We start from the raw sequence: 57,671 nt of genomic DNA on the forward strand, positions 1-57,671 counted from the left end.
CGGCGATGTTGAAAAGCAGGGTGCGGGCGGCATTGGTGGCGTCGGTGGCATGGGTGCGGCCCCCGGTCAGGTTCCAGATCAGCCAGCTGTCCACGGTGCCGAAGGCGAGCTCGCCGCGCCGGGCGCGATCGCGGGCGCCGTCGATATTGTCCAGGAGCCATTTCAGCTTCGAGCCCGAGAAATACGGGTCGAGCAGCAGCCCGGTGCGGGCGGCGATCATCGGCTCGTGCCCCTCGGCCCTGAGCCGGTCGCAAAGNNCNGCGGTGCGGCGGTCCTGCCAGACGATGGCGCGGTGCAGCGGCCGGCCGGTCTTGCGGTCCCAGAGGAGCGTGGTCTCGCGCTGGTTGGTGATGCCGATGGCGGCGATGTCGCCGGCATGCAGCCCGGCCTTCTCCACCGCCGCACGCGCCACCCCCGCAACGCTGACCCAAAGATCCGAAGCATCGTGCTCGACCCAGCCGGAAGACGGGAAATGCTGCGGGAATTCCCTTTGCGCCGCGGCGACGGGGTTCAGCCCGGTGTCGAAGATGACGGCGCGCGACGAGGTCGTGCCCTGGTCGATGGCAAGGATATGGGTCATGGCGATTTCCGGAATGTCGTCGATCCGGCGCATAGAGACGGCCGGGGAACGAAGGATGGGGGCGAGGCCCGGCCCCGCCCCCGCCAGGCGTCACTGCCAGGACTTGATCAGCTCGTCATAGGAGATCGTCTCGCCTTGCGGCTTTTCGTTCTCCAGCGGTCCGACGGGAGAGCCCTCGGCGTCCAGCCATTCCTGCGGGTCCTTTTCCTCGTTCAGCTGGGGGCCCAGGTCGCCCTGCACGCCGGACCGCTCCAGCCGGGCCAGAACCCGCTCCTGCTCGGCGCAGAGTGAATCCAGCGCCTCCTGCGGGGTCTTGGCGCCGGAAAGCGCGTCGCCGATGTTCTGCCACCAGAGCTGCGCGAGCTTGGGATAGTCCGGGATGTTGGTCCCGGTCGGCGACCATTGCACGCGGGCGGGGGAGCGGTAGAACTCGACAAGCCCGCCAAGCTGCGGCGCGCGCTCGGTAAAGGACTGGTCCTGGATCGTGGATTCGCGGATGAAGGTCAGCCCGACATGGGATTTCTTCACATCCACGGTTTTCGAGGTCACGAATTGCGCATAGAGCCATGCGGCCTGCGCGCGATCCACCGGTGTCGATTTCATCAGCGTCCAGGAGCCCACGTCCTGATAGCCGATCTTGGTGCCCTCGGACCAATAGGCGCCGTGCGGGCTGGGCGCCATGCGCCATTTCGGCGTGCCGTCCTCGTTCATCACCGGCGTGCCGGGCTTGACCATATCGGCGGTGAAGGCGGTGTACCAGAACATCTGCTGGGCGATGTCGCCGCGCGCCGGGACCGGGCCGGCCTCGCCGAAGGTCATGCCCATGGCCTCGGGCGGGGTATAGTTCTTGAGCCAGTCGATGGCCTTGGTCACCGCATAGACCGCCGCCGCGTCGTTGGTCGCACCGCCGCGCGCCACGCAGGAGCCGACGGGGCGCGAGTTCTCGTCGACGCGAATGCCCCATTCGTCGACCGGCAGCCCGTTCGGCTCGCCCTTGTCGCCCATGCCGGCCATGGACATCCAGGCATCGGTATAGCGCCAGCCCAGGGACGGGTCCTTCTTGCCGTAGTCCATGTTGCCCCAGGCCTTCGCGGGGCCGCCCTCGATATAGGACATGTCGCGGCCGGTGAAGAATGCGGCGATATCCTCATAGGCCGACCAGTTGACCGGCACGCCGAGGTCGTAGCCGTATTCGGCCTTGAAATCCTCTTGCGTCTTGGCGTCGCTGAACCAGTCGTAGCGGAACCAGTAGAGGTTGGCGAACTGCTGGTCGGGCAACTGGTAAAGATCGCCGTCCGGCGCGGTGGTGAACTCCAGCCCGATGAAATCGTCGAGGTCCAGCGTCGGGCTGGTGAAGTCCTTGCCCTCCTCCTCCATCCACTTGGTCAGGCTGCGGGCCTGCTGATAGCGCCAATGCGTGCCGATCAGGTCGCTGTCGTTGACATAGGCGTCATAGATGTTCTCGCCGGTCTGCATCTGGGTCTGCAGCTTCTCGACCACGTCGCCCTCGCCGATCAGGTCGTGGGTGACCTTGATGCCGGTGATGGCGGTGAAGGCCGGGGCCAGCACCTTGGCCTCGTATTCATGCGTGGTGATGGTTTCCGAGACTACCTTGATCTCCATCCCCGCCAGCGGCTGCGCGGCGTCGATGAACCACTGCATCTCCTTCTCCTGGTCCTCGCGCGAGAGCGAGGAGAGGTCGCCGATCTCGGCGTCGAGAAACCTCTTCGCCGCCTCCATATCCGCCCAGGCGGGCGCCCCCATGACCATCAGCGCAAGCGCCATGGCCGTGGTCCTTTGCATCGGTCTCATGTTTTCCTCCCTTGGAATGAGACGTTGATCCTTGCGCCCCGGGCAATCGCCGCTGCCCCTGGGGCCGGTTCGAACCCGGTCAGACCCAGCGGAACACCGCCGCGGCATAGACGAGGCAGAGCGCAAGCCCCCACCACAGCAGCGGGCCTGCGAAGAACAGCCAGCCCAGGCAGATGAAGGCCGAGCCGAGAAGCGAGATGAACAGCCGGTCGCCGCGCGTCGTCTCGATGCGCAGGATGCCGCGGCGCGGGGTTTCGGGAAACCGGATGGCGAGGATGGTGAACAGAACCAGCAGGCTGGCGATCACCCAGAAGAACAGCGCCACCGGAAAGGTCCAGGCCATCCAGCCGCCGGGGACCATCGGCGCGGTCCAGTCCCTGGCGCCGTCCTCGGCCGGCGTGGCCAAGACCAGCAGGGCCAGGATGGCGGCCATCACAAGGGCGGCCCCGGCATAGATGGCGGGCCAGGCCTTGCGCTTGTGCGTCGGGATGGCGGCGTCGGACATCAGACCCTCCCCAGGGCGAAGCCCTTGGCGATGTAGTTGCGGACAAACCAGATCACCAGCGCACCGGGGATGATGGTCAGCACCCCCGCCGCCGCCAGCACGCCCCAGTCCATGCCGCTGGCGGAAACCGTGCGCGTCATCGTCGCCGCGATGGGCTTGGCGTTCACCGAGGTCAGGGTGCGCGAAAGCAGCAGCTCGACCCAGCTGAACATGAAGCAGAAGAAGGCGGCGACCCCGATCCCGCTGGCGATCAGCGGCATGAAGATCTTCACGAAGAAGCGCGGGAAGCTGTAGCCGTCGATATAGGCGGTCTCGTCGATCTCCTTCGGGACGCCGCGCATGAAGCCCTCGAGGATCCAGACCGCCAGCGGCACGTTGAACAGGCAATGCGCCAGCGCCACCGCGATATGGGTGTCGAACAGCCCGACCGAGGAATAAAGCTGGAAGAAGGGCAGCGCGAAGACCGCCGGCGGCGACATGCGGTTGGTCAAGAGCCAGAAGAACAGGTGCTTGTCGCCCATGAAGCTGTAACGGCTGAAGGCATAGGCGGCCGGCAGCGCCACGGCGATGGAAATCACCGTGTTCATAACCACATAGATGATGGAGTTCACGTAGCCCATATACCAGCTGGGATCGGTCAGGATCACCCGGTAGTTCCGCAGCGTCAGGTTGTGCGGATAAAGGCTGAAGGTGCCGGTGATCTCGGCATTGGTCTTCAGGCTCATGTTGACCAGCCAGTAGATCGGGATCAGCAGGAACAGCAGGTAAAGCACCATGACGATGGCCGAGGGTTTGACGCGCATCACATGGCCTCCGGGATGTCGGACTGGCTGCGGTCCATGCTGGTCATCACGGTGTAGAACACCCAGGACACCAGCAGGATGACCAGGAAATACATCAGGCTGAAGGCTGCCGCCGGGCCCAGGTCGAACTGTCCCACCGCCATCTTCACCAGGTCGATGGACAGGAAGGTGGTCGAGTTGCCGGGGCCGCCGCCGGTGACGACGAAGGGCTCGGTATAGATCATGAAGCTGTCCATGAAGCGCAGCAGCACGGCGATCAGCAGCACGCCCTTCATCTTGGGCAGCTCGATATAGCGGAACACCGCCCAGCGGCTGGCCTGGTCGATCTTGGCGGCCTGGTAATAGGCCTGCGGGATGGATTGCAGCCCGGCATAGCAGAGCAGCGCCACAAGGCTGGTCCAGTGCCAGACATCCATGACGATCACGGTGATCCAGGCGTCCAGCGGATCGTTGGTGTAGTTATAGTCGACCCCCAGCGCCGCCAGCCCCCGGCCCAGCAGGCCGATATCGGTGCGGCCGAAGATCTGCCAGATCGTGCCCACCACGTTGAAGGGGATCAGCAAGGGCAGCGCCATCAGCACCAGCACCAGGCTGGACCAGAAGCCCTTCTTGGGCATGTTCAGCGCCACGAAGATGCCCAGCGGCACCTCGATCGCCAGGATGATGGCGGAAAACAGCGCCTGCCGTCCCAGCGCCCCGTGCAGGCGCGAGGAGTGGATCATCTCGTCGAACCATTCCAGGCCGGCCCAGAAGAACTCGTTGTTTCCGAACGTGTCGTTGAAAGCGTAGTTCACCACCGTCATCAGCGGGATCACCGCCGAGAAGGCGACGACGGCCAGCACCGGCAGGACCAGGAACCAGGCCTTGTTGTTCTGGGTCTTTTCCATCAGGCCGCCCCCTCCCCCTGCGGCGCCATGCGCCAGTCGTCGGCATAGACGTTGATCTTGCCCGGCGCGAAGGCGACCTGCGGCAGGCCCTCGACCGGCATGCCCTCGGGCATGACCACGTTCAGCGGCCGGCCCGCCACCTCGCCGCGTACCAGCCGGTGGCGCCCCACATCCTCGACGCGGCGGATGGTCAGCGGCAGCCCGCCGCTGGGCACCAGCGTGGCATGTTCGGGCCGGATGCCGATCTGCACCCGGCCGGCGGCGGGGGCGTAATGCCCACCCAGCGCCACCACCTCGCCGCCGGGCAGCAGGGCGCGGTCGCCCCGCACCTCGGCATCGAGGAAGTTCATCCCGGGCGAGCCGATGAAATAGCCGACGAAGGTATGGGCAGGCTTCTCGAACAGCTCCTCGGGCGTGCCCATCTGCACCACGCGGCCCTCATACATGACCACGACCTTCTGGGCGAAGGTCAGCGCCTCGGTCTGGTCGTGGGTGACATAGATCATGGTATGGCCGAACTGCCGGTGCAGCTGCTTGAGCTGGGTGCGCAGTTCCCATTTCATCTGCGGGTCGATGACGGTCAGCGGCTCGTCGAACAGGATCGCGTTCACGTCCTCGCGCACCATGCCGCGGCCAAGCGAGATCTTCTGCTTGGCGTCGGCGGTCAGGCCCTGCGCCTTGCGCGACAGCATCGCCTCCATGCCGATCATCCGGGCGATCTGGTCTACGCGCGCCTTGATATAGGCGGCGTCCTTGCCGCGGTTCTTCAGCGGAAAGGCCAGGTTGTCGCGCACGGTCATCGTGTCATAGACCACCGGGAACTGGAACACCTGGGCGATGTTGCGCTCGGCCGTCGGCGCGTCGGTCACGTCGCGGTCGTTAAACAGCACCCGGCCGTGGCTGGGGGTCAGCAGCCCCGAGATGATGTTCAGGAGCGTGGTCTTGCCGCAGCCCGACGAGCCCAGCAGCGCATAGGCGCCGCCGTCCTGCCAGACATGGTCCATCTCCTTCAGCGCGTAATCCGCCTCGGATCGCGGATGCGCGAGATAGCTGTGGGCGAGGTTCTTGAGCGTGATCTGCGCCATGTCAGGCCGCCCTCGCATAGGCGGCCGGGGCGGCAAGCCGCTCGGACGCATCGAACAGGTAGACATGCGCCGGGTCCAGCCAGACCGAAAGCGGCTGGCCGGCGGTCAGCAGATGCACGCCCTCGACCAGTCCGACCCAGCGGTCGGCGCCGTGTTCGACATGGACGAAGGTTTCCGAGCCGGTGATCTCGGTCCCGACGAGCGTACAGGCGAACTCGACCGCCGCCGGGCCGTGCCGGGTCAGCGACAGATGGTTGGCGCGGAACCCGGCCAGATAGGCGCCGTCCGGCAGGTCGGAGAAACTGCCCGAGGCCAGCGCACTTTCGCCGAAGCTGACGGCATCGCCCTGCTTGCGGGCGCCGACGAAATTCATCGGCGGATCGCTGAAGACCCGCGCGGTGGTCGCATCGACCGGCTGGCGATAGACGGCGGGCGTGGGGCCAAACTGCGTCACCCGGCCCTGCCACAGCGTCGCGGTCTGGCCGCCCAGCAGCAGCGCCTCCTCGGGCTCGGTGGTGGCATAGACGAAGATCGCGCCGGAGGCCTCGAAGATGCGCGGGATCTCGACCCGCAATTCCTCGCGCAGCTTGTAGTCGAGATTCGCCAGCGGCTCGTCCAGCAGCACCAGCCCGGCGCCCTTGACCAGCGCGCGCGCCAGCGCGCAGCGCTGCTGCTGGCCGCCCGACAGTTCCAGCGGCTTGCGGGCCAGCATGGGCGTCAGGCGCAGCATCTCGGCGGTCTCGCGCACCTTGCGGTCGATCTCGTTCCGCGGCCGGCCCAGGATGCGCAGCGGCGAGGCGATGTTCTCATAGACCGAAAGGCCGGGATAGTTGATGAACTGCTGGTAGACCATGGCGACGCCGCGGTCCTGCACCCGTTGCCCGGTCACGTCCTGCCCGTTCCAGAGGATGCGGCCGGTCGAAGGCTGGTCCAGCCCCGCCATCAGCCGCATCAGGCTGGTCTTGCCGGACAGCGTCGGCCCCAGCAGCACGTTCATGGTGCCCCTTTGCAAGGTCAGGCTGGTGGGATGGATATGCACCCTTCCCCCGACCGACCGGGACACGCCCTGCAATTCCAGCAAAGCCTTCCTCCCCTATTCCGCCGCCGGATGGGCGGCATGCCGCTTGTCCACGAACGCCTCCAGTTCGCGGCGCTGTTCCTCGTTCATGTGCAGGCCCAGCTTGGTGCGCCGCCACAGGATGTCCTGGGCGCTCTGGGCGAATTCGTTGCGGATCAGCCAGTTCACCTCGGTCTCGGTCAGCCCGGCGCCGAAGTCGCGACCCAACGCCGCCATGCTTTCGGCGCCGTTCAGCAGCAGGAAGGCCTCGGTGCCGTAGGTGCGCATCAGCCGGCGGGCAAGCCGCGGCGACAGGAACGGATAGCTGGCCTGCAGCTGCGCGACCACATCCTCGGCCCCGTCCACCGGAAAATCGCCGCCCGGCAGCGGCACCCGCGCCGTCCAGTCGCCGCCGGCCTGCGGAAAGAAGGGCGCGAGCTTGGCCAGCGCGCTTTCCGCCAGCCGCCGATAGGTGGTGATCTTGCCGCCGAACACGTTGAGCAGCGGCGCACCGCCCTCGTCGAGGCTGAGCACATAGTCCCGCGTTGCCGCCGTGGCCGATTTGGCCCCGTCATTGTAAAGTGGCCGCACCCCGGAATAGGTCCAGACCACCTGGTCGGGCGTCACCGCCTTGGCGAAATACTGGCTGGCGAAGGCGCAGAGATAATCGCGCTCGGCATCCGAGCAGCGCGCCTCGCCCGGCGGGCCCTGATGGTCCATGTCGGTGGTGCCGATCAGGGTGAAATCCTCCTCGAAGGGGATGGAGAAGATGATCCGCCCGTCCTCGCCCTGGAAGAAATAGCAGCGGTCGTGATCGTAAAGCCGCGGCACGACGATATGGCTGCCACGCACCAGCCGCACCCCTTCCGAGGACTGGATATGCGCGACGTTGCGGATCACCGCCTCGACCCAAGGCCCGCCGGCATTGACCAGCGCGCGGGCGTGGTGGATGCGCATGCCCTCCGGCCCCTCGGTGGTGACGCGCCACAGCCCGCCCGCCCGCTCGGCATGGGTGACGCGGGTGCGGGTCAGGATGGTGGCGCCGCGCGCCTGCGCATCGCGGGCATTCAGCACCACCAGCCGGGAATCCTGCACCCAGCAGTCGGAATATTCCCAGCCGAGCCGGAAGCCCGGCTTCAGCGGCGCGGCCAGCGGATCGCGGGACAGGTCCAGCCGCCTGGTGCCCGGCAGGATCCTGCGCCCGCCCAGATTGTCGTAAAGGAACAGCCCCAGCCGGATCAGCCAGGCCGGCCGGCGGCCCCGCAGCCAGGGCATGGCGAAGGACAAGAGCCGCGAGGTGGGCGTGTCGCTTTCGAACCGCATCTGCGGCGAATAGGGCAGCACGAAGCGCATCGGCCATGAGATATGCGGCATGGCGACCAGCAGCGTCTCGCGTTCCTCCAGCGCCTCGCGCACCAGCCGGAACTCGAAGAATTCCAGATAGCGCAGCCCGCCGTGGAACAGCTTGGTCGAGGCCGAAGAGGTCGCCTGCGCCAGATCGCCCATCTCGGCCAGGGTGACCGAAAGCCCGCGCCCGGCCGCGTCGCGCGCGATGCCGCAGCCGTTGATTCCGCCGCCGATGATGAAAAGGTCGGCCTCGGGCCGCGCTGGTGCTGACACGCCGATCCCTCCCCCGTCGTTTCGCGCCTGTCGATAGCGAAAAGGTGTAACGGCTGCGTGATTCCCGTCAAGCGAAAATTTTCGTTTATGATCGTTTTGCGGAAATCGAATGTTCGGGCGCGGCGTTGCGGCGAATTTCGTTGGAAAGTGCAGCGTCAGAGGCGCAAGAAGGGCAAAATGCCGCGCGTTTTCGTGGAGCTGCCTCGGCGCGGGCTTCGCAAGGGCGGTCAGATGCGAACCTAAACGAACATTGCCGAAAAGAAAGCCGCGGGTGGAACCACGGTCTGGCGAAACCGGTCGGCAGGCCCGGCCCGTCCGCGGATTCCGCGATGCAGCGGAACGGTGGTCCTTTCCGTGGTCGCAGCGCCGTTTCAGGCTCCGTTGGTCTTGGTCTTGCTGCGAAAATCTGGCAAAGGACGCGCATCCAAGAACAAGGGCCACCCAGATGAACAGCCAATCCGTCATACATACCGGGGGTCAGGCGGCCACGCTGACCCATCTCCAGCGCCTGGAGGCCGAAAGCATCCAGATCATGCGCGAGGTGGTCGCCACGGCCGACAACCCGGTGATGCTGTATTCCGTGGGCAAGGATTCTGCCTGCATGCTGCATCTGGCGAAGAAGGCGTTCTATCCGGCCCCGCCGCCCTTCCCGCTTCTGCATGTCGACACCACCTGGAAGTTCCGCGCCATGTACGAGCTGCGCGACCGCGCCGCGGCCGAGGCCGGCATGGAATTGATTGTCCACCACAACCCCGAGGCGATGGAAAAGGGCATCAACCCCTTCGACCACGGCAGCCTGCATACCGACATGTGGAAGACCGACGGGCTGAAACAGGCGCTGAGCAAGTTCAATTTCGACGTGGCCTTCGGCGGCGCCCGCCGCGACGAGGAGAAGTCGCGCGCCAAGGAGCGGGTGTTCTCGTTCCGCTCGGCCAACCACCGCTGGGACCCCAAGAACCAGCGCCCCGAGCTGTGGAAGCTTTACAACACCCGCAAGGGCAAGGGCGAATCGATCCGGGTCTTCCCGCTGTCGAACTGGACCGAGCTGGACATCTGGCAATACATCCACCTGGAAGGCATCGACATCGTGCCGCTGTATTTCAGCGAGCCGCGCCCGGTCGTGGAACGCGACGGCCTGCTTATCATGGTCGATGACGACCGCTTCCCGCTGCGCGACGGCGAGCAGCCGGTGATGAAATCGGTGCGCTTCCGCACGCTGGGCTGCTATCCGCTGACCGGTGCTGTGGAATCCGACGCCCGCACCCTGCCCGAGGTCATCCAGGAAATGCTGCTGACCACCACGTCCGAGCGCCAGGGCCGCGCCATCGACCACGACCAGTCCGCGTCGATGGAGAAGAAGAAGCAAGAGGGGTATTTCTGAAATGAACCTTCAAGACAAAGACCCCGTCTACGTCACCGAGGCGCTGATCGCCGAGGATATCGACGCCTATCTGCTGAAGCACCAGCACAAGACCATGCTGCGCTTCATCACCTGCGGTTCGGTCGACGACGGCAAGTCGACGCTGATCGGCAGGCTGCTCTATGACAGCAAGATGATCTTCGAGGACCAGCTGGCCAGCCTGGAAAACGATTCGAAGGTCGTGGGCACCCAGGGCGGCGAGATCGACTTCGCCCTGCTGGTCGACGGCCTGGCGGCCGAGCGCGAACAGGGCATCACCATCGACGTGGCCTATCGCTTCTTTGCCACCGACAAGCGCAAGTTCATCGTCGCCGACACCCCTGGCCATGAACAATACACCCGCAACATGGTCACCGGCGCCTCGACCGCCGACCTGGCGGTGATCCTGATCGACGCCCGGCAAGGCGTGCTGACCCAGACCCGGCGACACAGCTATCTGGTGAACCTGCTCGGCATCAAGAACGTGGTGCTGGCGGTGAACAAGATGGACCTGGTCGATTACTCGGCCGAGCGGTTCTACGAGATCGTCGCGGATTATTCGCATTTCGCCAAGCAGATCGGCATGGACAGCTTCCTGCCGATCCCGATCTCGGGGCTCAAGGGCGACAATATCGTCAGCCACAGCGACAACATGCACTGGTATCAGGGCCCGACGCTGCTGGGCCATCTGGAAGAGGCACCGGTCAGCGACACGCGCATGCTGGACCAGCCATTCCGCATGGCGGTGCAATGGGTGAACCGGCCGAACCTGGATTTCCGCGGCTTCGCCGGCCAGATCGGCGCCGGCGCGGTGCGGCCGGGCGACGCGATCCGGGTGCTGCCCTCGGGCAAGACCACCACGGTCAAGTCGATCGTCACCTATGACGGCGATCTGGACCAGGCGGTCGCCGGCCAGTCGGTGACGCTGACCTTCGCCGACGAGATCGACTGCTCGCGCGGCGACGTGATCGTGCAATCGGATCAGCCCTGCGAGGTCGCCGACCAGTTCGAGGCGACGCTGGTCTGGATGGCCGAGCAGGAGATGCTGCCGGGCCGCCCCTACCTGCTGAAGATCGGCACCCAGACCGTCACCGCCACCGTCACCGAGCCGAAATACGAGGTCAACGTCAACACGCTGGAGCATCTGGCCAGCAAGACCCTGGGGCTGAACGCCATCGGGGTGGTCAACATCTCGACCGACCGGCCGATCCCGTTCGAGGCCTATGCCCAGAACCCCGACCTTGGCGGCTTCATCCTGATCGACCGCATGACCAATGCCACGGTGGCGGCGGGGATGATCCATTTCGCGCTGCGCCGGTCGCAGAACATCCACTGGCAGGCGCTGGACGTGAACCGCGAGGCCCATGCGGCGCTGAAGAACCAGAAGCCCGCCGTGGTCTGGTTCACCGGCCTGTCCGGCTCGGGCAAGTCGACCATCGCCAATATCGTCGAGAAAAAGCTGCATGCGCTTGGCAAGCACACCTTCCTGCTGGATGGGGATAACATCCGCCACGGGCTGAACCGCGACCTGGGCTTTACCGATGCCGACCGGGTGGAGAACATCCGCCGCGTCGGCGAGGTGGCGAAGCTGATGACCGATGCGGGGCTGATCGTGCTGACCGCCTTCATCTCGCCCTTCCGCTCGGAACGGCAGATGGTGCGCGACCTGATGGCGCCGGGCGAATTCGTCGAGGTCTTCGTCGACACGCCGCTGGAAGTGGCCGAGGCGCGCGACGTCAAGGGCCTCTACAAGAAGGCGCGCGCGGGCCAGCTGAAGAACTTCACCGGCATCGACAGCCCCTATGAACAGCCCCAGCAGGCCGAAATTACCGTCAACACCGTCGACCTGACCCCGGAGGACGCCGCCGAGCGCATCGTGCAATATGTCCTGCGCGAAATGAGCTGACGGCCGCACCATGCAAGGCGGGCGGGCGGCAAATCGCCCGCCTGCTCCTCCATCCGGAGCGATTTCCGGAAACCGGCCCGCCGGGGTGGCCCGCAAGCTTCGACCGGGAATCTCCGCGGGGTTTCGGCTGCCGCGCACCAGCAAACCGGCGCGGCAGGCCCGCGACTCCGTCGCGGCGATCCGGCGCTTTCCCCGGCTTGCGGGCCGCCTGCCGGGCCATGGTCCGGCATAAGAATCCGGAAGGAAGGCGCATTGGGCGGATTTCCGCCCAGATTTGACCCTGCCGGACAGGTGGTTTGACGGTCACCGTGGGCGGCCTGCCACAGCGTGCCGCGCGGACAAATTCGGCTTTATCGACAGCGCGTTGGAAATCCTTCTGCATTCAGGGCATTCTGCATTCTTTTGATGCTGAAGCATTTGTGAACCCGGCAAAGCCCTGCCTTTTTTCGCAGTCTCGGTTGCAGGAACTGAACGATTCAGTTTAACAACGCCTCGTATCGACCGACTTGTTTCGGTCCCTTTTGGCCAACCTGACGAACGCCTGAAACGAGACACAGACATGCCTTTCGGCGGACCGCTTCCAGCAGACGTCCTGTTCTGCTCGTTCCACACACCTGACGACTATTACGCACAGTCAGCGCAGAACCTGCGTCGTTCGCTGGACCGGCTGGGCATCGCCCATGAGATTGCCGAGGTTCCCAAGGCGCCCGGCGAGGAATGGCTGGAGATCTGCCGCAAGAAGATCCCGTTCCTGCACTCGGTCTGCGAGAGCAACCCGAAGCGCAAGATCTTCTGGATCGACGTGGATTGCGACATCGACTACCTGCCGGATTTCGTCTCGGGCTTCTCGGCCGACATCATCGGCTTCCAGCGCGGTTTCGGCCATCCCATGCGGATCGGCTATGCCAACAGCGCGCGCTTCTGGGAGCCGTGCTTCTGGGGCATCAACACCACGGCCGCCGCACGCAACTACATCCGCGACGCCCGCGCCGCCTGCGAAACCATGACGATGCGCGCCACGGACGATTTCTTCTTCGAGGAAGCCTGGCGCAAGAACGCCGATCAGCTGACCTTCCAGATGATTCCCTCGTCCATGCTGCTGGGGCGCGCCGACCTGCCCGACAGCGGCCGCCGGCCGTTCTTCTATTTCGGTTCCAGCGGCAATGTCGCCACCTTCAAGGGGCTGGCCGCCCAGCACAGCCGCTCGACGGCGGCGGCGCGCGCCCTGTCCGGCGGGGCAAAGCCGAAATCGGTCGCGCTGCAGGCCGCGCGCCGTCTGCAGGGCGCCCTGCCCCGCCGGGTCGCGGTGCCACTGCGGCGGCTGTCGGACAGCATTGGGCTGACGGAATACCTGTCGCCCACCATGCCGGCCTCGCGCGAGCTGTCGCAGCGCAGCATCTACAATCTGGTCCATGAGGCCCGCAGCGGCAATCGCGAGGCGGTCGAGGCCCGCATCGCCGATATCTCGTCCCGCCGGCTGCTGGGCAATACCGACCGGGTGGTGATCGGGGCGGCGATGGCCTTCCTGGATCATGTAACGAACGGAACCGGCGCGCCGCTGCCGCTGCTGTGGTGGGACAAGCCTTATCCGGGCAATTACGGCGACTGGCTGTCGCCGCTGATCCTGCAGGCCCATGCCGGCAGGCCGGTGCGCTTCCAGCGCCATGACGAGATCGGCGCCGGGCCGCATCTGATGGCCGTCGGCTCGATCGGGCGCTTCGCGCAGAAAAGCTCGATCCTCGTCGGCACCGGCTTCAGCCGCGCCGATACCGAGATCGCGCCCGATGCGACCTATATCTCGTTGCGGGGTCCGCATTCGGCGCAGCTGGTCGCCGAGGCGGGCGGGCCGCGCGTCGAACGCTTCGGCGATCCGGCGGCGATCCTGCCCCGGTTGATCCCGCTGGAACGGCCGCAGGCGACGAACGGGCGCCTGGCGCTGGTGCGCCATTTCGCGCATCGCAAGCTGTCGCTGCGGCTGCCCGAGCAGGTGGACGAGCTTTCGGTGCTGCTGTCGCGCCGCGCCGATATCGAGTCGCTGATCGGCACCCTGCTGCAATATGATGCGGTGCTGACCAGCGCGATGCATGTCTACATCACCTGCCATGCCTATGGCATTCCGGTCGGGCTGATCACCTTCGAGGGCTTCGAGGACGCCGTCGCCGGCGACCGGATCAAGTATCGCGACTACGCCGCCGGCGTCGGGCTGCCCGAACGCCTGCCGCAGACGGTGGGCCTGGACCTGCGTCATCGCGCGCTGACCGACCTGGTCGAGCATGACCGCATTTCCGAGGCGGCGATGGATGACATCGAATCCGCCCTGACAGAGGCCGTCGCGGCCTATGACCGCGCCGCCCGTCCCCTGATGCAATAACGATCGGAACGGCTCGTGAAAGATCTGGAAACTCCGCAGCGCACACAGCCCGCCAACCCGCGTGTCCTGCCTCCGGTCGGCCGCTCGGGCTGGAAGCGGGTTCATACGCTGGTGCTGGCCAGCTTCCTGCTGGTCTTTGCGCTGCCTTCGCTGCTTGTCGCGACCTACATGTTCCTGATCGCCAAGGACCAGTATGTCTCCGAGGTCTCTTTCGTGGTCCGCGACGAAGAGACGCCGAACCTGGGGCTGCTGGCCGGATTCGGCCTGTCCTCGGTGGGCAACACGACCACGGATGCGCAGATCCTCTACAAATACCTGCGCAGCCCGAACTTCGTCGCCCAGCTCGACCGCGAACTGGACCTGCGGGCGATGTTCACCAAGCCCAAGGGCGACCCGGTCTTCACGCTGCGTGAGGGATCGAGCCAGGAGCAGCTGGTGGATTACTGGCGACGGATGGTCACCATCAGCGTCGATTCGGCGACCGGCATGATCGAGATCGAGGTGCGCGCCTTTACCTCCGAGGACGCCCACCGCATCGCGCAGGGCATCCACAAGGCCGCCGGCCGCCTGGTCAACGCCGTCTCGGACGAGGCGCGCGACAATTCGCTGCGCTACGCCCAACGCGACCTCGCCAAGACCGAGGACGACCTGGCCAAGGCCCGCGTGGCGCTGGCGCGCTTCCGCGACAAGTACAAGCTGATCGACCCGCAATCGGTGGTGAACATCAACGCCTCGGTGGTCACCAGCCTGTCGCAGGAACTGACCGAGGCCATGGTCCAGGTCGAGACCCTGCGTAACCAGGGCACCGCCGATGTCCGCCTGACCCAGGCCCAGCTGCGCGTCGATGTGCTCAAGCGCCGGATCGAGCAGGAACAGCAGAGCTACGCCACCAGCGCGCCCAGCGATGTCAGCTTCAGCTCGGTGGTGGACGAATACACCAAGCTGCAGCTGGACCTGGAACTGGCCGAGAAAAGCTATGCGCTCGCGCTGTCGGGGGTCGAGGGCGCCCGCGCCAAGTCCGAACAGGACAGCCGCTACCTCGCGACCTTCGTCGAGCCCACCCTGGCCGAGACGGCCACCCGCCCGCGGCGGCTGATGATCACGCTTCTTGCCGTCACCTTCATCTTCATCGGCTGGCTCAGCCTCGTGCTGATCGGCTATAGCAACCGCGACCGACACTGATGATCCGGCTGGAGAACCTGTCGAAAAGCTTCACGGTCAACGGGCGCACCACGGTCGTGGCGCGCGACGTGAACGTGACCTTCCCGACGGGGACCAGCGTCGGCCTGCTGGGCCATAACGGCGCCGGCAAATCGACGCTGCTGCGGATCATCGCCGGCGTTATCCGGCCCGATCGCGGGCGGGTGGTGACCACCGGCACCGTATCCTGGCCGGTGGGCTTTGCCGGCAGCTTCCATCCCGACCTGACCGGCGCGCAGAACACCCGCTTCATCGCCCGGGTCTATAATGTCGATGCCGACAAGCTGCTGGCCTTCGTCGCGCATTTCTCGGATCTGGGGCATCACCTCTACCTGCCCTTCGGGCATTACTCGTCGGGGATGCGCTCGCGGCTGGCCTTCGGCGTGTCGATGGGCATCCATTTCGACACCTATCTGGTGGACGAGGTGACCTCGGTCGGGGACGGCAATTTCCGCGACAAGAGCCAGAGCTATTTCCGCAACCGGCTGAAGAACAGCGGTGCCATCATGGTGACACATTCCATGCGCATGATCCGCGCGGTCTGCGATTCTGCCGCGGTGCTGCACAAGGGGCAGCTGACCTATTTCGAGGATGTCGAGCAGGCCATCGAGGTGCACCAAGCCAATATCGGCGCCAGCGGCGTGGACGACGAGGACTGACGCGATGCAAGCCCTGATGCCCCAACATCACCCCCTGACCCGGATGCCGGCGCTGCGCACCATCTTCGCGCTGATCTTCCGCGAGATGTCCACCTCTTACGGCAAGTCGCCGGGCGGGTTCATCTGGACGGTGCTGGAGCCGGTGGGCGGCATCGCGCTGCTGACCATCATCTTTTCGCTGGGCGTGCGGGTGCCGCCGATGGGGTCCAGCTTTGCGCTGTTCTATGCCTCGGGGCTGCTGCCCTTCATCATGTTCCTCGACATCAGCCGCAAGATCGCGCAATCGCTGTCCTTCTCGAAGCAGCTGCTGTTCTATCCCGGCGTGACCTTCGTCGATGCGATCATCGCGCGCTTCGTGCTGGCCTGCATGATCCAGGCGCTGGTCTTCGTGATCGTGCTGACCGGCATCATCTATTACGACGATATCGAGCTGATCGTGAACCTGCCCCGGATCATGCTGGCCTTCCTGATGGCCGCCGGGCTGGCGCTCGGCGTGGGCTGCATGAACTGCTTCCTGATGCGGCGCTTTCCCGTCTGGGCCAACATCTGGGGGATCATCACCCGGCCGCTGTTCCTGCTGTCGTGCATCTTCATGTCCTTCGACAGCATTCCGATGCCCTATCGCGATTATGTCTGGTTCAACCCGCTGATCCATATCGTCGGCACCAGCCGCTCGGGGTTCTATTCGACCTATCGCGCCGAATATGTCGAGCCCCTCTATGTCATCACCATCGCCGCGGTGCTGTTCGCCGCCGGCCTGGCGCTGCTGACCAAATGGCACCGCGATCTGGCGCAGCGATGAAATACCCGGCCATGGCGGTGCCATGGCCAAGCCCGGAAGCCGGCCCTTGCGCCGGACCGAAATACCCGCCCCAGCGACGGCATCCCCGTGCCGTGCCAGGGTCTTGGCCAGCCCGTCACCCCCGCAGCGAAAGCGGGACCGCCGGGCTTGGTTTCCGGATTGATCCGGAAAGGTAAGATACTGATTTTTTTGTTTATACATAATCCTCCTCCCCTCCCTATTGCCGTCGCGTCTGCGGCAGGTGAAACCTCTCAAGGAAAAGCTGCTCCCATGACCGAAACAAGCGCCAACACCAACCTCTTCCAGCCCTCCCCAACCCCCGTCTCGGTGCGCCTGGCCAAGAAGCTGTTGCCCGAAGCCCTGCTACGCTATGTCCGCCGCCGCGGCGAGGTGGCCAGCCAGCGCATCACCATCGTCAGCTTCTATACCGAGGGCGGCTATTACGAAGAAAAGGCCAACGAGCTGCGCGCCCGCTGCGACGAGCTGGGCATGCTGCACGACATCCAGCCCATCACCTTTCCCGAAGGCACGAGCTGGAGCGAGATCTGCCGCGCCAAGGTCCGCTTCTATCGCAAGATGCTGCTCAAGCATCGCAGCACGATCATGTGGGTCGACGTGGACACCAAGCTGCTGCGCAATGTCGATAACCTGGCCAGCCGCGCCTATGACATCGCGGCCTTCATGCGCGGATTCCGCTTCCTACCGCAGGAAAATTTCTCGCTTTACGCCCGCCGCTTCCATCCGGGCTATCTGATCCTGAACTACACCCGCGAGACGCTGGAACTGCTTTACGAATGCAAGCGGGTCGAACGCGAAACCGAGGGCGATTTCACCGACGACTACATCCTCGAAGAGGCCTTCCGGCGCACCAGCGCCCGGCCGCGGCTGCTTGTGCTGTCGCCCAATGACGTCGTCCGCCCGCAGGATTCTGAAAATCCCGGCGCCTACTTCCTGCATGGCGACAGCGGAAACGTCAAGGAATTCAAGGGCAAGGTGCTTCAGCACACCCCCGACATCATGCGTCCCGAAAGCCAGAAGGCGGTCATTCTGGACCTGATCTCCGACGCGGCGCGGGCGGGGCGGCGGACGCTGGTCTGCGACTATTTCCACGCCCTGCTGTCGCGCGATCCCGAGGATTACGCCAGCTATCACCGGCTGCTCGAGATCTCGGCCAAGTTCAAGGACCCTTCGGTGCTGAAGGCCAATCTGGCGCGCTATCGCGACAACGAGCATCTTCACCCCTATGCGCTGCGCTTCCAGCTCTTGCAGGCGATCGACCAGAAGGCATGGGCCCGCGCGGACGAGCTGTTCTCCGAGATCCTGCTGACCGGGAACGAGGCGGTCATCAGCTTCTCGCGCAGCCGGCTGTTCCGCGCCTCGCTCGACCGGCGGGCGGAACAGCGCGGCATTGAGCCCTCGCGGCGGGTCAAGCTGTTCTGGTGGGAACAGCCTTATCCCGGCAACCTGGGCGACATCGTGAACCCCTATATCGTCGAGAAGGTCACCGGCATTCCCCCGGAATGGGCGGGCCGCGGCATCGGGCTCTGCGCCATCGGGTCGGTCATCAAATACGCCCGCGAGGGCAGCCGGGTCTGGGGCAGCGGCACGCCGAATTCCCGCGACACCCTGGCGGCAGGGGCGCATTACCACGCGGTGCGCGGCCCGCTGACCCGCGACCTGGTCATCGCCAACGGCGGCACCTGCCCCGAGGTCTATGGCGATCCGGCCTGGCTGCTGCCGATCCTCTATCCGCGCACGGCCAAGCCGCGCCACAAGACCGGGCTGATCCTGCATTTCACCCATGAAGAGATGGCGACCCCGGTCGATCCGGCCGTCAAGCGCATCGACATCCGCCGTCTCGGCTATGACGAGATCGAGGCCTTCCTGGACGAGATGCACGATTGCGAGCGCATCGTCTCCTCCTCGCTGCACGGCGTGATCATCGCGCAGGCCTACGGCATTCCCGCCTGCCTGGCGACGGTTACCTCGTCCAGCACCCAGATCCATGGCGACGGCATCAAGTTCGACGACTATTACCAGTCGATCGGCCATGAGCGCGCGCCCGAGGCGGTGGACCTGTCGCAATTCTCCGGCCTTGATCCGGACACCATCCCCGCCGAGCGTTTCCTGCTGGCCCGCAAGCCCATCGACATCGCGGCCCTGCTGGCGGCGGCGCCCTTCGAGGCCCTGCCCGAGGTGACCCGCGCCGCCGGGGAGTGGATGGCAAGCTGGCAGGCCGGACCCGTCCCGGCCAGGACCTGAAAGAACACGATACATGGATCAATCCCACAAAGAGGGCGAACCGGCCCCCACCCCTGTCGCCGCCCCCGCCGGGGCCGGGGAAAGCCGGTTCGCCGTCACCTATCTGCGCGAGAACTCGCCGACCTGGGACCGCGCGCGGTTCCGGGCGGTGCTGGGAGGCGAGATCGAGCCCGAGACCCAGGCCGAGATCGGCCGGCGGCGGACGGCGCTGCGCAACTATGCGCCCAGCCCCCTGCACCGTTCTTACGGCGGCAAGTCCCATGCCGGGCGCGAGGGGCCGGGCCTGGTCACCTCGGACATTCTGGCGATCTCGCCCGCCTATGGTGCTGTGCTCTACAATCTGGCGCGCAGCATCGAGGCAGGGCTGATCCTCGAGGCAGGCGCGGGTTTCGGCATTTCGTCGATGTATCTGGCCGCGGCCGCCCGCCGGGCCGAAGGCGGCACGCTGCTCTCCTTCGAGATCTCGGATTATGCCGAGATCGCCCAGGCTTCGGTCAACCTGATCGATCCCGGCTCGCGGGTGGTGCAAGGCGATTTCGCCTGTTTTTCCTCCTATCTGGCCGGTGCGGCCGAGGTGGATCTGGCCTTTATCGATGCGGTGCATGAAAAGGATGCCATGCTGCGCAGCTTTCGTTCCCTGATCGGTTGGATGGCGCGGCGATCCATGATCATCGTGGACGATCTGTCCTATTCCGAATCCTCGCGCGAGGCCTTTCGCTGCATGATCCGCATGGAGCACCATGATTTCGTCTGCATCGTGAATCGGCGGTTCGGAGTGCTGATCAAGGGATAGGCGGGTTCATCACCTGCAATAACCCTAACAGCTATGAGATTGGGAAAACCGGGAAATCAAAGGTGAAACTGTGAAGCGTATATTTCTACATATAGGGCAGCCAAAGAGTGGAACAACTGCGCTTCAAAGAACCTTTGCTGCTTATAATGATTCTCCCGCAAATAGATTCATTCACTATCCCCTCAACGGAAGATACGGCCGTTATCAAAAGAAAGCGGTTGCTCATCACAATCTTGCCTACGAGCTATATGCACCAAAATCCTTCCGGCCAGATTTTGGAGGGTGGAGTGATCTACAGGCCGAGATAGATGCCACCGAGAAAGATAACGTTGTGATCTCCAGCGAAGCGTTCCGACGCTTCTTGGCAAACGCAGCCGCCGGAAAACTCCGCAAACTTTTTCCTCAATATGATTGCAAAGTAGTTCTTTATCTGCGCCCACAATGGGACTATATCGAATCCGGCTATAATCAACTCATAAGATTCGGGCGATACCGCGGAAATATCGGGTCGTTCTATGAGCAGCAAGGCAGAAAGCTGATAGATTATCAGAATATTGTTACTGCCTGGAGCAAGGCGGTTGGACAGGATAACATCATCTGCCTGCCCTTCAACAAAGAAGTGAAGACGAATGGCATAGTCAAGCACTTCATTTCACACGCCCTAAATATGAATGTCGACGTTCCGAGCTCGGAGACGGCGAATACGAAAGCTGGACTGAGAGCACTTAGTGCAATACGTTACTGTTCGGCGAGATACAAACGGAGAACCGGGCAGGAGGCCCTTCCGACAAAGTATATCATGATGCTATCAACTTTGTTCAGGAACTATCCGGGGGAGGTAAATGATTTCTCCTTCATGACTCCAGAGCTACGGCAAAAAATATACCAAGAATCTCTTGAAACGAACAAGTGGCTTGCTGATCGCTTTCCTGGTTTCTCCAGTCCCGAATTTCTTGCTTGCGCCGACCTTGAAAGAAGAGACACAGTAACTAAGTTTCCGGAGCTAAGCAAAGAGGAGACAGAGTTGTGCGACAGCTTGATCAGAGCTGCGGCCCGCGGCAGGCTTCTGCTACGCTATAGTAACGGGCAACGTGTTCCGGAAGAATGGTGGCGGGGAAAGCCTTCTATTCTGAACTTGAAGTCTTGGAAGCCGAGCCTGTGGATGTTCCGACGGAGTTGAGCAGCAGCCAAATCAGGTCGGAGGCGTCCCCGGTCTTTTCCAAAGGCTGAAGCCCGGCTGACCCCAAATCCGACTTACCGCTGCACGACCCGGAGCGCGCAGTTCAGGAGCGACATGATGAGAAAATTCGACGTCTTTGTCCACGGCGCCACCCCGTCGGGGATTTTCTCCGCCATCGTATGCGCGCGGGCGGGAAAATCCGTCGTGATTCAGGCACCGGAATCGTCAATCGGCGGCATGATCACCGGCGGGCTCGGCATCACGGATGCTCCGCATCGATTCAAGAACTGGGCTGGCGGGGTCGTCGAGGAATTTACCGACGCGGTTTCCTCGATCACCGGCTATAACGCTTCAAGCTTCCTGCAGTGGAACTTTCCCCCTTCGGTGGCGCACCGGGTATTGTCCCGGATGATCCGTGCAGAACCGAATATCGTTCTGGCGTTGGGTGAAACCATCACGCAGGTCATCCGCAATGAGATCGTGGACCAGGACGGCCAACCGGACAGCGCCGTTGCGGAACGCGGAACCCGCATCGCCGCGATAGCCACGGAAGGATGTTCCTGGCTGCGAAAGCCGGGAAAAGGCGGGGTCTATGCCGCAAAGGTCTATATCGATGCCAGCTATAATGGCGGCCTCATGGCTGCCGCAAACGTGCCCTGGAGAATTGGCCGCGAGGCGGCCTCGCAATTTGGCGAAGACTATGCGGGCGCCAATCCCGGCTGCGTCACCGAGCGCGCTTACGATGTCGTCGATGAGAAAGGCAATCTCACCAAATACGGCGGCTGGCGCGCATTCGAACCCAAGGGCAGCGCCGATCGCAGAAGCATGGCGATGGGTTTCAGGAATTGCATTACCAACATTCCCGGCGAACAGAACTTGCGTTTCCCTGCGCCGCCTGGTTTCGACATTCGCGATTTCTCCGATGAGATCCGGATTGCAAATGACGACCCGTCACTTAAGATCAACACCCGCGAACATGCCTATCGGCCCATATATCGCGCAACCTACGATGCCGAATCGGCAAGCCGCGCCATTCCGGATTTTCCGGACCTGAACGAGGTTCAGCGGCAGAATGCATGGCTGCGTTTTTCCAACATCAGGAACATGTCGGAATATCGCGACAAGTTTTCTGCAAACGGAAGTGATGTTCGCGGCCCCATATGCGCTGAGTATTGTGAAGCCTCGGATCGGCGCCGCCATGAGATTCGCGAGCTCCTCGCTTACAGGGAACTAGGCCGCCTGCACGTCTTTCAACAGCGCCCGGAAGTGCCATACGATATTCGAAAGCGTTTTTCGCCTTGGGGGCTTTGTGCCGACGAGTGGCAGGAAGACTATATCCTCACCCCTGGCTGGCCTTCCGAACTTTATCAACGCGAAGGCCGCCGCCTGGTCGGACAGGCGACGATCAATTTCTGGCATGCGGTTTACGAGGTGAACTGGGACGACAGCATCGCCGTTGGCCAATATGTCCTCGATTCGAAGGCAAAAACCCAGTCCGCGATTCCATTTGGTGGAACGCGTTTTGAGGGCCATCTGGCTGTTCAGCCCTTCCCGGATGCCAACGGAACGGAAGTGAATGCCGGGAATTACAATTTTATCACCGTTCCGCTGCGGGCGGTTGTTCCTCCGGTCGGGGAATGCGACAACCTTATCGTCAGTTGGGGCATATCGGCCAGCGAGGTTGCCTTTACCGCCATCAGGCTGGAGCCCTTCCTGTCCGCAGTCGGCGAAGCCTGCGGCCATGTCGCGCTGACCAGTCTGGAAATGGAGGTTTCGCCGGCAAAACTGTCTTACGCGCCGGTTCAGAATCGCCTCAAGAAGGCCGGCCTGACGATTACTCGCTTCTGATGCTTCTGATGTTCAAGAACAGGATGGCAAGAAACATGGATAACGTCAAAAAGGCGGGCCGCAGGGAAACGCAAGCCTTCACGACCGGAGGCCCGGGCTTGACGATCGTTTCGCCGGATGGCCGTTCCGGTGCGGCGCATTTCATCGTCGAAAGCCCGAATTTCCCCTTCGGAATCGGCGATGTGGATATTTCCAGTGACCAGGAACAGGCCATCGAACTGCAGGCGCAGGGGAAATATATCATCGACAATATCACCATCTGGGCCCCTGCGCGCATTGAGCCGGGCGCCGCGCTGTTGACCCTTCGAACGCTCGACCAGAAAAGAGGCGGCGGCCTGCTGCTGGTGGAAAATGCGGATCTGGGCAGGCTGGCCGAAAAGAATGCCATCCAGGATTTCCCGATCCGGCTGGGAGAATGGCAGGAGGCGCCGTATCTTTACGCGCAGGTTTCGCCGCAAGGAATTGGCACGGTCCGGGTCCAGATTTACGGCCGCATTCTTTCCCTCGCGGACCATCACGCGCGCAGCTCCTATCGGGATCGCCTTCGGTAAAGCCCGAACGGGCGTCTTGCTCTGTCGCATGGATATTTCCCAGCGCCGCAAGCGCCGCTTTTGATTAATATGTATATGATCCATTTGTCTGCGTTTCGACGCTTTTTGGTCCTCTCTAAAATATCATTCTGATTGCGGCTGAAACTTGGTTATTGTCGCAAGCGTAATCGAACTGTGTCGTTCACCAGCATGAAGGTTATCCGCAGGAACAGTTCCGACAGGAATTCAGGATGCTGGATGCAGTCAGAAGGCTCTGCCGGGTCGTGGCACAGGAAGGCGTCACCGGTGCCATCAACCGGGTCCGATACCGTCGCGACGACCGGCTGATGCGCGAGATCAGTGCCCCTTCCGGCCAGCCCATGGCGCTTGTCGGCCACGGGCCGCTGAAGGCGCGGTTTCAGGCCGAGCTTGCGCGCCACGGGCTTCTGGCCGCCGCCTCGGCCGGCTGCCGCTCGATCGTCTTCAACCCCGGCGCTGCCGAGCTTGGCGCGGGGGATCTGGCCGCGGCCGTGCTGGACGACGACTATCTTGCGGCGGCCGGACCGCAGGACGGCGCGATCCAGGCGCTGCTGGCATCGGGCTGCGCGATGATCGTCGGTTCGGAGGAAGGCCTGCGCCGCGCGCTGGCGCTGGGGGCGGCGCTGCCCGACATCACCCTGGTCCCCGACCGGGCTCCGGGACACCAGACCAGGCTGGCCATCGGGCGCTGGCTCGCCTATGCCGGCGCCCTTGATCCCGCCCGCTATCTGGAGGAGGTGCTGGCCTTTGCACCGCCGATCGGCGACCGCGCGCATATCTGCATCAGCCTGCCGGAATATCTGCAAAGGCGCGACAGTTTCCGGCAGGGCAATCCGGCCGGCTTCCGCTTCTTCGACGGCATCCGCCTGCTGCCCGCCTGGAAGGGCTGTGCCTGGAGCTACAAGACCGTCGCCGCCAAGGCGCTGCAATCCGGGGCGGAGCGCCTGACCATCTGCGAGGACGACGCCTTCTTCAGCCCGGATTTCCCGCAATATTGCGCGGCGATCCACCGTTATCTGGACCGCGCCGACTGGGACGTCTTCAACGGCGTGATGACCCGGATCGAGGGCAAGCCCAAGATCAGCCTGCGCAGGCGGCTGGGCGACAATCACATCATCCACACGCCGCACATGATGGGCATGGTGTTCAACGTCTATAACCGCATCGCGCTGGAATGGATGGCAGACTGGTCCCCAGATGCCGGGGATGCGAGCACGAATACCATCGACGAATGGCTCAACAGCATGCCGGGGCTGCGGGTGGTCTCGGCCGTGCCCTTCATCGCCGGCCATCGCGAGGACGTGCATTCCACCATCTTCGGCTTCAAGAACCAGCGCTACAGCGGCATGATCCGCGCGACCGAGCGCGAGATCCTGTCGCAGGTCGAATCCCGCTGACTGCCCGGGCGGCGGATCACCCGGCCGACTTCCCCTGCCCCGGCAGCTTGCGGCGATATCCGGCGATCTTGCGGCGGAGCCGTGCCCGGATGAAGGTGGCCGAGGGCCATTGCCGGAACCGCGCCTGACGCAGTTCCACCACCGACCGGCCCCGGATCTGGTGCGCGGGGACACCGTGCCGGTCGGCAAGATGGGCCATCATGGCGGCCGCGGCCCCCAGTTCCATCCAGGTCGGCTCCATGCGGATCGAGCTGAAGGCGACATGGCTGGCCGAGACGCCGCAGACCGAGAAGAAGTTCCGGCAATCATCGGGATGTGCCAGGATGATCCAGCCCGGCAGGGCATAGCGGTGGGCGCTGTGCGAAAAGAACATCCCCTCGCGCAGGACATTGGTCCCGGTGCGGTTCACCTGCCAGCGCACTGGCTTGCAGTCCAGATGGTATTTGCCGATGCAGATGGCGTCGGCCGGATCGACGCCGCCGCCTTCGATGTCCTGCTGGCGAAAGACATGCGCGCCGACAAGCCTGCGGCCCTCGCGCACATAGACCTCGGGAGGCAGATGGCCCGAATCGGCATATTCGTCCGCGGGCAGGCCGAACTGGCCGAAGAACCGCCGCAGGCGGACGGGCACCGAGTCGTCGTTCTGGATGAAGTGCAGCAGCGCCTGGGTATAACGCGCGAAATCCTGGGTCAGCGCCTTGCGGCGCTCCATCGAAGCTTTCACCCATTCCTGCGTCAGCGCCGGATTGTTCAGCGGCGCGGCCGGGCCGGAATTCATGTCGAACTTGCCGTTCGGCAGCTCGTTCAGCTTGAAATAGGCCGATTGGAAGGTCGTGCCCTGCATCGGGATGGCCTTCGAGGTGATCCGCCCGGCCCGGATCAGCAGCCCAAGGCGGCGGAACAACGCGAAGTTGCGGAAATCGAAATCCTCGGGCGCGATGACCGGCAGGCGGTTTTCGGGCCGGTTGGTCAGCGTGGGGCGGATGCAATAGCTTTGCAGCCGGTCGTCGCCCGTTCCCGGTTCGGCAGGGGGCGACCAGGGCAGGACATAGGGCAGCGGCCGGCCATCCTGCCGCGGGTCGATCGCCGCCTTGGGCTGCCAGGGCAGAAGCGGGCCGAACGGCTGCCGTCCGGCCAGGCTTTCGCCGAACTCGCTGGCGGATTCGCGGCCCAGCCGGTGACGGATGCCGGCAAGGTGCATCAGGTCGCCCTCGTAAGAGGCATCGACCCACCAGCGTGACGACACCTGCCGGCCGTCGCTCAGCCGGCATTCCGCCAGGCGCGGTCCCTCGCGGCGGATGCCGCCGATGTCGCAATGCAGCGCCAGTTCGACGCCGCTGCGCGCCAGCATGGCGCGAAAGACCTTCAGCGCCATGCTGCTTTCGATGCGGACCGGCAGGTGCGGCATGGCATATTCGTCGCGCACCGCCCGGAAGAACTCCAGCGGCACCCCGGTGATCAAGCCGCTGTTGAGCGTGTCGGCGGCATTCAGCCCCGAGGTCATCATGCCGCCCACCCGCCCCGAGGGCTCGACCAGCAGGGTGCGCAGCTTCAGCCGCGCGGCGGTGATCGCCGCGACGATGCCGGCGGGCGTGGCGCGATAGACCAGGAAATCATAGGGCTGGCTGACGGTCATGGCCGGCTTTCGTGCCACAGATCCGTGCGGATGGAAAGTCGCCCTGCCGGTTTTTCCGGCGGCGTTCCGATGGGGGATGCATTTTTGATTTACTAGTATGCAAGTATGCGATACTTTGCTGCCCGGGAGGTGATTCATGTCCATGCAGCCGAATATCGACTTCACGCTTTCGACCGCGCCGCAGGTCCATGAATGGCTGCGCGATGCGATCCTGCGCGGCGCCCTGCCCCCCGGCACTCGCCTGAGCGAGACCGAGATCGCCAACCAGATCGGCGTCAGCCGCCAGCCGGTGCGCGAGGCCTTCATCCGCCTGACCTCGGACGGGCTGGCCGAGGTGCGGCCCCAGCGCGGCACCTATATCAGCCGCATCTCGCTTTCGGCGGTGCTTTCGGCGCGGCTGATCCGCGAGGCCGTGGAAAGCGATCTGGTCCGCATGCTGGCCGAACAGGCCGACGAGCGGCTGCTGACCCGCCTGGATGCCGAGATCGACGAGCAGCGCGAGGCCGTGGCGCGCGACGATGCCGAAACCTTCGTCCGGCTCGACGACCGCTTCCACCGCCTGCTTGCGGTGGCGGCCGGGCAAGAGGCGGTCTGGGTCGTGCTGGAGGGGCTTAAGTCGCAGATGAACCGTCTGCGCTACATCACCGCGCGCACCTTCGACATCCAGAAGCTGATCGGCCAGCATGCCGAGATCGTCGAGGGCCTGCGCAATCACGACCCGGCCCTGGCCGAGCAGGCCATGCGCCGCCATCTGCGCGAGTTGCTGAACGACCTGCCCGAGATCTCGCGCAGCCGTCCCGAACTTTTCATACCCTGACCCGCATCATCCCGGAGGAGAACGATGATCACCCTGAACCGCCGCCGCTTTGCGGCGCTGGCCGTGGCATGCCTGACCGCCGCTTCCGCCATGGGCGCCTCTGCCGCCGAACTGACGCTGAAGCTCGGCCACCTCGCCAACGAACAGAACTCCTGGCACAAGGCCTCGCTGAAATTCGCCGAGGAACTGGCGACACTGACCGAGGGCCGCATCGCCGTCGAGGTCTTTCCCAACGACTCGCTGGGCCGCGAGATGGATCTCATCAACGGCATGCAGCTGGGCACGGTCGAGATGACCATCACCGGCGAAAGCCTGCAGAACTGGGCGCCCATGGCGGCGCTGCTGGCCATTCCCTATGCCTACCAGTCGCTTGAACACATGGACGAGGTCGCCGGCGGCGAGATCGGCAAAGAGATCGAGGCGCAGATCATCGAACGCGCCCAGGTCCGCCCCATCGCCTATTTCGCCCGCGGCGCGCGCAACCTGACCGCCAACCGCGCCATCACCAGCCCGGCCGAGCTGAATCGCATGCGCATGCGGGTGCCGAACGTGCCGCTGTTTGTCGACACCTGGACCGCGCTCGGCGCGCAGCCGACGCCGATGGCCTTCTCGGAGGTGTTCACCTCGCTGCAGAACGGCACCATCGACGGGCAGGAAAACCCGCTGGCGCTGATCCAGGCCGCCTCGCTGAACGAGGTGCAGAGCCATGTGAACCTGACCGAGCATGTGCGGGGCTGGATCTATCTGACCGTGGCCGAGCAGGTCTGGCAGCGCCTGTCCGAAGAGGATCAGGGCCACATGCTGGAAGCCGCCCGCCGCGCCCAGGAGTTCGAGCGCCAGCAGTTCCTGCAGGACGAGGACGCCATCCGCGCCGATCTGGAGGCCAAGGGCATGACCTTCGTCGAAACCGATCAGGCGGCCTTTGCCGAGGGCTCGCGCGAGGCTGTCATCAACAGCGTCGACGAAAGCATCCGGCCCATCGTCCAGGACCTGTTCAACAATTAACCGGCCCGGTCGCGGCGCGCACCGCGCATGCCGCGACTTGCCGACAAGGGTTTGAAGCAGATGAAAAATCTGGCTCTAATGCAACGCATTCTCGCGGCGGTCTGCCGGTTTGCGGTGGGCATCGCCTTCTTCGTGCTGATCGCGGTGGTCACGCTGCAGATCACCACCCGGACCTTCGGCCTGCCCTCGCCGGTCTGGACCGAGGAACTGTCGCGCTACCTGCTGCTCTACATGACCGCCTTCGGCATCGGCCTGTCGCTGATGACGGGCGAGCTGGTGAACGTGGACCTGCTGCAAGAGACGGTCTCGGAAAGCAAGGCCTGGTGGATGCGCCTGATCGCGGCGGTCTGCACGGCGGCGCTTGGCGCGGTTATGGTCTGGCCGGCCTGGAAATTCACCCAGATCGGGGCCTTCCAGCGCGCGCCCAGCCTGCGCTGGCCGATGGACATCATCCACGCCTCGGTGCTGGTGCTGTCCGTCCTGCTTTGCCTGTTCGCCCTGCTGCGCGTGATCGGCATGATCGCCGGCACCGATGACGGGCGGCCCCACCTTGCCGAGGAAGCCTGATCCATGGACCTTTTCCTGCTTCTGACCACCTTCATCGTGACGCTGGCGCTTGGCGTGCCAGTCGCGGTCTGTCTGGGGCTGGCCTCGCTGGCCTATATCCTGTCGGCGGGCCTGCCGGTCGTCATCATCCCGCAGCGCATGTATGCCGGCATGGACGTCTTCGTGCTGCTGTGCATTCCCGGCTTCATCCTGGCCGGCAACCTGATGAATTTCGGCGGCATCACCGAACGCATCATCCGCCTGGCCAATGCCATGGTGGGCTGGATGCGCGGCGGGCTGGCCATGGCGAACGTCGCGGATTCGATGATGTTCGGCGGCGTCTCGGGCACGGCGGTCGCCGATGTCGCGGCGACCGGCGGCGTGATGATCCCCGGCATGAAGAAATCCGGCTATCCCGGCGATTTCGCTGCCGCGATCACCGCCGCCTCGGCCACGGTTGGCCCGATGCTGCCGCCCAGCGTGCCGATGATCATCGTCGGCGCCCTGTCGGGCATCTCGGTCGGCCAGCTGTTCCTTGCCGGCGCGGTGCCGGGCGTGCTGATGGGCATCGGCATGGCGATCACCTGCTATATCCTGGCCGTGCGCCGCAACTATCCGCGCCAGCAATGGCAGGGCTTCGGCGAGCTGGTCGCGGCCTTCCTCGCCGCCTTCTGGGCGCTGGCCATGACCGGGCTGATCATCGGCGGGTTGCTGACCGGCATCGCCACCCCGACCGAGACCGCCATCGTCGCCTGCCTCTACGCCTTTGTCGTCGGCGCCTTCGTCTATCGCGAGCTGCCGATCCGTGCGGTGCCGCGCATCGTCGTCAACAGCGCCGTCTCCTCGGCCGGCATCCTGGCGCTGGTGGGTTTCGCCAATGTCTTCGGCTCGATCCTGGCATCCGAGCGCATCCCGCAGATGCTGGTCAGCACCGTGCTGGCGATCACCGACAACCCGATCCTGGTCATCCTGCTGATCAACGTGCTGCTGCTGGCGATCGGCATGTTCATGGAGACCATCGCCGCGCTGATCATCCTGTTCGTGCCGCTGCTGGGGCTGGCGACCAGCGTCGGCATCGAGCCGCTGCATTTCGCGACCTTCGCGGTCCTGAACCTGATGATCGGCCTGACCACGCCGCCGGTGGGCGTCTGCCTGTTCGTCGCCTGCAACATCGCGCGCGAGCCGCTGGCCAAGGTGATCAGCGCGGTCATTCCCTTCCTGATCTCGAACATCATCGTGCTGCTGCTGGTCTCCTATTACCCGCCCTTCGCCACCTGGCTGCCGACGACGCTGATGGGGAACTGACATGACACGGGACATCGCCTGCCGCCTGCATGCGGCCCACGACCTGCGGATCGAGCCCCTGCCCGATCCGCAACCCGCCGAGGGCGCTGCCCTGATCCGCGTGCTGCGCGGCGGCATCTGCGGCTCGGACCTGCATTACTACCATGACGGCGGCTTCGGCCCGGTCCGGGTGCGCGAGCCCATCGTGCTGGGCCACGAAGCCGCGGGCGTGGTCGAGGCCGCGCCCGAAGGCTCGGGCCTCGGGGCCGGTCAACTGGTCGCGCTGTCGCCCTCGCGCCCCTGCGGCGAATGCGAATATTGCCGCGCGGGCGCCGAGCGGCATTGCCTGGCCATGCGCTTCAACGGCTCGGCCATGCGCTTCCCGCATGAGAACGGCTTCTTTCGCAGCCGGCTCTATCATCCCGTCGGGCAGTGCCTGCCGCTGCCCGACGGGGCAGACGCCGCAGCCGCGGCGGGGGCCGAGCCGCTGGCCGTCTGCCTGCACGCCCTGACCATGGCGCCCGACCTGGCCGGCCAGCGGGTGCTGGTCACCGGCGCCGGGCCCATCGGCGCGATCTGCACCGCGCTGGCCCGCCTGCGCGGCGCGGCCGAGATCGTGGTGACGGATGTGCAGGACTTCACGCTGGACATCGCCCGCCGCATGGGCGCCGACCGGGCGGTGAACGTGGCCGAACAGCCCGACGCGCTGGCCGATCTGGCCGAGGGCAAGGGCCGCATCGACGTGGTGCTGGAATGCTCGGCCAATCCCCATGCCATCGCGCAGGCCATCGGCGTGACGCGGCCGCAGGGCACCGTGGTGCAGATCGGCGTCGGCGGCACCCTGCCCCTGCCGCTGAACCTGATCGTCGCCAAGGAGCTGCGCCTGGTCGGCACCCACCGCTTCGACCGCGAGTTCGCGCAGGCCGTGCGCATGATCGGCGCGGGCGAGATCGACCTGTCGCCCATGGTCACGCAAGTCCTGCCCGCTGCCGAAGCGCAGCGCGCCTTCGATCTTGCCGGCGACCGGGCGCAGGCTGTCAAGGTGCAGCTGGATTTCGAGGCCTGAACTCATGCCGGTCATCACCGAGATCGAGGATCTGCGCCGCCTGCACCGGCGGCGCGTCCCGCGCATGTTCTACGATTACGTGGATGTCGGCGCCTGGACCGGCGGCACCTATCGCGCCAACCGCGCCGATTTCGAACGCATCCTGCTGCGCCAGCGCGTGGCCCGGAACATCGAATCCCGCAGCCTTGCCACCACCATGCTGGGCCAGCCGGTCTCGATGCCCCTGGCGCTGGCTCCGGTGGGCCTTTTGGGCATGCAGCACCCGGACGGAGAGATCCACGCCGCCCGCGCCGCGCATTCCGCCGGCGTGCCCTTCACGCTATCGACCATGTCGATGTGCTCGCTGGAGGATATCGCGCAGGCGACGGGGGCGCCGTTCTGGTTCCAGCTCTACACCCTGCGGGACGAGGAGTTCCTGGACAACATCCTCGACCGCGCCCGCCGGGCCGGGGTCACGGCGCTGGTGCTGACGCTGGACCTGACCATCCAGGGCCAGCGCCACAAGGATCTGAAGAACCGCATGACCGCGCCGCCCCGGCTGACGCTGCCGAACCTGATCGACATCGCCCTGCATCCCCGCTGGGCGTTGGGGATGCTGGGCACGCGCCGGCGCAGCTTCGGCAATATCGTCGGCCATGCCCGGGGCGTCGAAAGCCTGGGCGACCTGATGGACTGGACCGCGCGCCAGTTCGACCAGCGGCTGGACTGGAATCGGGTCGAGCAGATCATCCGCAAATGGGGCGGGCCGGTGATCCTCAAGGGCATCAACGACCCCGAGGACGCGCGGCGCGCGCTGGATACCGGCTGCGACGCGATCCTGGTCTCGAACCATGGCGGGCGGCAGCTGGACGGCGCCCCCTCGACCATCCGCACGCTGCCCGCGATCCGCCGGGCGGTCGGCACGGACTTTCCGCTTTATCTCGACGGCGGCATCCAGTCGGGACAGGAGGCGCTGAAGGCCATCGCCAGCGGTGCGAACGGCGTCTTTGTCGGCCGCGCCTTCACCTATGGGCTGGGTGCCATGGGGCAAAGGGGCGTCGAGGCGGCACTGGCCATCCTGCGCCGCGAAATGGACATCACCATGGCGCTTTGCGGCGTCAACGACATCAAGGATTTCGGTCCCGGCTGCCTGTGGCCCGACGACCGCGGCAATGCCGCCTGAAGAACAAGGAAAACGTGAATGCGACATACCTGGCGCTGGTTCGGTCCCAAGGATCGGGTCTCGATCGACGACATGCTGCAGGCGGGGGTGCAGGGCGTTGTGACCGCCCTTCACCACGTCCCGACCGGGACCGTCTGGTCCCCCGAGGAAATCGCCCGCCGGCAGGCCGAGCTGGCGGTGATGACCGACGGCGCGCCCTCGGGCCTGAAATGGGAGGTGGTCGAAAGCCTGCCGGTCAGCGAGGCGATCAAGACCCAGACCGGCGACTGGCGGACGCATGTCGCCAACTGGATCACCTCGATGCGGCACCTGAAGGAGGCGGGGATCGAGGTGATCTGCTACAATTTCATGCCGGTGCTGGACTGGACCCGCACCGATCTGGCCTGGCGGCGCCCGAACGGCGCGCGCTGCATGCGCTTCGACTTCACCGATTTCGCCGCCTTCGACATTCATATCCTGCAGCGCAAGGGCGCGGCCGAGGATTTCCCCGAGGAGGTCCGCGAGGAAGCCGCCCGCCGCTTCGCCCAGATGGACGAGGCCCGGCGCGAAGAGCTGGCCGGCAACGTGGTCTTCGGCCTGCCCGGCGCGGCCGAGCATTTCACCCTGAACGATGTGCGGACGCTGCTGGACAGCTATGCCCCCGTCACCGACGCGGTGCTGCGCCGGCATTTCCACGACTTCCTGGAACAGGTCGTCCCCGTCGCGCAAGAAATCGGGGTGCGGCTGTGCTGCCATCCCGACGACCCGCCCTTCGGTCTGCTGGGCCTGCCGCGCGTCATGTCCACCGAGGCGGATTACGCCGAGCGCATGGCCGCCGTGGATATGCCGGCGAACGGCATCACGCTCTGCTCGGGCTCGCTGGGGGCGCGGCCGGACAACGACCTGCCGGGCATGATGGAGCGGCTGGGCGACCGGGTGCATTTCCTGCACCTGCGCAACGTGCGCCGCGACACGGACGCGATCCGGGGCTCGTTCTTCGAGGACGAGCATCTGGGCGGCCAGACCGACATGGTGGCGCTGGTCGCCGCCGTCCTGCGGGAGGAGGCCAAGCGCCGCGCCGCCGGCCGCGCCGATGCCGTGATCCCGATGCGCCCCGACCACGGGCAGGACATCCTGGACGATATCGGCCGCGGCGGGCAGCCCGGCTATCCCGCCATCGGCCGGCTCAAGGGCCTGGCGGAACTGCGCGGGGTCGAACTGGCGCTGAGCCACGGGGCGCGGCCATGAGCCCGCGCCTGACCGGACTGGCCGACCTGCCGCCCGGCGTCGCGCGGCCGCGCTATGACCGCGCGGCGCATGGCATGGGCATCCTGCATCTGGGACTGGGCGCCTTTCACCGCGCGCATCAGGCGGTTCATACCGACGACGCGCTGGCGGCCGGGGGCGGCGACTGGCGCATCCTCGGCGCCAACCTGCGCAGCCGCGACGTCCCGGATGCGCTGAACGCGCAGGACGGGCTTTTCACCGTGCTGGAGCGGTCCGAAAGCGACCGGGCGCGGGTGATCGGCGCGCATGGCCCGGCCATCGGCGGCGACGCATCGGCGATCCTGCGCGCCGCCTGCGATCCGGCGATCCGCATCCTGTCGCTGACCGTCTCGGAAAAGGCTTACGGGATCGACCGCGCCGCCATGGATGCCGATCCGGCCCATCCGGCGGTGGCCGCCGACCTGGCGCAGCCGCAGGAGCCGCAGGGCGTGCTGGGCATCATCACCGCGGCCCTGGCGGCGCGGCGCGAGGCCGGGGCCGCGCCCTTCGCGGTGCTCAGCTGTGACAACCTGCCGGACAACGGCGCCTTGCTGCGCGCCGGCGTGCTGGGCTTTGCCCGCCGCCGCGATCCCGGCCTGGCGGGCTGGATCGCCGATCATGTCGCCTTTCCGGCGACCATGGTGGACCGCATCACCCCGGCCACGACCGAGCGCACCCTGGCCGATGTCGAGGCGCTGACCGGCCATCGCGACCTGGCCTGCGTCGAGACCGAGCCCTTCAGCCAATGGGTGATCGAGGACCATTTCCCGCAAGGCCGCCCGGCATGGGAGGCCGGCGGCGCGCTGTTCGTCCAGGACGTCCGCCCCCATGAGGCGATGAAGCTGCGCATGCTGAACGGCAGCCATTCGCTGATCGCCTATGCCGGGCAGCTGCTGGACCTGCCCCATGTCCGCGACGTCATGGCCGATCCGGCGCTGACGGCGCTGGTCCGTCGCCACATGCGGGCGGCGGGCGCGACCCTGCCGCAGGGCGCCGGGCTCGACCCCGAAGCCTATGCCGCGGCGCTGCTGGCGCGCTTCGCCAACCCGGCCATCGCCCACCAGACCCGCCAGATCGCCATGGACGGCACCGAAAAGCTGCCGCAACGCTGGTTCGCCCCCGCGGCCGGGGCGCTGCAGGCCGGCGGCGACGCCCGCCCCTTCGCCTTCGCCACCGCGATCTGGCTGGCCTGGCTGGCGGCGCAGCAGCAGGCCCCGGACGATCCGCGCGGCCCGGTGCTGCTAGACTTGGCCCGCAAGGCGGGCGAGGACGACGAGACCCTGACCCGTTCGGTCCTGGCGCTGCCGGGACTGGCGCCGCCTGCGCTGGTCGGGGATGCCGGCTTCATACAGGCGGTGCGCCGGACCGTCACCCATATCCGCCGCGACGGGCTGCGCGCGGCCATGGCGAAGGAACTGGCATCGTGACCGGCCAGGCGATCCTTTCCATCGGCGAGGCGATGGTCGAGCTGTCGCCCTCGGGCCGGGACGGGCTGTGGCGGCTGGGCATCGCCGGCGACACGCTGAACACGGCCTGGTATCTGCGCCGCCTGCTGCCGGCGGATTGGCGCGTCGCCTATTGCAGCCGCGTCGGCACCGGCGAGTTCTCGCAGCAGATGGTCGATTTCCTGACCGCCGAGGGAATCGACGCCGCCCATGTCGGGCGCGACCCAAGCCGCGAGATCGCGCTCTATGCCATCTCGCTGAAGGATGGCGAGCGCAGCTTCAGCTATTGGCGCGACACCTCGGCGGCCAAGGGGCTGGCCGACGATCCGGCCGCGCTGGCCGCGGCGCTGCAAGGCGTGGCCATCGCCTATGTCTCGGGCATCACCCTGGGCATCCTGCCCGAGGCCGGCCGGACCGCACTGATCGCGGCGCTGAAGGCCGCCCGTGCGGCGGGCACGCAGGTGGTCTTCGACCCCAACCTGCGGCCCAAGCTGTGGCCGGACATCCCCACCATGCGCCGCGAGATCGAGGCGGCCGCCGCCATCGCCGACCTGGTCCTGCCCAGCTTCGACGACGAGCGCGGCTTCTTCGGCGATGCCGATCCGCAGGCGACGGTGGCACGCTACCTCGCTTGCGGGGCCGGGCAGGTCGTGGTCAAGGCCGGCGGCGATCCGGTGCTCTATGGCGGGAACGAGGGCGCGGGGCTGGTCGAGGACCTGCCGCGCGAGGTGCCGGTGGACACGACCTCGGCCGGGGACAGCTTCAACGCGGGCTATCTGGCGGCCCGGATTCGGGGCGCCGACATCCCCGCCGCGATCCGCGCCGCCCACGATCTGAGCCGCAGGGTCATCCGTTATCGCGGCGCGCTGGTGCGCGAGGCGTTGCCCCCGGGGCCGGCCGATTAGCGCCGCGCCCTGCCCCGCAGCTGACCCGCGCCCCCTGGCCCGGGCCGGTGGCGGACCGGCCTGCACCGCGCCCGCGCAGCAGCCGCGCCAAGGCGATGCCGGCCAGCATCGCCGCGACGAAGACCACCGGCTCGGGGCGCAGCAGGCCAAGCGCCGGGATCGCGCCGCCCGGGCAAAAGCCGGCGATGCCCCAGCCGATCCCGAACAGCGCCGAACCCCCGACCAGAGCCGCATCGATGTCGCGACGGGCCGGCAGGTGGAAGCGGTCGCCGCAGAGCGGCGCGGACCGTTTCAGCACCATGCGGTAGCCGATGAAGGTCACCGCCAGGGCGCCCCCCATGACAAAGGCCAGCGAAGGGTCCCAGCTGCCGGCGAGGTCGAAGAAGTTCAGCACCTTGGCCGGGTTTATCATGCCCGATACGGCGATCCCGGCGCCGAAGATCAGGCCGATCAGCAGGGCGGAAAGCACAGGCATCTCAGAACCCCCCGATCACATGGCGAATGACATGGACGGTGACGCCGGTGGCCAGCATGAAGGTCAGGGTGGCCACGACCGAACGCCGGGAAAGCCGCGCCATGCCGCAGACGCCGTGCCCCGAGGTGCAGCCGCCGCCGATGCCCGCCCCCAGCCCGACGGCGAAGCCGCCGATCGCCGTCCAGATCGGCGGCGACGGGCTGGCGAAGGGGATCGCCATGCCCGCCACCGCCGCCAGCAGCAGCGGCGCGACCGCCGCCCCCGCCAGAAAGGCCAGCCGCCAGCCGCGCCCGCCTGCCTCGGGGCCGGATGCCGGTCCCAGCAGACCCGAGACGATCCCGGTCATGCCGGCGATGCGCCCGTGCAGCGCCATCAGCAGCACCGCCGCCAGCCCGATCAGCGCCCCGCCCAGGGCGGATTGCCAGGGCGTGAACTCGGTCATTCCTTGCCCCCCCGGCGGATGCCCAGCAGCGACCAGACCGGGCAAAAGCGTATCGCGCCGGTGACCAGCAGCACCAGGCCGGCGACCACCGATACCCAGGTCCACAGGCTGGACAGCCCGACGAGGAACGGCAGGACCACCAGCAGGACGCCGAGGATCAGCCGCAGGACGCGTTCGGGGGTTCCGATATTGATCTGCATCTCTTGTTCCTTTCTCACTCCCAGGGGGCCTGCAGCAGGCCGAGCGGGATCTTAAGATAGCGCCTTCCATTGGATTCGGGCTCGGGCAGGCGCCCGGCATTGATGTTGACCTGCAGGGCATGCAGGATCAGCTTGGGCATCGGCAGGGTCCGGTCGCGGGCCTCGCGCGCGGCGACGAATTCCGCCTCGCTGCGATGTCGCGCCATGTGGATGTTTGCGGTCTTCTGCTCGGCCACCGTCGATTCCCAGCGCGGCTCGCGCCCGCCCTCGCAATAGTCGTGGCCGGTGAAGAGCCGCGTGTCGTCCGGCAGGGCCAGGATGGCCTGGATCGAGCGCCACAGCCCATGCGCGTCGCCGCCGGGGAAATCGGCGCGGGCGGTGCCGCTGTCGGGCATGAACAGCGTGTCATGCACGAAGGCCGCGTCGCCGATCACATAGGTGATCGAGGCCAGCGTATGGCCGGGCGAGAACATCACGCGCGCCGGGATATTGCCGAGCTCGAAGCTTTCGCCCTCGGCGAAAAGCCTGTCCCATTGCGAACCGTCCGTCGGGAAGTCGGGCCAGTTGTAATAGCCTTTCCACAGTTTCTGCACCTCCACCACCTTCTCGCCGATGGCGGTGGGCGCGCCGGTCTTGCGCCTGAGATAGTCGGCGGCCGAGAAATGGTCGGCATGGGGATGGGTGTCCAGGATCCACTGCACCTCATAGCCCTTCTCGGCGATGAAACCGAGGATGCGGTCCGCCTCGATGGTCGCGGTGGCGCCGGATTTCTCGTCATAGTCCAGCACCGGATCGACGATCGCGCATTTCCCGGTTTCCGGATCGGCCACGACATATTGCACCGAACCGGTGCGGGACTCGTAAAAGCCGGTCACTTCAGGGGCATTGGCCATGGAATCGCCTCGCTTCTGCTGCATGTGTCGATGGGCATTCACGCCGGTTCGCAGATTGTCTATTCGATATTGCGAATATATGCAATGAAAAGCTTCGGCCCCGGGCAGGCGCCTCCCCCGGGGCCGCCCGCCCTGCTTTTGGTCGGCTGCCTCCAACTGGGGCGAGTGCCGGCGGTCAGCGGAGACAGGCGTCTTGCGGGGACCCGCAGGTTCGTCGCAGGGCGGGAACGGGTTCGCTTCGCAGGCGGACCGTCGCCGGGGCAAGCGGCCAGAGCCGCCAGGGGTGAAGCCGTATCGCAAAAGCCGGCCCATGGGCCCGTCCCGGCCCCTCGCCCCAGATAGGCGATGATCGCCTGCGCGATCACTCCCGCGCGGAGGCATGACGGGCCGGATTGCGTGATGCCGGTGGTCAGGACGGAAAGCGCAGTCGGGCGCCGCGGCCTGGCCGACCCGCCTGGGAAACCGCCGACAGAGGCATCCGCCGCGCGGGGCCTTCGAGGCCATGGGACGAGAAGGCAGGCAAAACGCATCAAAGCCGGCGCGGACGGCTTTCCGGGGCCAAGCAGCAAGCCATTGGTGCTTTCCTCCGCTGTCATAATGGGCTAAATCCCCGGACTGCGGGGCCGAGATGGCGCTGCCGCATCCCGAACCCCCTGCTCGAGACCAGACCCTGTGACCCAAGCCCTTCGCATCCCCTCTCTCCCCGATCATGAAAAGTTCGGCTCCGGCTTGCAGGGCGGTTCTTCGAATCGTCAGATGCAAGGACCGGATTTCGTCTGGACCAAAAAGTATCCTGTCAGCCATCAGCGTGCCATCTGAACCATGAAAGTGATCTGCCATATCGGCCACCCCAAGACCGCCTCGACATTCTTGCAAAATACCTGCGCCCAGAATGCGGGATGGCTGCGCGGCCATGGCATACTCTATCCGGACATGCTGGTGCCTGACGTCAATCACATCAGCCTGCTATATGCATGTGCGAACTATATCTCGGTCTTTGCGCGCGACTACGGTATTGAATCGCTAGAGGAGGCAAGAGAGTTTGGCACGAAGCTGAGCGCGCATCTGCGACGGCAAATCGACGAGGCGAACGGAGAAATCCATACCGTCCTGCTTTCCTCCGAGAACCTGACAGCCAATATCAGCGGCCCGCAGGGTGTCCAGAATCTCGCAGCCTTTCTCTCCGAGATTTTCGACGAAGTCCGGATCCTGGTCTATCTGCGGCGGCAGGACGATGCCTTGCTCAGCATGTATGGGGAGTACATGAGGCGCGGTTTTGGAGGCATGACCTTCGACAGCTTCGTCGATGAGGCGCTCGGCAATACCGTGATGGTCCCCTACATTTTCCACCGCAGGATTCTCGAATTCTGGAATGAATCCTTCGGTCGGGATCGGGTAACGGTGCGCATCTTCGACCGCGACGAGTTGGTAGGCCAAGACATCCTGACCGATTTCTTCGATGTCGTGTTTTCCGGAAACCCGCCCGACATGTCGCAGCTTCGGCGTAGCGCCAATGACAATACCGGACTGTCTGCGCCCGCGCTCGAATTCCTGCGCCAGATGCACCCCTTTATTTCTTATCATTGGAACGGAAAGCCCAACCCGCTGCGGCAAAGGCTGCAAGGACGGATCGAAACCCTGCCGGTCGAGCCGCGCGCACGTCTTTCGCGTGAACAGTCCGAGCGCATCATGGCCCATTTTTCCAGCGCCAACGAATGGGTCAGGACAACGTATTTCCCGGACAAGCCGGCACCCCTTTTCCCCCCACGACGCAGGGAAGACCCGACCAGCAACCTCGGGCAAATCACCATCTCCGAATTCGCTCAGTTCACCGGACATCTGTTGTTATGATCCAGCCCGAGTCTGTCCCCTTTCACACCCTGCAATCCCTGCTCTGGCCCGAGGTCGGGATCTCGACCGAGCATCTGCTCTATATGCGACTCGGCGGCGCGGCGGCCTATTCCGGCGCGACGCGCAGCATCTGCTTTTCCGCTGGCGGACTGGCGGAGTTCAACACCGCCGCCAACCTGTTCAACCTGGGGAAATGGCGCCGGCATTGCGGGCTTTCCGACCTCGGCCTGCGGCTCGAGGGCGAAGGGCGGTTCGAACTCGTGGTGTTCCAGATCCTCGCGGAACGCTCGTGGGAGCGGCCGGTGAACGAGATCGTCGAGCTTACGCCAGACCAGCCCTCCCGGCTGGACCTGACCCCGCTGCTCTTGCCCGAACCCGTGGGGCTGGTCTGCTTCTCGCTGCGCGCGCTTGGCGAGGGCAGGCTGGCCGGCGCCGCCTGGGAAAGCCGGCAGGCGCCCAGGCGGCAGCCGCAACTGGCGCTGTCCATCACCACCTTCCGGCGCGAGGAGGCGGTCCGCGCCAGCGTCGCCCGGTTCGAGTCCTTCATGGCCGAGACGCCGCTGGCACCGCATCTGCACCTGATCGTGGTCGATAACGGGCGTAGCGCGGGGATTCGCCCCTCGGACCATGTCACGCCCATCGACAACGAAAATCTCGGCGGTTCGGGCGGCTTCGCCCGCGGCCTGATCGAGGCCGAGGCCCGCGGCGCCACGCATTGCCTGTTCATGGACGACGACGCCTCGGTCCATATGGGCGCGGTCGAGCGGACCTGGACCTTCCTCGCCCATGCGACCGATCCCAGGACCGCCGTGGCGGGCGGCATGACCATGGCCAACCACCGCTGGGCGCTGTGGGAAAGCGGCGCCCTTTTCGAACGGCACTGCCAGCCGCAATGGCTGGGCACCGACCTGCGCAATTTCGACCAGGTCTCGCGCATGGAAATGGAGTCCACCGCGGACAAGCCGCAGAACTTCTATGGCGGCTGGTGGTATTTCGCCTTTCCCGTCGCCCTGACGAAATACCGGCCCTTCCCGTTCTTCGTGCGCGGCGACGATGTCAGCTTCTCGATCGCCAACGATTTCGACATCGTGACCCTGCCGGGGGTGGTCTGTTTCCAGGACGCCGATTTCTCGGACAAGGAATCGCTGCAGACGCTCTATCTGGACCTGCGCAGCCATATCGTGCATCACCTCGCCCTGCCGCAAATGGATATCGGCCTGTTCAAGACCTTGACCATGCCCGCCTGGTTCTTCCTGCGCAGCCTGTTCCAATGCCATTACGAAACCCTCGCGGCGCTGAACCTCGCGGTCGAGGACGTGATGCGCGGGCCGGCCTTCTTTGCCGCCAATGCCGACATGGCGGAACGGCGCGCGACCCTCGCCGCCCTGCGCAAGGACGAGGCCTGGGCGCCGCTTCGGGGCAGGCCGCCGCGGTCGCGCATCCGCTTCAACCCGCACCGGCTTCTGCCGCGGCTGTTGATGAAGGCCACGTTGAACGGGCATCTGCTGCCCTTCTTCCGGCTCTACGGCAACCAGCTGGTGCTGCGGTCGAGCCAGCGCGGCCAGATCCGCCAGACCTGGGGGGCGGCCCGGATCACCTATCTCAGCGCCGACGGCAGCCAAAGCTTTACCGTGCGCCATTCCAAGCGCGCCGCGCTGCGCGAAGGCTGGCGGATGCTGAGGAACGGCTTGCGGCTGATGCGGGACTATCCCCGCCTCAAGGCGGAATGGCGCGAGGGCTATGCGGAACTCGCCAACACCGGGTTCTGGACCGCCCGGCTGGGGATCGAGGCCCCGCCCGCCGCGCCCGGCACCACCCACATGGCTGCGCAATAAGCCGGCCCCATTTCCAACCGTTTCGGAGAGTCCCATGGCGAAACATTGTCTGATGGTGGGCGCGGGCCTGTCCGGCGCGGTGATCGGGCGCGTGCTGGCCGAGGCCGGGCACCAGGTCACCGTGGCGGACGCGCGGCCGCATGTCGCCGGCAATTGCCACACCACCCGCGACGCGGCGACTGGCGTCATGGTGCATGTCTACGGGCCGCATATCTTCCACACCGACGACGCCGAGGTCTGGGACTATGTCAATGGGTTCGAGACCTTCCTGCCCTACAAGAACCGGGTCAAGACCACCTCGCAGGGCGCGGTCTATTCATTGCCGGTGAACCTGCACACCATCAACCAGTTCTTCGGCAAGACCCTGCGCCCGGACGAGGCCCGCGCCTTCATCGAGGGCAAGGCCGACCGCTCGATCAGCGATCCGCAGACCTTCGAGGAACAGGCGCTGCGCTTCGTCGGCCCCGAGCTCTACGAGGCCTTCTTCAAGGGCTACACGCTGAAGCAATGGGGCTGTTCACCGACCGAGCTGCCGGCCTCGATCCTGAAGCGGCTGCCGGTGCGCTTCAACTATGACGACAATTATTTCTTCCACAGGTTCCAGGGCATGCCGGAAAACGGCTACACCGCCCTGGTCGAACGCATCCTGGACCATCCCGGCATCACGGTGCGGCTGAACACCGCGGTCAGCCGCGCCGAGGCCGGCGATTACGATCACGTCTTCTATTCCGGCCCCATCGACGGCTGGTTCGGCTATGAACTGGGCCGGCTGGGCTATCGCACGCTGGATTTCGAACGGTTCGATTACCAGGGCGACTGGCAGGGCTGCGCGGTGATGAATTACGGCGACGTGGACGTGCCCTGGACGCGCATCACCGAACACAAGCATTTCGCGCCCTGGGAAGAGCATGACGGCTCGGTGCTCTATCGCGAATTCTCGCGCGAATGCGGGCCCGAGGACATCCCCTATTACCCGATCCGGCTGGTGGCGGAAAAGGCGATGCTGGCCGATTACGTCGCGCGGGCCGAGGCCGAGCCGAACGTCACCTTCGTGGGGCGGCTGGGCACCTATCGCTATCTGGATATGGACGTGACCATCCGCGAGGCGCTGGACTGCGGCCGGCGCTATCTGGCGGCGCTGGACGCGGGCGAAAGAATGCCCGCCTTCGCGGTCGATCCGCTGTAGACACGCCCTCGCCGTGCCGTGCGACGGGCGGCCGGTTCCGGGCCCCTGACCGGCCGCGGCCGATAAGTCGGCAGGGGGCCCTTCGGCCCCCGCGTTTTCAAGCGGGCCGTAAGCCGGCCAGACCGGCCGGCGCCGTCAGGAAACCGGCAGGCCCACCCCGCCCGCCGAAGCCGCGCTGAGCGCGACGAAATTCAACGCCTGCTGGCGCACGGCGGCGGCCAGTTCCTGCCGGGCCGACAGCAGGCTGCGCTCGGCATCCAGAACCGGGAAGAAATCCGCCTCGCCCAGCTCGTAAGAGCTGCGGGTCAGCCCGACCGTCTCGCGCGCGTTCTCGACCAGCCGCGCCTGCGCGGCGACGGCACGGGCGTCGCGGTTGTAGCCGGCCAGCGCGTTCTCGACCTCCTCGACCGCGCCCAGCACCGAAGCCTGCCAGGCCAGCCGCGCCTGTTCCGCCCGCGCCTGCGCGGCAGAAAGCTGCGCCTGGTTGGCGCCGCCCGAGAAGAGCGGCACCGAGATCTGCGGGCCGAAGCCCCAGCTTTTGCTGCTGCCGCCGCCGGCGATATTCGTCGGCGTGACCGAACCGGACAGCGTGAGCTTGGGATAGAAGGCCGCCTGCGCCTCGCCCACATCGGCGGCGGCGGCGGCGAGATTGCGCTCGGCCATGCGCACGTCCGGGCGCACCCGGACCACGTCGGCCGGCACGCCGACGCTGGCGCTGTAGCGGGCGCGCGGCTGGCCGCCGCCCTTGCGCAGCTGCGCGGCGATATCGGCGCTGCGCCCGGCGGTCAGCGTGGCCAGCCGGTTCACCGACTGGTCGAAGCCGACCTCCAGCCCGGGCAGGGCCGCCTCGGCCTGCGCCACCAACTGCTCGGCCTGCAACACCTCCAGCCGCGAGACGCTGCCGAAGGCGTCCTGGGTGCGGGTCATCTCCAGCGTACGGCGGCGGCTTTCCAGACTCTGCCGGGTCAGGGCCAGCGCCTCCTGGTAATAGCGCGCATCGACATAGGCCGAGGCGATGGCGCTGGCCACGGTCAACCGCGCCACCTCGGCCGAAAGATAGGCCGCGTCCAGCCGGGCCGAGGCGCCCTGCCGCGCCGCGCGGTTCTGGCCGAACAGATCGACCAGCCAGGACACGCCCAGCGTGGCCGAGCTGCTTTCGACGATGCCCGTCTCGTTGCGGTTGCGCCCGGCCGAGCCCTGCGCATCGACCTGCGGCAGGTCGCTGGCGCCGACCAGGCGGGCATTGGCCTGCGCCTCGCGGATGGTGGCGACGGCGGTCTGCACGTCCAGATTGCGCTTGAGCCCGGCAGCGATCAGCGCGTCCAGCTGCCTGTCGCGAAAGGCCGCCCACCAGGCATTGGAGCCGGCGCGGCGGGCCGGGGAATTGGCGGCGAAAGCGCCGGCCACCTCGGCCCGGGGCGCGGTATAGCTGACCGGGTTGCAGGCGGCGAGCGCAAGGGTCGAGGCCAGCCCGCCCAGCAGGCCGCGGCGGGAAAGAGGCATGGTCTGGATCATCCGAAACTCTCTGGTTGACGCGGCCCGGGACGGGGTCGCGGAAAGGGGAATGGCGGCACGGGCGGGCTTGGTCCCGCCCGTGCCTGCGGCGGCGCCGGAGCCTAGCCCGCCGTATCGGCCTGCGGCCCGGCCACCGTCCTGCCGCCGGTCAGCCGGCTGACCGCGCCCAGCACGAAGACGAAGAACACCGGCACGAAGAACACCGCCAGCACCGTGGCCGCGACCATGCCGCCGATCACCCCGGTTCCGATGGCGTTCTGGCTTGCCGCCGAGGGGCCGGTGGCGATGGCCAAGGGCACCACGCCCAGCGTGAACGCGAGCGAGGTCATCAGGATCGGCCGGAAGCGCAGCTTCGCCGCCGTCACCGCCGCGTCGATCAGGCTTTGCCCCTGTGCGCGCAGGTCCTTGGCGAATTCCACGATCAGGATGGCGTTCTTGGCCGAAAGCCCGATGATGGCGATCAGCCCGACCTTGAAATAGATGTCGTTGGGCATGTCGCGCAGCATGACCGCGACGACGCAGCCCAGAACGCCCAGCGGCACCACCAGCATCACGGAAAGCGGGATCGACCAGCTTTCGTAAAGCCCCGAAAGCAGCAGGAAGACGAACAGGATGCTCATCGCGTAAAGCAGCGTCGCCTGCGACCCGGCCTGAATCTCCTCCAGCGACTGCCCGGTCCATTCATAGCCGAAGCCCTGCGGCAGTTCGGCCGCCAGCCGCTCCATCTCGGCCATGGCGGCGCCGGAACTGTAGCCCGGCCCGGCCGCGCCGGCGATGCGGACCGCCGGATAGCCGTTATAGCTGACGACCTGCGACGGCCCCTGCTCCCATGTCACGCTGGCGAAGGAGGAGAAGGGCACCATGCCGCCACCCGCGTTGCGCACGGTCAGCTTCAGGATGTCTTCGGCCTGCATGCGCGAGTCGTCCTCGGCCTGCATGACCACGCGCTGCATCTTCCCGGCATTGGGGAAGTCGTTGATATAGGCCGAGCCCAGGTATTGCGAGATCGTCGCCGAGATGTCGGCGAAGGTCACGCCGAAGGCATTGGCCTTTTCGCGGTCGATGGTGACGAAGACCTGCGCGGCCGAGGGCAGCCCCTCGATGCGCAGCCCGGTGGCGATGCCGTTTTCCTGCGCCTTGGCGATGATCTGCTGGGCGGCGGCCAGCAGCGCCTCCTGCCCCTGCCCGCCGCGGTCCTGCAGCCGGAAGCTGAAGCCGCCGGTGGCGCCGAAGCCGGGGATCGGCGGCGGCGACAGCGCGAAGGCCTGCGCGTCCTGATAGCCGAACATCTGCATGTTCGCGGCGTTGGCGATGTCCTGCGCCGATTGCTCGCGCTCGGCCCAGTCCTTGAAGGTGACGAACATCAGCCCGGCATTGGGCCCCTGCCCCGAAAAGCTGAAACCGCGGATCGCCACCGTGTTCTCGACGGCCTCGTTCTGCTGGAACATCTGCGTGGCCTGGGCCAGCACCTCGTCGGTGCGGTTCGAACTGGCCGTGGCCGGGGTCTGGATGTCGGCGATGATGAAGCCCTGGTCCTCGTTCGGCAGGAAGCTGGTCGGCAGGCGCAGGAAGCCCATGCCGGTGGCCGCGACCAGCACCAGATAGAACCCCATCATTACCAGCCGCCGCCGCGTGACCAGCCCGACCGCGCGGGTATAACGCTCGGTCAGCCGGTCGAAATTGCGGTTGAACCAGCCGAAGAAGCCCTTCCTTTCGTGATGGCCGCTGATCGGCTTCAGGAAGGTCGCGCAAAGCGCCGGGGTCAGCGTCAGCGCCAAGAAGGCCGAGAACAGGATCGACACCACCATGGTCAGCGCGAATTGCCGATAGATGATGCCCGACGAGCCGGGAAAGAACGCCATCGGCACGAAGACCGCCGCGAGAACCAGCGTGATGCCGATGATGGCGCCCGAGATCTGCCCCATGGCCTTTTTCGTCGCCTCGCGCGGCGGCAGCCCTTCGGTCGCCATGATGCGCTCGACGTTCTCGATCACCACGATGGCGTCATCGACCAGGATGCCGATGGCCAGCACCATGGCGAACATGGTCAGCACGTTGATCGAGAATCCCGCCGCCAGCATGACCGCCACTGTCCCCATCAGCGCGATGGGCACGACGATGGTCGGGATGATGGTATAACGGAAATTCTGCAGGAACAGGAACATCACCACGAAGACCAGCGCCATCGCCTCGACCAGCGTGTGCAGCACCTTCTCGATGGATGCCTCGACGAAGGGGGTGGTGTCATAGGGGATGGTATAGCTGACGCCGTCGGGGAAGAACCGCGACAGCTCCTCCATCTTCTGATGCACCGCTTCCGAGGTGTTCAGCGCGTTGCCGGTGGCCGAAAGCTGGATCCCCAGCGCCGCCGCCGGCTTGCCGTCGATGCGCGAGGCGAAACTATAGGTCTCGGCACCGACCTCCAGCCGGGCCACGTCGCGCAAGAGCACGGTCGAGCCGTCGGGATTGGCGCGCAGCACGATCTTGCCGAATTCGTCCACATCGTCCAGCTGCCCCTTGATCAGCACGGTCGCAGTCAGCTGCTGGCCGATGGGGTTCGGGTCCGCCCCGACCTTGCCGGCCGCGACCTGCGCGTTCTGCGCCCGCACCGCCGCGACGATCTCGGCCGAGCTGAGGTTCAGCCCGGTCATCTTGGCCGGATCGACCCAGATGCGCAGCGCCCGTTCCGGGGCAAAGACCTGCGCCCGGCCCACGCCCTCGATGCGGCGGATCTCGCCCACCACGTTGCGGTTCAGGTAGTCGCCGAGCGCGATGTCGCCCATCGCCCCGTCATCCGAGGTCAGCGCCACCATCATCAGGAAGCCGGTGCCCGCCTCTTCGATCAGCACGCCCTGATCGACCACGCTTTGCGGCAAAAGCGGCTCGACCCGCGCCACGGCATTCTGCACGTCGACCTGGGCGCGGGCGATGTCGGTGCCCGGCTCGAAGGTCGCGGTGATCGACATGGCCCCCGAGGAATCCGAGACCGATTCGTAATAGGCCAGGCCCTCGACGCCGTTCAGCTCGTCCTCGATGGGCTGGGCGACGGCGCGGTTGATCTCGCCCGGCGCGGCGCCGGTATAGGCGGTCGAGATGGTGATCTGCGGCCAGGCCACCTGCGGATATTGCGCGATGGGCATCATCGGCAGCGCGATCACCCCGGCGATGACGATGAAGATCGAGATCACCCAGGCCAGCACCGGCCGGTGAATGAAGAACCGTGCCATCGGCCTACTCCTGCGCCGGGGCCGGGGCGGGCGCTTCGGCGGCCGCGGCGGCGCCGGTCGGCACCGGCGGCTGGGCCGCGTCCACGGGCTGCGGCACCACCTTGGCGTCGGGGTAAAGCTTCTGCGCCCCCATGACCACGACCCGGTCGCCCGGTTTCAGCCCGCTTTCCACCAGCCAGCGGTTGTCGGTGGTCTGGCCCAGGGTCACGTCGCGGCGCTCGACCGTTTCGTCGTCCTTCAGCGCATAGATATAGGCCTGGCCCGACTCGTCGCGCTGCACCGCCATCTGCGGCACGGTCAGGGCGTTGTCGCGCACCGCCTGCTCGATCCGCACCCGCACGTAAAGCCCGGGCAGCAACTCGCCCTCGGGGTTCGGGAACTCGGCGCGCAGGGTGATCTGCCCGGTCGAGCTGTCCACGCTGGCTTCCGAAAACAGCAGCTTGCCGGGATGGGCATATTCGCTGCCGTCGTCGAAGATCAGCCGCACCTCGGCCGCATCGGCCGAGGTCATGGCCAGCTGCCCCGCCGCCAGCGCGCGGCGCAGCGCGAACAGTTCGGACGAGGACTGGGTGAAGTCCACATAGACCGGATCGAGTTGCTGGATGGTCGCCATGATATCGGTCTGGGCATTGACCAGCGCGCCCTCGGTCACCAGCGCCCGGCCGACCACGCCGGCGATGGGCGCCGTGACCTCGGTATAGGAGCGGTTCAGCTGCGCCTCCTGCAGCGAGGCGCGGGCGATGGCCACATCCGCCTGGGCCTGGGCCAGCGCGGTGGCGGCATTGTCCAGATCGACCCCCGCCGTCACCTTGCGCTCGCGCAGGGCGCGGGCACGCTTTTCCTGGTCTGCGGCGTTCAGCGCCGTGGCCTCGGCCCGGGCCAGCGCACCCTCGGCGCTGGCGACGCGCACGTCATAGGGGGCGGGGTCGATGCGATACAGCACGTCGCCCGCCTCGACCTTGCCGCCCTGTTCGAAAACGCGCTCGATCACGATGCCGCCGACGCGCGGCCGCACCTCGGCGACGCGGGTCGCGGCCACGCGGCCGGGCAATTCGTTCACCACCGGCAGCGCCTCGGGCGTCATCTCCTGCACGCTAACCTGCGGCGGCGGAAGCTGCTGCGCGGCCAGCGGCGAGGCCGCCATCAGGCAGCAAAGCACAAGCCCGGCGGAAACGCCGGGGGAAAATCTCATCGTCATGGATCGGTCTTTCCTGGGAAGCTGAATATGGGGGAGGGATCAGTCTCCGGCTGCGCCGGGGTCGCTTTCCACGACCGCCATCAATTCGTCGAGGATGTCATTGCGGGTTTCCTGGTCGAAACGGTGAAAGCCGAAATATTCGAGGAATTCCATACCGTGCAGGGTCAGAAGCGCCATCAGCATCCGCCGCCGGTCGCCGGCCTGGGCCGCGACCGTCTCGGCATCGCCGGCCAGCATCTCGCGCATGATCTCGCGGCATTCCGCGTGCTCGCCCATGCTGGTGCTGATCAGCATCGCCATGTCCAGCTCTTCGTCGGTCGGCACGCGCCGGCACTCATCGATCAGCGCGCGCAGCCGGGCATTGGGCCGGCCCTCGTGCCGGGCGCGGATATCGACGAAACGCGCCTGGTGCTGGGCCATCTTGTGACGGATGAAGGCGGCGAGCAGCCCGGCCTTGCTGTCGCAGTCATAGACCACGCTGGACTTGCTGATCCCCGCTTCCTTGGCGACGGCATCGATGCTGAGCCCGGCAATGCCCGAACGGCGCGCCACCCGCTCGATGGCGGCCATCAGCTCGTCGCGATCGATGCTGCGCTTGCGTCCCATGGCCGGCTCCAGAATTTCAATACGACCGTTCGTTTATAATTCTGCGGCGGACCTGTCAAGCGGCCTGCCGGCGGCCTGCCCCGCAGGGATCTTCGCGGTAGGCCGGCTGCCCGAATCTGCCCACGGTCCAGTTCCCCGTCTTCGACCCGGCGGATGGCGCGGGACAGCGGCGTGGCGTTACAGAACTCGGCCGCCCTTGCCCATGCCGCGCTTTCGGGCCACAGATATGGCCCGAGGCGCCGGACATCCTCCCGGCCACTGCACGGAAAGCTTGCCGACATGACCACCGCCACCATGACCGCCGCCCGCGCCAGAACCCATGTGACCGTGCTGGTCATGCTGGGCCTGACGCATCTGCTGAACGACATGATGCAGTCGCTGATCCCCGCCGCCTATCCGATCCTCAAGGAAGCCTATGCGCTGGATTTCGTGCAGATCGGCATGATCACCCTGACCTTCCAGATCGCCGGGTCGCTGCTGCAGCCGGTGATCGGCATGGTGACGGACCGCCACCCGGCGCCCTACTCTCCGGTGGCGGGCATGATGTTCACCCTCTCGGGCCTGGTCAGCCTGGCCTTTGCCCACAGCTATGCGGTCATCCTGGTCTCGGTGGCGCTGATCGGCATCGGCTCGTCGATCTTCCACCCCGAGGCGACGCGGATGGCGCGCTATGCGGCGGGCGGCCGGCAGGGCCTTGCGCAGGGCATCTTCCAGGTCGGCGGGCAGGCGGGCGGGGCGCTGGGACCGGTCTTCGCGGCGCTGATCATCGTGCCCTGGGGCCAGCCCAGCCTGGCATGGTTCGCCGTCGCCGCGCTGATGGCCATGATGCTGCTGGTCTGGATCGGCAGCCGCCAGCGGCAGATCAGCGCCGAATTCGTGGCGATGCGTTCGGCTGCCCGCAAGGACGGGCGCGGCCACGTCTCGCACGCGCCCCTGACCATCGGCATCGGGCTGGTGGTGCTGACGCTGCTGATGTTCTCCAAGAACGCTTACGGCGAGAGCTTCCGTTCATTCTACACCTTCTATCTGATGGACCGCTTCGGTCTGTCGATCCCCTCGGCGCAGATGATGCTGTTCGTCTTCCTTCTGGCTTCGGCAGCGGGGGCGCTGATCGGCGGCATTGTCGGCGACCGCATCGGCCGCTATCGCATCATCTGGATCTCGGTGCTGGGGCCGTTGCCGCTGACGCTGGTGCTGCCCTATGCCGACCTGTTCTGGACCGGGGTGCTGACGGTGGCGATCAACCTGATCATGGCCAGCGCCTTCGCCTCGATCCTGATCTATGCGATGGAGCTGCTGCCGGGCCGCATCGGGCTGATCGGCGGGCTGTTCTATGGGTTGAACTTCGGCCTTGGCGGCATCGCGGCGGCGATCCTCGGCGGTCTGGCCGACAGCTACGGCGTCGAGGCGGTCTATAGGCTATGCTCCTTCCTGCCGCTGGCCGGGCTGCTCGCCTGGTTCCTGCCCCGGATCGACGAAGGGCATTAGCCCCTCCTCCATGGCCTGCAGCAGCCGCGAGACCTGCGTCGGGCGCCAGGCGGTTCGCTGGAGGTGGCATGCGCCGGAATCACAGCCCCGGGCGGTGCGGGGATCCGAAGGAAGGACCGGCGACCTAGCGCGGCAAGGCGAAGGCATGGCCGTCATGCGTTGCGACATGCATGGGCAGGCCATAGATCTCCAGCAGCGCCTCGGGCGTCATCAGCGCGCCGATGGGGCCGTCCAGCAGCAGCCTGCCGGAACCAAGCGCGACCACATGGTCGCAATAGCGCGCCGCCATGTTCAGGTCGTGCAGCACGACGATGGCCGACAACCCCTCGTCCCGACACATGCTATGCACCAGGTCCAGCACCTCGACCTGATGCGCGACGTCGAGCGCCGAGATCGGCTCGTCCAGCAGCAGCGTCCGCGCGCCCTGCGCCAGCATCATCGCGATCCAGCTGCGCTGGCGTTCGCCGCCCGACAGGGTATCGACCAGGCGGCCGCGCAGATGGCCGACATGGCAGCGGGCGATGGCGGCATCGACGGCGGCGTGATCCTGCGCGCGGAAGCGGCCAAGCGCGCCGCGCCAGGGAAAGCGGCCAAGCGCCACCAGTTCCTCGACCAGCATCCCTTCGGCCGGCGGCGTGACCTGCGGGAGATAGGCCAGGTCGCGGGCCAGGTCGCGCGGCGACCAGTCCGCCAGATCGCGGCCGGCATAGGCGATGCGTCCGGCCGAGGGCCGGTTCTGCCCCGAGATCAGCTTCAGCAGCGTCGATTTTCCCGAACCGTTGCGCCCGATCAGGGCCGTGACCATGCCGGGGCGGATCTGCAGGTCCAGCCCCTCGATCAGCCGGCGGCCCGGCACGTCATAGGTGACGCCCGACAGGGTGAAAAGCGTCATGCGGAGGTCCTTTTCATCAGCATGATGAACAGCCAGGGCGCGCCGATCAGCGTGGCGAACAGCCCCAGCGGCAGGTCATAGGGATAGCTGGCGGTGCGTGCCCCGAAGGCAGCGAGCAGCATCAGCACCGCGCCCAGCAGCCAGCTTCCGGCGCAGAAGGGCGCGGCGCGGGCAAGGCCCATGCTGCGCGCCAGATGCGGCGCCATCAGGCCGACGAAGCTGACCGGGCCGACCAGCATCGTCGCCGCCCCGGTGGCCAGCCCCGCCAGCAGGATCAGCCCCAGCCGCACCTGCGCCAGCGGCAGGCCGAGCGCGCGGCCGACCTCGCCGCCGAGCGGCAGGATCTCGAGCCAGCGGGCGGCAGCGACCAGCGCGGCCAGCAGCGCCAGCGCCAGCCCGGCCAAGGCGGCGGCGCCCGGGGGCGAGACCTGCGAGGCGCTGCCCGCCAGCCAGCCCAGGATCACCCAGGCCGAGCGGTCGTCCGAAGCCATGATCGCGCCCAGCACCGCCGAGGCCAGCGCGCCGATGGCCAGCCCCGCCAGCAGCAGCCGCGCGGGCGCCAGATCGGCGCGCATCGCATAGCCCGCCAGCCCCGCCAGCGCCAGGGCACCCCCCGCCGAAGTTCCCAGCGCCAGCATCATCGGACCGGCGCCGCCGAAGGCCATGACCGTGATCGCATAGCCCAGCGAGGCGCCCCCGGTCACGCCCAGCACCTCGGGCGCCGCCATGGGGTTTGCGGTCAGCCGTTGCAGGATCGCCCCCGCCCCGGCCAGCAACGCGCCCGCCGAGGCGGCCGCCAGGATCGCGGCGGCGCGCAGGGGCAGGAAGGTCTCGCGCAGTTCCGCGGGCATGAAGCCCCAGCCCTCCGGCCCGCGGCCGCCGAACAACGTCAGCACCGCCAGCATCAGGCAGGCGGCGGCCAGCCCCGCCAGCAGCCGCCCGGGACGGGCGGCGCGATGGCTGCGGCGGTCGCCCTCTTCGGCCCGCTGCGGCACCTGCGCCTTCATCCGGGGCAGCAGCCAGATCAGCAGCGGCCCGCCGATCAGCCCGGTCAGCGCGCCGGTGGGCAGGCTCGGGCCGCCCGCGGCCGACACGGCCAGCAGCAGGCCGTCGGCCAGCGACAGCACCAGCGCCCCCGCCACCGGCGCCAGCATCAGGCGCTGAAGCAGCGTCCGCGCGCCCAGGCTGCGGGCGATGGCCGGTGCGGCAAGCCCGACGAAGCCGACCAGCCCGATCTCGGCCGAGACCAGGGCCGAAAGGGCAACCGCCAGCAGCAGGGTCGCGAAGCGCAGGGGCGCCAGCCGCAGGCCAAGCCCATGCGCCCCCTCGGGGCCCAGAGACATGACCATCAGCGGCCGCGCCAGCCCCGCCGCCAGCAGCAGCGCCGGGACCAGCGCCAGCGCCATGTGCCGGCTGCCCGACCAGTCCACCTGCGCCATGGAGCCGCCGTTCCACATCACCAGCGACAGCAGGTAATGCCCCTGCGCCAGTGTCAGCGCGGTCGCCACGGCCGAGGCCAGCAGCCCGACCAGCATGCCGGCGATGGTCACGGTGACCGGCGCGAACCCTCGCCGCGCCCCCAGCGCCATGACCAGAACGGTGGCCGCCCCTGCCCCCGCCAGCGCGATGGGCAGGTTGCCCGCCACCAGCCAATCCGGCGCGAAGATCGTCGCCGCCACGATCGCCAGCTGCGCGCCCGAGGCCGTGCCCAGCGTCGTCGGATCGGCCAGCGGATTGCGCAGCACCGCCTGCATCAGCGCCCCGGCCAGTCCCAGCGCCGCGCCCGCCAGCAAGGCCAGGACCCCGCGCGGCATCAGCCCATAGGCCAGCAGGATCTGCTGGACCGTCATGTCGGAGGCCCGCCAAGGCAGGGCGGGCCAGTCGGCCGGCGGCAGGGCCGACAGCGCGGCAATGCTCCACAGCGCCAGCGCCGTGACGCCCCCCGCGGCCAGGATGGCTCGATTCACGCCCGGGCCTCCAGCGCGGCGACAAGCTCATGCGCGAAGCGCAGCGCCGAGGGGATGCCGGCGAAGGGCCGCAGTTCCGGCAGGCGGTGGACCCGCCCGGCCTTGACCGGCGGCAGGCTGTTCCACAGGGCCGCCGAACCCAGCCCGCGTTCGGCCTGGGGCGGGATCCGGCCCACGATGACCAGCCGGGCCTCGGGGTATTCGGCAAGCTTTTCCAGCGGCACCGGGGCGGCGAAGGCGAAGCTGGTGCGCGCCGCCCAGGCGTTGCGCAGCCCGATGGCCTCGAGCGCGCCGCTGAACAGGCTGTCGGTGCCGAAGACGCGGATATGGCGGGAATCGCCCAGCTGGAACATCAGGCAGGCACGGTCGGCAAAGGGCGCCGCGCGGCCCGCGAGCATGGCGAATTCGGCCTGCGCGGCGGCCTGTGCGCGCGGCCCGGCGGCGGGATCGCCCAGCCGCTCCGCCAGTTCCCCCAGCACGGCCATCACCTTGGGAAAGGCGGGCTCGCCGGCGACATAAAGCGCGCGGGTAAAGACCGGCGCGATGCGTTCCAGGCGCGGCTGGATCGCGCTGTAATAGCTGGAGGACAGGATCAGGTCGGGCGCGACGAGGCTGAGCGCCTCGAGATTGGGCGCCCCGCGCAGGCCGAGGTCGACGGTGCTCTGCGGCGGCTGCGCCGCGGCGGCGTCGCGAAAGCCGATCAGCTCGGCCAGCGCCGCGGGCGGGTGGCCAAGCGCCATCGCGGTCTCGGCCATCGCCCAGTCCACGGCCGCCAGCCGCAATCCGCCAGCCGCAAAAGCCGGCAGCGCCCCTCCGGCCAGCCCGCAGGCAGCGGCCAGAAAGGCGCGTCGGCTGAACCCGCAGGCGGCTGTCACCATCGACGGCTCAGGCTGGCCTGCACGGTGCGTCCGTCGCCGTAATAGCTGGAATTCAGCCCCACGGCCGAGATATAGGCCTCGTCCGTCAGGTTGTTGACGTTCAGCCGGCCGATCACGCCGTTCTCCCATTCGTAGCTGGCGCCCAGATCCACCAGCGTCACCGCCTCCAGCCGCTCGGTATTCGCATCCGAGGCCCAGCGAGAGCCGATATAGCGCAGGCCGCCGCCCAGTTGCAGCCCCTGCATCGGGCCGGACTGGAATTCATGCGACAGCCAGAGGCTTGCGGCGTGGCGCGGCGTGTTGGCCAGCTCGTTGCCGTCGTTCTCGCCCGAGATGTCGGTCGAGGCATAGGTATAGGCGCCCTTGACCGACCAGCCCTGCCCGAATTCCGCGACGCCTTCCAGTTCCAGCCCGCGGATGCGCGCCTCGCCGATCTGACGGACGCCGGTGATGGTGCCGCCTTCGACCTCTTCGGTGACGGACGTATTGCGGTCGGTCTCGCGCAGGTCATAGAGCGCGGCGGTGAACAGCCCCTCGAAGGCGGTGGGCTCGTATTTGGCCCCAAGCTCCCACTGCTTGCCGTGGGTGGGCTCCAGCGGGTTGTTGTCGATGTCGAAACCCGGCTGCGGCAGATACGAGGTCGAATAGGCGGCATAGACCGAAACCCCATTGTCCCACAGATAGCCCAAGCCCAGATGGCCGGTCAGCTGCCGGTCTTCGCGGGCGTAATCGGTGGTGCCGAAATTCGTCACGCTCTGACCCTCTTGCCGGGTCCATTCGTATCGCAGCCCCGCCGTGGCGCGCCAATTGCCGAATTCGATCTCGTCCAGCGCATAAAGGCCGACCTGCGTCGCATCGACCGACTTGTCCGCCGTATACCACGGGGCGGGCACGGTGATGCCGCCATAGGAGGGCGCGGCATAGTCGATGGGGGCGATGGTGGAAAAGCCGGTATAGGCGCGCTCGCGCAGCTTCTGCGCGTCGATGCCGAAAGTCAGCGCATGCGTCACCGCCCCGGTCTCGGCGCTGCCCGCCAGCCGCAGGTCGGTGGCGATGGCGCGGAAGTTTTCCCGCTGGGTGATGACGCCCCGCCCGACCGAGGTGCCGGTCAGCCCGCCGATATACACGCTGTCATAATCCCAGTCGAAATCGGTATAGCGCAGCGTGTTGTTCAGCCGCCAGCCATTGCCGAAATCATGCGTCAGGCCGAAGCTCAGCGTGCCCATCTTGCGGTCGCTGTCATTGACCGACTTGTCGCCGAAATAGAACTCGCGCAGATCCTTGGCATCGACCTGCCCGATCAGCCCGCTCGGCACCCCCGTGGGCGAGATCGGCGCATCGCCGTGATAGCTGGCCATGAATTCCAGCTCGGTCGCGTCGCTCAGCGCATAGCTGGCCGACAGGCCCAGATAGCCGCGCTTGCTGTCGATTTCCTCGACATCGGTCCGGCTGTTGCCGCCCTTGGCGGTGACGCGATAGGCGAAGCGGTCGTCCACGACCCGGTTCGCATCGCCATAGACCGAGGCCGAGCCCTTGCTGTCGGCGCTGAAGCCCAGCTCGGTGAAATCGCCGTCCGCCTGCGCCCGCTTCTGGATCATGTTGACCAGCCCCGCGGGCGTCCCCGCGCCGTAAAGCACCGAGGCCGGTCCGCGCAGCACCTCGACCCGCTCCAGCCCGTAAAGCTCGAAGGCGGGCGCGCTGGTCGGGAACTGGGTCGAGCGCATCAGCCGCAGCCCGTCCAGGAACTTGTCGTTCTCGAGGTTGAAGCCACGCAGGAACAGGCTGTCGAAGCGCGGATCGCCGCCATAGTTCTCGGTGACGATCCCGGCCGAATAGCTCAGCGCCTCGGACAGGTTGGTCGCGCCCTGCTCTTCGATCTGCGCGCGCGGCACGACCGAGACGGAGGATTGCGTCTCCAGCAGCGGCCGGCCGGTCTTGGTGGTGGCCGAGGACCGCGCCACCCTGCCCTCCAGCGGCGCGTTCGGATTCTGGAAGCCTTCGATCGTCACGGCGTCCAGAACGATCGCGCCGACGAAGGTGTCGCGGCGGGTTTCCTTTTCCTCCTCCTGCGCCAAGGCACAGGGCGCCGTCATGGCGATCACGCTGGCGCTCAGGAAAAGCGGGGCGACTCTGTTCATCCTGATCATCGATCCATCCTGGAAAATTTCCGAGTCTTTAACTGCGATTTTCCGACGCTGTCTTGATCCAGAGTGCTGGGATTTGTTCAGGACTCCTGAAAATTGCTCCTGCGCCAGACCGAAGGCGGCATGCCGTTCGCGGCCCGGAACACCCGCGACAGATGCGCCTGATCGGCAAATCCCGTGGCATAGGCGATATCGGCAAGCGAGCGGGCAGGATCGCGCATCATGTCCTGGGCCGCCTTCAACCTGACGCGGCTTTGCCACCGCTGCGGCGTTTCGTTCTGGGACTGCTTGAAGCAATGCGAGAAACGGCTTTCCGACAGCCCCGCGGCCCGCGCCATTTCGGCAAGCGGAACGTGCCGGCTCAGATTTTCGTGCAGATGGCGCTCGACCGCCGCAAACCGCCGCGCCGAGAGGCCGCCGCTTGCCGTGCAAGGCCCGTCGTTCTCAGCGCCGGCCTGGGTCGCGAAGATCTCGGCCAGCGTCGCGGAAAGCAGCGCATCGATGAGCATGTCGCCCCGGCTGGGCTTGCGGACCTCGTCCGAGGCCAGCCGGCCCAGATCCGCCAGCTTGTCGCTCGGGCCAAGCAGGCGGGGCCGCGTCAGGTCCGCCCTGACATCCGCTGCCGCAAGTCTTTGATGCAACGCGCTGCTTTCCATATGAAAATCCAGATGGGACTTTTCATGGTCCGCCTCGATCCGGCTCCATAACGGCATGCCCGGCGGCATATAGAACGCCTGGATGCCGCGATATTCGGCAAGATCCCCGCCGATGCGCATCATCACCGGCGGCGGCTGCTTGCCAAGCAGGATGACGATGCGCGGATCGGGCGCGATATAGAATCCGCCGCCGCCCTCCTCGCCCCTGACCGACCAGACATCGGCGATCGCCCCGGCAAAGCGGCGATAGCAAAGCGGCGCCAGCGTCCGCAGCCCATGGATGCGGGTTTCCATCCGAGGTAGGAACTCTCTGTTGGCCTGCATGTTTCCTGCCCGCCTCGCTATCGGAAGACCATCCGGACGCGGATATCC

46 protein-coding genes and 1 pseudogene are annotated in these 57,671 nt (G+C 66.5%); 25 read left to right on the forward strand and 22 right to left on the reverse strand.

Annotation, left to right across the window (positions count from 1 at the left end):
• The 8 genes from L632_RS0118010 to glpD form a co-directional block, all read right to left on the reverse strand.
• Positions 1–580: FGGY family carbohydrate kinase (locus tag L632_RS0118010; RefSeq protein WP_036698826.1), on the reverse strand; the 580-nt coding region annotated here is incomplete at its 3' end.
• A gap of 90 nt (positions 581–670) precedes the next feature.
• Positions 671–2,392: an ABC transporter substrate-binding protein gene (locus tag L632_RS0118015; RefSeq protein ID WP_028713883.1), complete on the reverse strand. Its 1,722-nt coding sequence runs from the start codon at positions 2,390–2,392 to the stop codon at positions 671–673.
• Positions 2,393–2,471: 79 nt separating this feature from the next.
• Entirely contained in the window at positions 2,472–2,897 is a 426-nt protein-coding gene (locus L632_RS0118020; RefSeq protein ID WP_028717305.1) for a DUF2160 domain-containing protein, read from the reverse strand.
• On the reverse strand, positions 2,897–3,700 hold the full coding sequence (locus L632_RS0118025) for a carbohydrate ABC transporter permease (RefSeq protein ID WP_028713885.1): 804 nt from the start codon (positions 3,698–3,700) through the stop codon (positions 2,897–2,899). Before L632_RS0118025 ends, L632_RS0118020 begins: the two co-directional genes overlap by 1 nt.
• Entirely contained in the window at positions 3,700–4,587 is an 888-nt protein-coding gene (locus L632_RS0118030; RefSeq protein ID WP_028717306.1) for a carbohydrate ABC transporter permease, read from the reverse strand. Before L632_RS0118030 ends, L632_RS0118025 begins: the two co-directional genes overlap by 1 nt.
• Positions 4,587–5,672: an ABC transporter ATP-binding protein gene (locus tag L632_RS0118035; RefSeq protein WP_028717307.1), complete on the reverse strand. Its 1,086-nt coding sequence runs from the start codon at positions 5,670–5,672 to the stop codon at positions 4,587–4,589. The genes L632_RS0118030 and L632_RS0118035 overlap by 1 nt, the downstream gene beginning before the upstream one ends.
• 1 nt (position 5,673) lies before the next feature.
• Positions 5,674–6,753 (reverse strand): ABC transporter ATP-binding protein, encoded by a 1,080-nt coding sequence (locus L632_RS0118040; RefSeq protein ID WP_028717308.1) that lies wholly within the window; start codon positions 6,751–6,753, stop codon positions 5,674–5,676.
• A gap of 12 nt (positions 6,754–6,765) precedes the next feature.
• Entirely contained in the window at positions 6,766–8,349 is a 1,584-nt protein-coding gene (glpD, locus tag L632_RS0118045; RefSeq protein ID WP_028717309.1) for a glycerol-3-phosphate dehydrogenase, read from the reverse strand.
• Positions 8,350–8,794: 445 nt separating this feature from the next.
• On the opposite strand from glpD, the gene cysD reads away from it, so the two are divergent.
• From cysD to L632_RS23625, 12 genes are all read left to right on the forward strand, one after another.
• Positions 8,795–9,730 carry a sulfate adenylyltransferase subunit CysD gene (gene cysD / locus L632_RS0118050; protein WP_051416303.1) on the forward strand — a complete coding sequence of 312 codons (936 nt, stop codon included), beginning with the start codon at positions 8,795–8,797 and terminating at the stop codon, positions 9,728–9,730.
• 1 nt (position 9,731) lies between these two features.
• The gene (gene cysN / locus L632_RS0118055; RefSeq protein WP_036698812.1) at positions 9,732–11,654 is read left to right on the forward strand and encodes a sulfate adenylyltransferase subunit CysN; all 1,923 of its coding nucleotides are present in this window, start codon (positions 9,732–9,734) and stop codon (positions 11,652–11,654) included.
• A 559-nt stretch (positions 11,655–12,213) separates the two neighbouring features.
• A complete protein-coding gene (locus L632_RS0118060) occupies positions 12,214–14,025 on the forward strand; it encodes a polysaccharide pyruvyl transferase family protein (RefSeq protein ID WP_028713892.1) in 1,812 nt (603 codons plus the stop codon).
• 15 nt (positions 14,026–14,040) lie between these two features.
• On the forward strand, positions 14,041–15,207 hold the full coding sequence (locus L632_RS0118065; RefSeq protein ID WP_028713893.1) for a hypothetical protein: 1,167 nt from the start codon (positions 14,041–14,043) through the stop codon (positions 15,205–15,207).
• Positions 15,207–15,884, forward strand: a complete 678-nt coding sequence (locus L632_RS0118070) for an ABC transporter ATP-binding protein (RefSeq protein ID WP_028713894.1) — start codon at positions 15,207–15,209, stop codon at positions 15,882–15,884. The genes L632_RS0118065 and L632_RS0118070 overlap by 1 nt, the downstream gene beginning before the upstream one ends.
• 16 nt (positions 15,885–15,900) lie before the next feature.
• Complete coding sequence (locus L632_RS0118075; RefSeq protein ID WP_230375418.1) at positions 15,901–16,686, forward strand: ABC transporter permease; 786 nt, start codon at positions 15,901–15,903, stop codon at positions 16,684–16,686.
• Positions 16,687–16,956: 270 nt separating this feature from the next.
• The gene (locus L632_RS23615) at positions 16,957–18,948 is read left to right on the forward strand and encodes a polysaccharide pyruvyl transferase family protein (protein WP_051416304.1); all 1,992 of its coding nucleotides are present in this window, start codon (positions 16,957–16,959) and stop codon (positions 18,946–18,948) included.
• Positions 18,949–18,961: 13 nt separating this feature from the next.
• Positions 18,962–19,741 (forward strand): class I SAM-dependent methyltransferase, encoded by a 780-nt coding sequence (locus tag L632_RS23620; protein ID WP_028717311.1) that lies wholly within the window; start codon positions 18,962–18,964, stop codon positions 19,739–19,741.
• Positions 19,742–19,811: 70 nt separating this feature from the next.
• The gene (locus L632_RS24465; RefSeq protein WP_156933693.1) at positions 19,812–20,921 is read left to right on the forward strand and encodes a hypothetical protein; all 1,110 of its coding nucleotides are present in this window, start codon (positions 19,812–19,814) and stop codon (positions 20,919–20,921) included.
• Between the two features lie 117 nt (positions 20,922–21,038).
• Entirely contained in the window at positions 21,039–22,769 is a 1,731-nt protein-coding gene (locus L632_RS0118095) for an FAD-dependent oxidoreductase (protein WP_198021851.1), read from the forward strand.
• Positions 22,770–22,804: 35 nt separating this feature from the next.
• Positions 22,805–23,320, forward strand: a complete 516-nt coding sequence (locus tag L632_RS0118100; RefSeq protein WP_156933694.1) for a hypothetical protein — start codon at positions 22,805–22,807, stop codon at positions 23,318–23,320.
• 230 nt (positions 23,321–23,550) lie between these two features.
• Positions 23,551–24,735, forward strand: a complete 1,185-nt coding sequence (locus tag L632_RS23625) for a hypothetical protein (protein ID WP_156933695.1) — start codon at positions 23,551–23,553, stop codon at positions 24,733–24,735.
• Between the two features lie 16 nt (positions 24,736–24,751).
• Here the strand turns inward: L632_RS23625 and L632_RS0118110 are convergent, their stop codons facing one another.
• Positions 24,752–26,371, reverse strand: coding sequence for an FAD-dependent oxidoreductase (locus L632_RS0118110; RefSeq protein WP_028717315.1), 1,620 nt, complete (start codon positions 26,369–26,371; stop codon positions 24,752–24,754).
• A 136-nt stretch (positions 26,372–26,507) separates the two neighbouring features.
• On the opposite strand from L632_RS0118110, the gene L632_RS0118115 reads away from it, so the two are divergent.
• The 9 genes from L632_RS0118115 (at position 26,508) to L632_RS0118155 (ending at position 35,846) form a co-directional block, all read left to right on the forward strand.
• Positions 26,508–27,188 (forward strand): GntR family transcriptional regulator, encoded by a 681-nt coding sequence (locus tag L632_RS0118115; RefSeq protein ID WP_028713900.1) that lies wholly within the window; start codon positions 26,508–26,510, stop codon positions 27,186–27,188.
• A gap of 24 nt (positions 27,189–27,212) precedes the next feature.
• The gene (locus L632_RS0118120) at positions 27,213–28,193 is read left to right on the forward strand and encodes a TRAP transporter substrate-binding protein (RefSeq protein ID WP_028713901.1); all 981 of its coding nucleotides are present in this window, start codon (positions 27,213–27,215) and stop codon (positions 28,191–28,193) included.
• A 78-nt stretch (positions 28,194–28,271) separates the two neighbouring features.
• Positions 28,272–28,760 carry a TRAP transporter small permease gene (locus L632_RS0118125; RefSeq protein ID WP_036698818.1) on the forward strand — a complete coding sequence of 163 codons (489 nt, stop codon included), beginning with the start codon at positions 28,272–28,274 and terminating at the stop codon, positions 28,758–28,760.
• Positions 28,761–28,763: 3 nt separating this feature from the next.
• Positions 28,764–30,044 (forward strand): TRAP transporter large permease, encoded by a 1,281-nt coding sequence (locus L632_RS0118130; protein ID WP_028713903.1) that lies wholly within the window; start codon positions 28,764–28,766, stop codon positions 30,042–30,044.
• 1 nt (position 30,045) lies between these two features.
• Positions 30,046–31,089 carry an L-idonate 5-dehydrogenase gene (locus tag L632_RS0118135; RefSeq protein ID WP_028713904.1) on the forward strand — a complete coding sequence of 348 codons (1,044 nt, stop codon included), beginning with the start codon at positions 30,046–30,048 and terminating at the stop codon, positions 31,087–31,089.
• Between the two features lie 4 nt (positions 31,090–31,093).
• The gene (locus L632_RS0118140; RefSeq protein ID WP_028713905.1) at positions 31,094–32,251 is read left to right on the forward strand and encodes an alpha-hydroxy acid oxidase; all 1,158 of its coding nucleotides are present in this window, start codon (positions 31,094–31,096) and stop codon (positions 32,249–32,251) included.
• 18 nt (positions 32,252–32,269) lie between these two features.
• Positions 32,270–33,478 carry a mannonate dehydratase gene (gene uxuA / locus L632_RS0118145; RefSeq protein WP_028713906.1) on the forward strand — a complete coding sequence of 403 codons (1,209 nt, stop codon included), beginning with the start codon at positions 32,270–32,272 and terminating at the stop codon, positions 33,476–33,478.
• Positions 33,475–34,923 carry a mannitol dehydrogenase family protein gene (locus tag L632_RS0118150; protein WP_028713907.1) on the forward strand — a complete coding sequence of 483 codons (1,449 nt, stop codon included), beginning with the start codon at positions 33,475–33,477 and terminating at the stop codon, positions 34,921–34,923. Before uxuA ends, L632_RS0118150 begins: the two co-directional genes overlap by 4 nt.
• Positions 34,920–35,846, forward strand: coding sequence for a sugar kinase (locus tag L632_RS0118155; protein WP_028713908.1), 927 nt, complete (start codon positions 34,920–34,922; stop codon positions 35,844–35,846). The genes L632_RS0118150 and L632_RS0118155 overlap by 4 nt, the downstream gene beginning before the upstream one ends.
• Positions 35,847–35,907: 61 nt before the next feature.
• Here L632_RS0118155 and L632_RS23095 read toward each other — a convergent pair.
• From L632_RS23095 to L632_RS0118175, 4 genes and pseudogenes are all read right to left on the reverse strand, one after another.
• A pseudogene (locus L632_RS23095) lies at positions 35,908–36,321 on the reverse strand (DUF6691 family protein); the annotation flags it as partial.
• A 1-nt stretch (position 36,322) separates the two neighbouring features.
• Complete coding sequence (locus L632_RS0118165) at positions 36,323–36,763, reverse strand: YeeE/YedE family protein (protein WP_028713909.1); 441 nt, start codon at positions 36,761–36,763, stop codon at positions 36,323–36,325.
• The gene (locus tag L632_RS0118170) at positions 36,760–36,963 is read right to left on the reverse strand and encodes a DUF2892 domain-containing protein (RefSeq protein WP_028713910.1); all 204 of its coding nucleotides are present in this window, start codon (positions 36,961–36,963) and stop codon (positions 36,760–36,762) included. Before L632_RS0118170 ends, L632_RS0118165 begins: the two co-directional genes overlap by 4 nt.
• Before the next feature lie 14 nt (positions 36,964–36,977).
• Positions 36,978–37,856: an MBL fold metallo-hydrolase gene (locus tag L632_RS0118175; protein WP_028713911.1), complete on the reverse strand. Its 879-nt coding sequence runs from the start codon at positions 37,854–37,856 to the stop codon at positions 36,978–36,980.
• A gap of 822 nt (positions 37,857–38,678) precedes the next feature.
• Between L632_RS0118175 and L632_RS24745 the strand changes: the two genes are divergently transcribed.
• Genes L632_RS24745 through L632_RS0118190 form a run of 3 tightly spaced genes read left to right on the forward strand, consistent with a single transcriptional unit; the run spans position 38,679 to position 42,728 of the window.
• Positions 38,679–39,707: a hypothetical protein gene (locus L632_RS24745; RefSeq protein ID WP_028717316.1), complete on the forward strand. Its 1,029-nt coding sequence runs from the start codon at positions 38,679–38,681 to the stop codon at positions 39,705–39,707.
• Positions 39,704–41,542 carry a glycosyltransferase gene (locus tag L632_RS23100; protein WP_051416306.1) on the forward strand — a complete coding sequence of 613 codons (1,839 nt, stop codon included), beginning with the start codon at positions 39,704–39,706 and terminating at the stop codon, positions 41,540–41,542. The genes L632_RS24745 and L632_RS23100 overlap by 4 nt, the downstream gene beginning before the upstream one ends.
• Before the next feature lie 34 nt (positions 41,543–41,576).
• Positions 41,577–42,728: a UDP-galactopyranose mutase gene (locus L632_RS0118190; protein ID WP_028717317.1), complete on the forward strand. Its 1,152-nt coding sequence runs from the start codon at positions 41,577–41,579 to the stop codon at positions 42,726–42,728.
• 135 nt (positions 42,729–42,863) lie between these two features.
• Here the strand turns inward: L632_RS0118190 and L632_RS0118195 are convergent, their stop codons facing one another.
• The 4 genes from L632_RS0118195 to L632_RS0118210 all read right to left on the reverse strand — a co-directional run bounded on the left by L632_RS0118195 (position 42,864) and on the right by L632_RS0118210 (position 49,274).
• On the reverse strand, positions 42,864–44,243 hold the full coding sequence (locus L632_RS0118195) for an efflux transporter outer membrane subunit (protein ID WP_028713914.1): 1,380 nt from the start codon (positions 44,241–44,243) through the stop codon (positions 42,864–42,866).
• A gap of 101 nt (positions 44,244–44,344) precedes the next feature.
• Positions 44,345–47,470 carry an efflux RND transporter permease subunit gene (locus L632_RS0118200; RefSeq protein ID WP_028713915.1) on the reverse strand — a complete coding sequence of 1,042 codons (3,126 nt, stop codon included), beginning with the start codon at positions 47,468–47,470 and terminating at the stop codon, positions 44,345–44,347.
• A gap of 4 nt (positions 47,471–47,474) precedes the next feature.
• Positions 47,475–48,668 carry an efflux RND transporter periplasmic adaptor subunit gene (locus L632_RS0118205; protein ID WP_028713916.1) on the reverse strand — a complete coding sequence of 398 codons (1,194 nt, stop codon included), beginning with the start codon at positions 48,666–48,668 and terminating at the stop codon, positions 47,475–47,477.
• A 39-nt stretch (positions 48,669–48,707) separates the two neighbouring features.
• Positions 48,708–49,274 (reverse strand): TetR/AcrR family transcriptional regulator, encoded by a 567-nt coding sequence (locus L632_RS0118210; RefSeq protein ID WP_028713917.1) that lies wholly within the window; start codon positions 49,272–49,274, stop codon positions 48,708–48,710.
• Positions 49,275–49,553: 279 nt separating this feature from the next.
• On the opposite strand from L632_RS0118210, the gene L632_RS0118215 reads away from it, so the two are divergent.
• A complete protein-coding gene (locus L632_RS0118215; protein ID WP_028713918.1) occupies positions 49,554–50,762 on the forward strand; it encodes an MFS transporter in 1,209 nt (402 codons plus the stop codon).
• A gap of 124 nt (positions 50,763–50,886) precedes the next feature.
• Here L632_RS0118215 and L632_RS0118220 read toward each other — a convergent pair whose 3' ends face one another.
• From L632_RS0118220 to L632_RS0118240, 5 genes are all read right to left on the reverse strand, one after another.
• Positions 50,887–51,654 carry an ABC transporter ATP-binding protein gene (locus tag L632_RS0118220; RefSeq protein WP_028717318.1) on the reverse strand — a complete coding sequence of 256 codons (768 nt, stop codon included), beginning with the start codon at positions 51,652–51,654 and terminating at the stop codon, positions 50,887–50,889.
• Complete coding sequence (gene fhuB, locus L632_RS0118225; RefSeq protein ID WP_036698824.1) at positions 51,651–53,621, reverse strand: Fe(3+)-hydroxamate ABC transporter permease FhuB; 1,971 nt, start codon at positions 53,619–53,621, stop codon at positions 51,651–51,653. The genes L632_RS0118220 and fhuB overlap by 4 nt, the downstream gene beginning before the upstream one ends.
• Positions 53,618–54,499 (reverse strand): ABC transporter substrate-binding protein, encoded by an 882-nt coding sequence (locus tag L632_RS0118230; protein WP_028713921.1) that lies wholly within the window; start codon positions 54,497–54,499, stop codon positions 53,618–53,620. The genes fhuB and L632_RS0118230 overlap by 4 nt, the downstream gene beginning before the upstream one ends.
• The gene (locus tag L632_RS0118235) at positions 54,493–56,637 is read right to left on the reverse strand and encodes a TonB-dependent siderophore receptor (protein WP_028713922.1); all 2,145 of its coding nucleotides are present in this window, start codon (positions 56,635–56,637) and stop codon (positions 54,493–54,495) included. Before L632_RS0118235 ends, L632_RS0118230 begins: the two co-directional genes overlap by 7 nt.
• Before the next feature lie 86 nt (positions 56,638–56,723).
• On the reverse strand, positions 56,724–57,623 hold the full coding sequence (locus L632_RS0118240; RefSeq protein ID WP_028713923.1) for an AraC family transcriptional regulator: 900 nt from the start codon (positions 57,621–57,623) through the stop codon (positions 56,724–56,726).
• Positions 57,624–57,671 lie beyond the last annotated feature (48 nt).

The sequence above is a fragment of the Paracoccus sp. J39 genome, from assembly GCF_000518925.1.
Lineage (GTDB): Bacteria > Pseudomonadota > Alphaproteobacteria > Rhodobacterales > Rhodobacteraceae > Paracoccus.

What these genes read in the sequence shown, in the direction of transcription:
- L632_RS0118015 (WP_028713883.1), bottom strand. Translation starts at nt 2,392, where the DNA reads ATGAGACCGATGCAAAGGACCACGGCCATGGCGCTTGCGCTGATGGTC.
- L632_RS0118020 (WP_028717305.1), bottom strand. Translation starts at nt 2,897, where the DNA reads ATGTCCGACGCCGCCATCCCGACGCACAAGCGCAAGGCCTGGCCCGCC.
- L632_RS0118025 (WP_028713885.1), bottom strand. Translation starts at nt 3,700, where the DNA reads ATGCGCGTCAAACCCTCGGCCATCGTCATGGTGCTTTACCTGCTGTTC.
- L632_RS0118030 (WP_028717306.1), bottom strand. Translation starts at nt 4,587, where the DNA reads ATGGAAAAGACCCAGAACAACAAGGCCTGGTTCCTGGTCCTGCCGGTG.
- L632_RS0118035 (WP_028717307.1), bottom strand. Translation starts at nt 5,672, where the DNA reads ATGGCGCAGATCACGCTCAAGAACCTCGCCCACAGCTATCTCGCGCAT.
- cysD (WP_051416303.1), top strand. Translation starts at nt 8,795, where the DNA reads ATGAACAGCCAATCCGTCATACATACCGGGGGTCAGGCGGCCACGCTG.
- cysN (WP_036698812.1), top strand. Translation starts at nt 9,732, where the DNA reads ATGAACCTTCAAGACAAAGACCCCGTCTACGTCACCGAGGCGCTGATC.
- L632_RS0118060 (WP_028713892.1), top strand. Translation starts at nt 12,214, where the DNA reads ATGCCTTTCGGCGGACCGCTTCCAGCAGACGTCCTGTTCTGCTCGTTC.
- L632_RS0118070 (WP_028713894.1), top strand. Translation starts at nt 15,207, where the DNA reads ATGATCCGGCTGGAGAACCTGTCGAAAAGCTTCACGGTCAACGGGCGC.
- L632_RS0118075 (WP_230375418.1), top strand. Translation starts at nt 15,901, where the DNA reads ATGCCCCAACATCACCCCCTGACCCGGATGCCGGCGCTGCGCACCATC.
- L632_RS23615 (WP_051416304.1), top strand. Translation starts at nt 16,957, where the DNA reads ATGACCGAAACAAGCGCCAACACCAACCTCTTCCAGCCCTCCCCAACC.
- L632_RS23620 (WP_028717311.1), top strand. Translation starts at nt 18,962, where the DNA reads ATGGATCAATCCCACAAAGAGGGCGAACCGGCCCCCACCCCTGTCGCC.
- L632_RS0118095 (WP_198021851.1), top strand. Translation starts at nt 21,039, where the DNA reads ATGAGAAAATTCGACGTCTTTGTCCACGGCGCCACCCCGTCGGGGATT.
- L632_RS0118100 (WP_156933694.1), top strand. Translation starts at nt 22,805, where the DNA reads ATGGATAACGTCAAAAAGGCGGGCCGCAGGGAAACGCAAGCCTTCACG.
- L632_RS23625 (WP_156933695.1), top strand. Translation starts at nt 23,551, where the DNA reads ATGCTGGATGCAGTCAGAAGGCTCTGCCGGGTCGTGGCACAGGAAGGC.
- L632_RS0118110 (WP_028717315.1), bottom strand. Translation starts at nt 26,371, where the DNA reads ATGACCGTCAGCCAGCCCTATGATTTCCTGGTCTATCGCGCCACGCCC.
- L632_RS0118115 (WP_028713900.1), top strand. Translation starts at nt 26,508, where the DNA reads ATGTCCATGCAGCCGAATATCGACTTCACGCTTTCGACCGCGCCGCAG.
- L632_RS0118120 (WP_028713901.1), top strand. Translation starts at nt 27,213, where the DNA reads ATGATCACCCTGAACCGCCGCCGCTTTGCGGCGCTGGCCGTGGCATGC.
- L632_RS0118125 (WP_036698818.1), top strand. Translation starts at nt 28,272, where the DNA reads ATGCAACGCATTCTCGCGGCGGTCTGCCGGTTTGCGGTGGGCATCGCC.
- L632_RS0118130 (WP_028713903.1), top strand. Translation starts at nt 28,764, where the DNA reads ATGGACCTTTTCCTGCTTCTGACCACCTTCATCGTGACGCTGGCGCTT.
- L632_RS0118135 (WP_028713904.1), top strand. Translation starts at nt 30,046, where the DNA reads ATGACACGGGACATCGCCTGCCGCCTGCATGCGGCCCACGACCTGCGG.
- L632_RS0118140 (WP_028713905.1), top strand. Translation starts at nt 31,094, where the DNA reads ATGCCGGTCATCACCGAGATCGAGGATCTGCGCCGCCTGCACCGGCGG.
- uxuA (WP_028713906.1), top strand. Translation starts at nt 32,270, where the DNA reads ATGCGACATACCTGGCGCTGGTTCGGTCCCAAGGATCGGGTCTCGATC.
- L632_RS0118150 (WP_028713907.1), top strand. Translation starts at nt 33,475, where the DNA reads ATGAGCCCGCGCCTGACCGGACTGGCCGACCTGCCGCCCGGCGTCGCG.
- L632_RS0118165 (WP_028713909.1), bottom strand. Translation starts at nt 36,763, where the DNA reads ATGACCGAGTTCACGCCCTGGCAATCCGCCCTGGGCGGGGCGCTGATC.
- L632_RS0118170 (WP_028713910.1), bottom strand. Translation starts at nt 36,963, where the DNA reads ATGCAGATCAATATCGGAACCCCCGAACGCGTCCTGCGGCTGATCCTC.
- L632_RS0118175 (WP_028713911.1), bottom strand. Translation starts at nt 37,856, where the DNA reads ATGGCCAATGCCCCTGAAGTGACCGGCTTTTACGAGTCCCGCACCGGT.
- L632_RS24745 (WP_028717316.1), top strand. Translation starts at nt 38,679, where the DNA reads ATGAAAGTGATCTGCCATATCGGCCACCCCAAGACCGCCTCGACATTC.
- L632_RS23100 (WP_051416306.1), top strand. Translation starts at nt 39,704, where the DNA reads ATGATCCAGCCCGAGTCTGTCCCCTTTCACACCCTGCAATCCCTGCTC.
- L632_RS0118190 (WP_028717317.1), top strand. Translation starts at nt 41,577, where the DNA reads ATGGCGAAACATTGTCTGATGGTGGGCGCGGGCCTGTCCGGCGCGGTG.
- L632_RS0118195 (WP_028713914.1), bottom strand. Translation starts at nt 44,243, where the DNA reads ATGATCCAGACCATGCCTCTTTCCCGCCGCGGCCTGCTGGGCGGGCTG.
- L632_RS0118200 (WP_028713915.1), bottom strand. Translation starts at nt 47,470, where the DNA reads ATGGCACGGTTCTTCATTCACCGGCCGGTGCTGGCCTGGGTGATCTCG.
- L632_RS0118205 (WP_028713916.1), bottom strand. Translation starts at nt 48,668, where the DNA reads ATGACGATGAGATTTTCCCCCGGCGTTTCCGCCGGGCTTGTGCTTTGC.
- L632_RS0118210 (WP_028713917.1), bottom strand. Translation starts at nt 49,274, where the DNA reads ATGGGACGCAAGCGCAGCATCGATCGCGACGAGCTGATGGCCGCCATC.
- L632_RS0118215 (WP_028713918.1), top strand. Translation starts at nt 49,554, where the DNA reads ATGACCACCGCCACCATGACCGCCGCCCGCGCCAGAACCCATGTGACC.
- L632_RS0118220 (WP_028717318.1), bottom strand. Translation starts at nt 51,654, where the DNA reads ATGACGCTTTTCACCCTGTCGGGCGTCACCTATGACGTGCCGGGCCGC.
- L632_RS0118230 (WP_028713921.1), bottom strand. Translation starts at nt 54,499, where the DNA reads ATGGTGACAGCCGCCTGCGGGTTCAGCCGACGCGCCTTTCTGGCCGCT.
- L632_RS0118235 (WP_028713922.1), bottom strand. Translation starts at nt 56,637, where the DNA reads ATGAACAGAGTCGCCCCGCTTTTCCTGAGCGCCAGCGTGATCGCCATG.
- L632_RS0118240 (WP_028713923.1), bottom strand. Translation starts at nt 57,623, where the DNA reads ATGCAGGCCAACAGAGAGTTCCTACCTCGGATGGAAACCCGCATCCAT.